Below are 57,671 nucleotides of genomic sequence, written 5' to 3'. Positions count from 1 at the left end.
TTCGTTGCGAATTACATCGTTATTGGAAATTCTATCCATTATTTTGGGAATAAAAATGATTCCGAAAACAAGTATTATAAATGCGATGCCTATATATGAATAATTCGTTTTTTTCATTTCAATTCTTTTTACATTCCCTCGTGTCACGCTGAGCTTGTCGAAGTGAAGGAGAGAATCTTCTTTTTTTTATGCAATACCTTCAAGATTTTTAAAACCTTGAAGGATAGTTTCGTTTAGTGTTTGTAACTCAAGTGTGGCAAACCAGTTTTAATTTGTTTCTGATTTTAAATCGTTTGCTCTTCGGGTATCCGAGTTAAATTCGCCTTTTCGTTTTTGTCTGTATTCAGTAAATAAAATACGTAAATCGTCGCTCATTTTATTTTTAATTTCGGCAACCTCAATGCAATCATAGGAGCTTAACCCATAAACCGGTTTGTTTTTTTCAATTTCCCTGTCTGTTCTGTCATCCAATCTTCCGCGTTGGCTTAAATCTTTATCAACAACAAACACGTGGTTTGATGATAAATCGTCATTGAGATTCTCTTTCGATTTTAAACTAAAAAACAAGCGCTGAATATCGTTGGGTTCACCAAACACAAAATGCCAAAACCGCAAGTCTTCATAAGATGCTATTTCCCTTTTAAGATCTTCAACTACAGCTTCAGTGCCTTTAGGCGCCACTATTACGATTTGAAATCGTTTAAAGCCCTTAAACTTATCGTATACCAATTCCTTTAAATTCGAGTTTGCGATAAGCTTGTCCATAGGATTATTTCCTAAAAAACCCAGGACGGTTATGTGATTCTTTAAAACAATGGAATCATTTGAATTTGATGCGAAAGCCTGTAAATCCGATACGTTTTTATTTACAACCTCCAACGGCTCGTAATTGTGCGTTGCTGGGTATAAAAACAATAAAAAGGTTACGGGAAGAAAGAACAAAACTCCTAAAACGACATAGCGGCTAATTTTTTTATAATACATTATATACTGACCTTTAAATCACCCAAATTATTGGTTTACAAAAATAAATAAAGGCAGTTTAATAACCGCCTTTATAACTCTATTTAACACTTCGAATATACACAGGTATATTCAAATTAAATTCTTTTAAAAATCGTCTTTTACAAATCCCTTTTTAAAAACATCAAAAATGTATCCGCCTTCTTGTAATAGGATAAATATTAGGTACAATATTAAGATTGCTGCAGTCCAAACCACCATGCGCCTAAGCGCTTTAGTTTCATCTCGCATGTGCATAAAATCCCATGTAATGTAATACGCTTTTACAACGGTTAAGATGATGAATATCCAGTTTAAGAGTTTCATGCCCAAAACCTTTACCATTAAGCTTTCTGGTTTGTAAATACCCAAAACAACCTCTACTGCAGTTACAAGCGATAAAAAGATTAATACACCCCAAATTTTTTGGGTGTTGGATTTAAACTTTAATAAACCTCTAAAAATTTCTAATTTATGTTCGTGTGCCATGTTATAATCTGTTTTTTTCGAATTAAACCAAGTAGAAGAATGTAAATACAAACACCCAAACTAAATCTACAAAGTGCCAATACAACCCTACTTTTTCAACCATTTCGTAACTTCCTCTGCGCTCGTAGGTTCCCAAAATCACGTTAAAGAAAATTATAACGTTTAACAAAACCCCAATAGATACGTGAAAACCGTGAAAACCTGTAATAAAAAAGAAGTAGTTTGCAAATAGTGGTGGGCCATATTCGTTTTGAATAAGATTGGCGCCCTCAACTACATTTTTACCTTTGGTTTTTAATTCGTTTAACGATTCACTTCTGGACAAAATAATTTTATGTCCGTGTTCATCTGCGTAAGTTGTTTTAATCAATAAGTCTGAGTTAGCTTCAAAACCTGCAATCACTTCATTTAAATTAAAGCTAGTCAAGGCTTTTTCTCCATTAAACCACAAGCCGTTATTTCTTAAATGTTGCTCGCGATCAGAATGTTCGGCTATGGCAAAATCTTTTAAAGCCACACGTTTTCCATCGGTATCAACAAACTGGATAATATTCCCGCCATGCGTTCCAACAGCGCCATAAGTACCATTTATAAACGTGGTCCATTCATAAGCTTGTGAGCTTAAAAATATAAGTCCGCCTATAACGGTTAAAAACATATAAATGGTGGTTTTTGCCTTATCTAATTTATGCCCTGCATCAACGGCCAAAACCATGGTTACGGACGACATAATTAAAATAAAGGTCATGAATGCCACGAATATCATTGGATAATCGCCATGAATAAAAGGGACGTGTGTGTAAACATCGTCTGCAATAGGCCAAATTTCGGCATATTTAAATCTTGAAAATCCGTAGGCTGCTAAAAACCCTGTGAAGGTTAAGGCATCAGAAGTGATAAAAAACCACATCATCAATTTACCGTAACTGGCTTTTAGCGGCTTGTTTCCTCCACCCCAAGTTTTTCCTTCCGTTCCAGTATTTACAACTGTAGTACTCATATGTATTGGTTGTTTTTTAGTTGGACAAAAATAATCAATTTATTTATCTAAAGAAACATCCGCATCTAAAATTCAAAAAAACACAAATAAAAACTTTACTAAATAGTTTGCAATGGCCTAATTTAACAACAGATATTACTTGGCAAAGTATAAAAACAAAAATAAATACACCCACAGTATATCTATAAAATGCCAAAAGGTAGCCGCCAACTCGAACCCTAACATTTTGCTCGGATTGTACTTTTGTTTAAAATGATTATAAATTACCACCAACAAACAAACCAACCCAACAACCACGTGCAAAATATGCACAATAGCTATCAAGTAAATGTAAGACATGGTAACATTGCTAGTTGGCCCCGTAAAATTATATCCCAAATCTATAATTTGCTGAAAGCCCATAAATTGACAGGAAATAAATGCGATACCCAACACCAATGTGGTTAACAACCATAATGTGGTGGCTTGCCTATTTTCTTTTTTTAAAGCTTTTTTAGCTAAAATAAATGTAATACTGCTTATTACAATAATAACGGTACTTATTATAAATGCGTTTGGCAACTGAAAATCCGATAACCAATCGGGTCTGGAGCTACTTACTATAAATGCGCTTGTCCATCCCGCAAACGACATAATAAGTGAAACGATTCCAAACCAAAGCATCATTTTTTTGGCTCTGTTATTTTTTTCTTCTAAAGTTCCTTGAGTTAAATCCATAGTTATCTAATAAATTTATCTATAACATATACTATTTGCACTAATGAGATATAAGACACACTAACCAGCATCAATTGTTTTGCTGATTTTTCAGTCATTAATTTGAATAAGCGAATGGCGTAATACAGCATCCACAATCCTAAGAGCAATACAATGACCGCCGATACGATGGACAATTGTAATTCTCCTGTAAAACCAAACACCGGAATAATTGATACTATCAAAGTCCAAATGGTATACATTATGGTTTGTACCGCGGTGCCTTTGTCTTGTTTTCCAGTAGGCAGCATAAAGAATCCGCCCTTTTTATAATCTTCAAACAAAAACCAACCGATGGCCCAAAAATGGGGAAATTGCCAAAAAAATTGTAGTGCGAATAAAGTTCCGGGTTCTATGCCAAAATTGTCTGTAGCGGCAACCCAACCCAACATAAATGGAATGGCTCCCGGAATGGCGCCAACAAATACCGCTAACGGGGTTTTGGTTTTTAAAGGTGTATAAACACAGGTGTATAAAAATATGGAAATGGCACCAAACATGGCAGTTTGCTTATTGATGCTGTACAAAATAATAATGCCCAAAACCGTAAAAATGGAAGCGATTATAAAAGCAGTGTTCACCGACATGCGTCCGGCGGGAATAGGCCTATCCTTGGTACGATTCATCAACGCATCCAAATCTTTTTCAATAATTTGATTAAAGGCATTTGATGCGCCAACCATAAAATAACCACCAAAAGCCAATAAAACCAAGGTTGTAAAATCTACCGTTTCGGCACCCAATAAATAACCGGCAAGGGACGAAAACACCACGCTTAACGCCAATCGCATTTTAGTAATTTCCTTAAAATCTGAAATTACAGAATGGGTTGCTATTGAAGATTTTGACTTGCTCAATGTTTCCTTTTCTTGGTCGTTTTATAACGCGATTGCAAAGATACTTTATTAAACCAATTTAACCCACCAAAGTATTCAAAAAATAAAAAACACAGCTTCGCCCATAATTTTGTATTTTTATAGCACTACTAATGCTTCACATATCTTTAAAATGAAAACACTAAAAACCATTTGCACTTTTTTGGCTCTTTCGGTAGCATTTTTGGCCTGTGCCCAAAACAACGAGGTTGTCATAAAAACCCATAAACTTTCCGAAAACATTTATATGCTCGAAGGTCAAGGTGGCAATATAGGAATTTCGGTTGGCGATGATGGAATTATTATGATTGATAGCCAATTTGCACCCTTAACACCAAAAATTCTGGCAGCCATTAGGGCGATAAGCGATAAACCCATAAAATTTTTAATTAACACCCATTGGCACCACGACCATGTTGGCGGTAACGAAAACATTAAAAACGAAGGCGCTATAATCGTAGCGCACGACAATGTTAGAAAGCGCATGAGCGTTGACCAATTTGACCAATATCGCGACCGCACCACCAAAGCGTCACCAACAAAACTACCCTTGGTTTCATTTTCAGATAACATCACCTTTCACATGAACGGTGAGGATGTTATGGTGTTTCATGTCGATAATGCGCATACCGATGGCGATGCCATGATTTATTTCCCCAACAGCAATGTGCTGCACATGGGCGACACCTATTTTCAGGGCAAATATCCTTTTATCGATTTATCAACGGGCGGCAGTGTAAACGGTTATATAAACGCTGCAAAACACGCTTTAATGCTGGTTGACGACGATACCAAAATTATTCCGGGACACCGAAACCTGTCCAATAAACAAGAACTTACCGCGTATTTAACCATGCTCGAAACATTAAAAACCCGTGTTTTGGCCGAAATTAAAAAAGGCAAAACCGAAGCCGAAGTAACCAATAACGCAGCCATTACCAAAGAATATACCGCTTTAAATTATGGCGATTGGTTTATAAACGATGAGCAGATCAGGCGTGCTTTTTATATTAGTTTGAAGGAAGAGTGAAAATTTATCCATAATCAGTATTATCCGATAAAAGACATAAGACCGCTTCGCTTTTAGATATTAGAACCAAGACTCGGATTTAACTACCTGACAAACAGGTATAACTTCAAAAGAAAATTGACTTGCTCTATTTCCATAAAACCATTCCGAAAAGTAAGGTGCTATTTTAAAAACCCATGAAAACCATTGTTCTAATAATGGTTTGTGAAACCAAAAATATTCTTAACCGGACATTAATGATTCATAAATATAAAAAGAGACCTTTCTTCCGAATGGTCTCTTTCTTATTTAATTTTAGATAGCCTTTATTTATCTACTACAATTTTATGCACTTCTGTTTTATCACCAGAAGTAATTTCCAAATAATAAATACCTTCTTTTAGTCTGGATATGTTTAATGTCTTTAAACTACCGTTACGTTTTTCAATTAAAACAGTGCTGGAAAAATCGTAAAGCTTTAATTGTGTTATATCGTCCAATTGTTTTATAAATTCTGATGATGTGTTTTTATGTGAAATATTTATAGTACTGGTAGCTGGGTTTGGAGACACTCTAAACTGTTGCCCTCCACCAGGCCCACAATCTGTAACCAGATACTGAAATATAGCGGGTACAGACCAACCACATGAATTTTTTACTCTAACTGTAAAAACTATAGTACCTAATTGATGAGGTATAATGTTAATTTTATTTTTATATGTATTATAAATAAAGTTATTTGTAATTGGTGTCCATTCCCAATCGCTATTTGAAGTGCCATAATCAAGGCCTTGTGCATCAACCGTTATTGAGTTTTGAGGTTCATAATTATAGGTTTGGCAAAAAGTATTTGAAGGTGCCTGTCCAGGACCAGGAGGGAGATTATTAATTTTTGGTTTTCCTATCCATATTTTTTTTGTTAGTGTAAAAAAATCACCACATTGAGTACTAATTATTGCTCTTAATGTAGCATTGCCAGTAAAATTACTGTTAGGCGTAACAATAATATTATTTCCAGTTGTAGCTAGAGTAAAATCTCCCGAAGGTGAAATACTCCAATTTGGATTTACTAAAGATGACAAGTTACCTACAGAATAAGCTTCAGAATTTGTTCCACAAATATTCTCTTTACCTAATATTTTTAAATTTAAAGTTCCTGTACAATCTGTTGAAGCGCAAGAAAAAAAGCCTTGATTATTATCACTATCTAATTCTTCAATAAGCCAATTACCATTATTTAACGTAAACTGAATATGTTGTTCGCTACTTAATTCGTTTGTGAAAAAATTATCAAAGGGTGTGTTTTTTGGTGACTTTGGAGGAGACAAAGGCGAATAAGCTTTGTTTAAATCCAAATAGTTTATAGTTTGGTTGCCACCACCAATATCCAAACTACTAAAAGTAGGTATAAAATTAAATTCACGTTCTAAAACATAACTATTAAATTCTGGTGGTAGCGTTACAAATGTATCAATGTTATAGACACCACCATTGGCATTATCCAATGGCAACATGGATGATGAAGAATTAAGCGTTTTCTGATCTATCAAATCTTCATGAATAATTATAAACCCTAAAACTGCTTTTCTAATGAAAATTTTTCCCTTATATATTTGTTTAGATTCTTGATTTGGCAATGCCTTAACATTAACTTGTACTTTAATATCTGTATTTGTTGACAAAAGAGAGCTTATTGATTTTAAAGGATTCCAACCTGCTAGGTTTATAAACGCTAATGCTACGTTAGTAATAAAAAAAGGCAAATCTACTGTCTCATTAACATCTACCAAGGTATCGTATGCGTTAAAACCTAAAGGGTTGCCACATTCTGAACCATTGGCTATGGCAATATTCCTGATGCCATTTTGCTGCGGATATCCCATATTAGAAAGTTCTGTGGAAAAACTATCGTGTAATGTGTTGTTATTTACAGAAACATTAGCCCCAGCACCTTGTAATTGGTACGTAAGCATTTGTTGTGCCGCTGGAGATTGTAATAAATTATAACCATTATTTAAATCTGGAACTAAACTTGGCAAGCTTACAATGTCAAAATCAATTAAACTTAACAGTATAGGAATACTAATTTCTTCGCCATATAAATGTCTTGCTAAAGCTTGAAAACCAAGAGGCACATTAGCACCTTGGTGCGGTGCATCATGGCTAATGTAGAGTTTAGTGTCGTGAATTTCGCTGTTAATCTCCATATCGCGTAAAGCATAACGGGCCACCAAACCACCCATGCTCATACCCAAGACCACGTTTTTCTCATTGCCTACTTTTAGTTGGTTTATTTGGCGTATTACTTCCTCTACCATATAGGCATTACGCTGTATATAATCGGTACTGTTTACGTAGTCTATAAATACCAAATCGTAACCTTCATCTTCTATGGCTTCATTTAAACTATAAAAATTTGAAGGGTTAGGGTCTAAATCAACTTCTAAACCTCCTGGCTCTTGAGAATTAATCAAACTAAAATAATTAAATCGGTTATCAGGGTCAAAACCTTCCACTACAATCAGGGGTTTGGTGAGTTGGGTGTGCCCAGGTGCCAATTCTATGGTTATCCGCCCTGTTGCATTGCCTCCATTCCAAGGATTGCCTGTTACAGGGTTGTTAAACCACAAAGTACCATTTTGGTTAAGAAACCCATTACCGCTAAACCGCGCCAATGGGCCGCCTTGCGGTGCTATATAATCTACCCAAATTTTGGAATGGCTATATAGGGTTGGACCACCACTATATACAAACTTTACTTTTAGCTCCTTTTCACCCCCAGAACTGTAAGTAACATTTTTAGCGGTATTAAGTGTGATGGTTTGGTAACCATTGCCATCGTCAAAATCCATTTGTACTTGGCTTAGGGTTAAACTGGTGTTGGTATATATTAAACCACTTGGCAGTTTAAAGCTAAAGGTATTACCCTGTAATTGTTTTTTTAATGGTGCAACCCCAAAAATGGTTTTGGTATCGTACGGGTTTCTACCTGCCACGTCATAAATACGGTCGTTACTAACTGTAACATCGCCATTGCTTACCGCATTGGTTTTATATTGTTGGTAGGTGTAATACTGCGCCGCCAATAACACATCTTCTGTACTGTTGGCTTGTTGGTTTTTTAAATTGTTGAATACCGTATTTGGTACTATCATATTTTGGGCTACAGTACCTACACGCATGGTGTAGAGTGAACTGTACAAAGACTGCCATTGGGTTTTATCCACAAGGTTATTGGTGCTTAAAACGCCATTGTAGTTTTCCACTTCATTAAACCGAATCCCAAATTCCTTAAGGTAACCTGTTGTAACTTTGGTTTTATCAATGTTACCAAACACATGTTGCATGCGGTTGTAGTAATCATTGTTTTGTGCATTACCGCAAAAAAAGGCAATACAGAGTAGTGTAAAAACGAGTAGTTTTTTCATAATTAAAATGGATTAAAATGTTTAAAAATTATATTATTACGGGATATATTTCATATCGAAACGCCCTTCGGTGATTTTTATGTCCTCACAATTATTAGTAATAGTAGAAAATGAAAATGTTCCTGAAATGAAATAATTAACTCTATCTATTTTACTAAATATTAAATTTCCTTGATATGAGTCTTGGAAATCATAATGACAACCTAATTGAGGATTTGGATCAACAAAAAATCTAGCCTTACCTGTTAAATCATATTCCTCATTAATTTTTATTGGATCACCTAAAATCATAGTTATGCCCCCCCCTCCAAATTGCAATTGTCCTTGTTGATAGATAGCTACTTGTTCTCTTGAGTTAGTTATAACTAATGGTTCTCCATTAACCAAACACCCAAACGTATTCTCTCCAGTTTGTGTAGCTGGTGGTAGTTGGTCTATGGGGTTTCTTGGGTTGTCGTCTTTATTACAACAAGACAAGCTTAAGGTAAGCGATAAAACAAATAATAACTTTTTCATAATATATTGGGCTTAAATTTTAAAATAAATGTAAGAAAAAAACGGCATAAAGCATAAGTAATACTATGCACTTCATCGAAAACAGATGGTTTTTAATATTTACTGCTGTGGGAAACCCGTAAAATGAAGTTTAGAAAGGAGTCAGTTAAAGGTTAGGTTCTTTTTATGGGATTCCTGCTTTCGCAGGAATGACAAAGTTTATAAGTTCCCGATATGTATCGGGAATAGTTCAGCTTACAATTTTGAATGCGCCAAATAAAGACTTCTCAAAATTGAGATTCCCTCCTTTGTTGGAAGGATGAAATTGATAAGATCCCGATATGCATCGGAATGAGTTCAACTTGGTTTTAGGAAAAGAATTATGAGATGCTGAAACAAGTTCAGCACGACAACTTTAGTTGTCGAAATACCAATTAAACAAATCGGTTCGTAGTCCAAAATTAAACCAAACGGTATTGCTTTTAAATGTTGTTGAAGTAATAGCTTCAGGGTCAAAATTTCTAAAACTAATATCGGTAAACAGCTTTAAATTTGATGCCGGATTAATGATATAACCCGCTTGCAGATTACCGTTAAAGGTTTTTGTTTTTATGCCTTGTCCAACTTCAACTCCGGTATCAAAAGGGCGGTCGTTATAGTTTCTAAAAATATCCGCGCCGTAACTAAAATTATCGGTGCCATCGTTAAAATCCAATCCGCGAACACCGAAAATAAGTTTCGCATCGGCAAACCAACGCTTGTAATGGTAACGCCCAATCAAAATGGTTTCACTAAAGTTTGCGCCCCATAAATGTGCCATGGATTGGTTGTTGTGACCGTAATTTGTCGCAATCGTATTATGCGAATAGGTGTAAGGCCGTATGCGGTTATATTCAAACTGAAGCATTAAATTATCAACTTTAAAGGCATTAAAATATTTAACCCCTATTTGATATCCGTACTTGTTTTTCCAACTTCTCTCACCGCCTTTTATATCGCCCAGCGAAAATTCATCTAAAACAAACTGACTGTACATATTTACATTATCGTTCCATTTGTATTTTGCCGAAGCGCCAATAATGGCATTTCCGGCATCCTGTCCCGTTTCAAACTCAATAGCCCTATAAAAAATAATGGGGTTTAAATAGTTAACATCGAAACCCCTGTTATTCGAGTTCGTCCAAATTACCGACTCAAACAAGCCTAAATTAAATCGTTTTGAAACATTCCAACTTAAATAATGGCTTGCCAAATATTTGGTTAAAAAAGCGCCATCTTCAGTCACTTCCGGTCGTACATCTTTTAGCCATAGCCACGTATTGGTATATTTTATTTTCCAAAATTTGGTGTTCAATTTTAAAAACGGGTGCGGACTCGCCACATCGCTTAACAACAATGAACGGTACCCATCGCCTATAAAGTTTTTACCGTGACCAAACTGAATGTTTATAAATTTTGCTGGTGCGTACGACAGATATGCTTCGGCAACCGGATAATCGTAAGAATCACTTTTAAAACGTTTGGCGATACCACGTCCGGGAATAATGGCCGGATCTGGCCCAAAGGCTTTTAAGCTTTCGGCATATTGATTAACGTATTGTGCAAATCGCCCTTGGCTCTCGAAAACCGAGGCATAAAAATTCAATTTTTTACCCAAACCACCTTGAACCAAAAAGCCACGGGTGTTGTTGTAGGTTGAACTGAAATCGGCATCGGTATCTTTACCCACTTGTAAATCCAAAATAGGGTCGATGGTAAACCAATAATCTTTACTTTGTATTTGCACTAAATGTTCGTTCCAAAGTTTTTTTCCTGCCCACGTGTTGGTTTCTTTTTGGAGTTTTTGGTTTTCAGCTTTAAAATCGTAATAATTCGAAACCTCATCATAAACAAATGGCTTTGATGCCGTGTGGCTATTGGTGCCGATAAGGTTCATATTTCTATCAAACTTGGCGTAGTCACTATGAGTAAAAGGAATGTTCAACTGGCTTGAATATCCTTTGTTTTCAAAGGCTTTTATACTTTTGTTTACACTGTCAAACTCTGCTTTTGCAGCCGCTTCCAGTTTAGAGATTTCATCAACCTCGGTAACATTTTTAGAACTGTTTGATGGATTTACCAAAGGTATTTTAATGGCTATGGAATATTGCTTATAAGTCGTTCGTCCATTATAAGTTGCCGGTTTTACCTTGGGGAACAATGCAAAAACACGTTTTGCTTCGTCTTTTAATTCGTTATAAATGGCATCGACATAAATCACTTTAAATGTACCTGTGGTATCCACTTCAAAAAGCACGGCAACGTTGCCTTTGTAATTTTCGTCTAAAGTCTTTTGTGGCACTTTAAAATTATAGAAAATATGGGTGAATACGCTGTTGTCAAAACAGTGTTGCAAGGCCTCAATGTCTACTGATTCACAATTGGGGAAAACCGGTGGTTTTTCATATTGAAAAGTATCTTGCGAGAATACATTATTTTGAACTAAAAGTAGAAGTAGGACAATGAATTGCTTCATAGGATTTAATAAGCATTGATTTTGAGCTGAAAGATACTATAATTTTTAGATTAGAACCGATTAAACCTATTCACAAGTTTTCGGAACCATAAAAAACCGCTATCAATTTATTTGATAACGGATTTAATATTTTAAAAGTAATTAGACTTATTAATTCTGAACTTTAAATACAATAGGTAACGTATAACTTACTCCAACGTTTTTATCGCGCTGTTTTCCCGGAGTCATATCTGGGATTTTATTGATGACACGCTGTGCTTCTTTTTCCAACTCAGGATGTGTGCCTCTAACTTTAACATCGGTTACATGGCCTGTTTTATCAATTTTAAACTGTGTACGAATAACTTGTTTTCCAGACAAACCTAAATCGTCACCAACACCGGTATTAAACTTTTTTTGAATGAGTTTGGTTAATTTTTCAGACATGCATTGACGCCTTTCGTCATTTGTTTTTTTCTTTTCACAACCTGGATAGATGGGTACTTGCTCTACAAATGCAATTGGAACGGGCACTTCCTCTGGTACAGGAATAACATCAATATCTCCAGGGTCAATCGGTGGGTTTATATTATCTGAAGATTTTTCAATTGGCTCATCTTTAAAAAGATTATCGGGTGTATCATTTGGCACTTCTTCAAACTCATGGGATTTAGTTTGTTTCTGTGTAACAGGCTCTTCAATAGTTGGCTTTACCGTTTTAATAATTGGAATATCAACATAAGTTGGTTCTTCAAAATCGGGTAAGTTACCATAAGTGGAGATGGTCGTTTCAAACTTCATTTCAAACAAGCCATAGGCTCCCAGCAAACAAACAATTAAACCAATTTGAAAATAGAGGATGGAGTTTTTTTGTAAATTTGCCTCATGCTTTTGTGATTTTTTCACGGTTTGCTCATTTTGCCGAATGAGTTCGTGAGTTTCTTTTGGATTATTCATTTGTTAATGTTTTATATCAAACTAAGGTCAAATGCAATTCGCAAAACAAAATTTATTGTTTCCAGGAATATAAACACAATTTTGTTTATGCTCATTTCATAATTATTATAGTTTAAATGTTAATATTATGATAAAATCACAATAAGCATACCAAAAAAGAAATCCCGTTGCAGTAAGTGTAACGGGATTTTATATACCTCATCCAAAGCCTTGGCTTAACAGTTTTAGCCTCTCCAAAAGGAAATTAAAATAAAAAAACCCCGAAGTGAACTTCGAGGTTTTAAATAATTATAAATGCTTTATGGTTTTAATTAATCTTGTACTTGGAAAATAATTGGTAAAGAATATGGAACGGTTACGGCTTTACCACGTTGTTTTCCTGGTTTCATTTTAGGCAATAAGTTAATTACTCTTGCCGCTTCTTTTTCTAAAGCAGGGTGCGGTGCTCTTGAGCGAATACCTGTAATATTACCCGATTTATCAATTTTAAAGATTACGTTAATACGCTGTCTTCCTGATAATCCTAAATCGCCTGCCAAATCTGTATTGAACTTCTTTTGTACAAACTTTGTGATTTTCTCAGACATACATTTTTTCTTCGCATCATTATTTCCGCTTTCGCATCCTGGGAAAACCGGTACGTTTTCAATAACTGCAAAAGGAACTTCGATATCCTCTTCAACCTCTTCAACCTCTACTTCTTCAACCTCAACAATTTCGGTTTCTTGGTCGGCTTCTGTTGATTCAATCACCGTTTCCTCTACCTCTTCTTCATCCTCTACAACCTCAATAACTTCTGGAGCTGCCGGTGGTGGCGGTGGTGGTGGCGGTGTTTGTAATTGTTCTGTTAACGGAATTTCTTCGTCATCAATATCATCTAAATTTAATTGTCCGATATCAATAGCTTCCTTATCATACGTTTTGTAATTAATCGCATAATTTGTTAAGAATAGCATTAAAGCTAAGCCAATTGCAAAATACAACGAACTGTTTCGCCCTACATTTGCCTTAGGATTTTTTTTAGGTTCCATAATTTAATTGTTTTTTGAAGATTGCTAAATTAACCATTTATTTGTCAAAAAAGCAAGCGATTATTAATTTTTAATATGCATTTTTTTGTTAATTAACAGTATTGCTACCATAAATAACACGCCCAAAGTATTTGCTATGGCATCATAAACATCAGTATGTCTTGATGCTGTAGCGCTTCCTTGTAACACTTCAATTATTATACCAAATATTATTGAAAACAGTGCCGCATAAAATATGGCCTTTCGTTTTTTGTATTTAAACTTAAAAAAAAAGGTGTTAAACCATAAATATGCCAACACACCGTATACTATAAAATGAAATATTTTATCGGCAAAATTAATCCCAACATTTGGTAAGTTATTAAGTGTTATTAAACTTACTGTTGCTAACCCTAGCGAGTAAAATACCGCAAGTACAAGTGCGTATTTTTTAAGCACCGATTAGTGCTTTATAATCGTCGGCAGACATAAGGCCTTCTGTTTGCGAAAGATCTGAGCATTTAAGCTTAATCATCCAACCGTCGCCATAAGGATCGCTATTTACTTTTTCCGGCTCGTCTTCCAATACTTCGTTAAACTCAATGATTTCACCAGATAAAGGCAAGAACAAATCGGATACGGTTTTTACAGCTTCAACGGTGCCAAAAACTTCTTCGGCATCGAGGGTTTCGTCAACGGTTTCAACCTCAACATATACGATGTCGCCCAATTCGCTTTGTGCAAAATCGGTAATGCCAATAGTAGCGATGTCGCCTTCAATACGAATCCACTCGTGGTCTTTGGTGTATTTTAATTCTGATGGAATATTCATTTAAAATAATTTTAGTTCGTTTATAGTTTCACAAATGTATTTATTCAGATGTTAATTTCAAATTAATTCCCGAAATTATACCTTAATGTAATACCGGAACGAATAGTGGTTTGCGGAAATGCGGTTGAAATGGCATATTCAGAAAACGCATAATCAAAATAAAAAATACCTGTTAGGTTTTTGCTAAAAGCGTAATCTGCCGAATATTTTAAGCCCCAAATGGTTTGTCCGCTAGTTACTTGATTGTTCTCTAAATCCAAATAACGGATGATGGTTTTGTTATCTCTTACCGATATATCCGCTTTCATATTCAAATCGCTTACAATACGTTTTTGGGGACCTGCAAGTTGCGAACGAATACGCACGTCTTTTATACGATACCCCAACCCAATCACGTACTCGTTACCTTGAATTTCGGTGAGCAAGTTATTATCGAAGCTTAAGGACAACAATCTGTCTTTTTTAATTTCGGCAAGAATTTTTATGGAGTTTTTCATTTCGAAATCAATTCGAATTAACGGACTGAACAGCTCGGTTAAATTGATATTGCTAAATAAGGTGCCGTTTTTATAATTGCCCGATTGGTCCAAAGCCTCGGAGGGTTGACTTGCATAGTCTGTTCCTGGAATTGGAGCTTCGTTGGCACTGGCATCCGTATTCAAATTTAAGTTGGTGCTAAACTGATTGATGGTATATGTTGAGCGATACCCATGTGTTACAGAGAAGCGTTTAAAGCGCTTTTTAAACCAATTAAACTTCATAAAACCGGTGTATTTTAAATCCCAGTTAGGAATGGGCACATCTCTAAAAGCACTGGTTTTAACCTTGTTGGCGTCTTGCCCGGAGTATGCCGCTAAAAACGCGGGCAATAATACGGCTTGATTGTTTTTTCCGAAACCTAACGGATAGCCTTCTGCATCTCTGGCATAGGTTGAATTGCCGTAAAATTCCTCGGCAAGCCGTTCTGCAATTTTCAATCTATTCGCCCTAAAATCGTTAAAGGCATCCGATATTTTTTCATCGCTTTTACCGAATGCGGTTTTAATTAAAATGGTAGAAATATTAAAGTTTCCAAAGGTGTTTGGGGTTAAGGATTGGTACACGCCGTTTTCAACTTTATAATTTTCATTATAGTTTTCGTAATGCGCTCTGTTACCTACAATGTCTATTTTTAAATCGCTTACAGGCTCTAAATTCGCTGAAAAATCCAACTGCTTGGTATGGGTTTCGGTGTATTGTTGATTAAATTCCGGGAACACCGTTAACCATCCGTTTCTGGCGGCCAAATGCCTAATATCGCTTTGACTTCCAAATGTATAGCCCAATGTTGGCCTTAGCGTGCCAATAAACCCAGGCGTTTGGGTGTAACCCGGTAAAAAAGTACCATTGTTCTCGGAGTAATTAAATTGAATGCGTTTGATACTGGTTAAAATATCAACGCCTGCATTTAACAGTTTTGTAACCGATGTGTTTTTGCTTCTTACGGGTGTTGCATTTTGATTGGCTCCCGGTGGGCTCCCTTTTTGCGGTGTTCTGCTCCTAACCCTTCTCACTGGTTTTTTTACCAAACCAATATAGTTATACAACTTTTTCATATCTAAAGTTGAATTGATATTATGGGTGTTTGCGTTTTGAATGGAGTTAACATCGCCGCCTAAAACCTCGCCGTACAAATCGGAACCTTTTTGCCACTGAAAATTCCCATTGTATTGATAAGTTGCTTTTAAAAAGCTGAATGTCGGTATTTTATGTATGGGCAATTCGTAGGTGATTCCTAAATCCTGGGTTTGCCTATTCGGGTCGCCAAAATCCAAAAACCCATCCCAAACATCAAGTGTTGGGTCTTGCTCGCCGTTTACAATATTGTCTTTAAAATAATTACGGACAATATTATTGTTTGCCGCCGTAAAATTTAAGCTTAAGGCCTTGGTTAAATTATAGTTGATGGTGTATTGAAAATCGAAGGTGTAATTTCTTCTAAACAACTCTTCAATACCAATGTTGCCAGCGCCTAAATCGATATCCCTAAATTTTTGTCGGTTGAATTGACGATTAATATCCGTATTAACCGTAAAACTGGTAGGTAATAAATTGAAGTTGAAATCTTTTAGGATTTTCCAATATTTACTTTTGAATAACGAATCGTTCTTTTTAAAAGGTTCAACCGTTATCGGGTTAAAATTAAAGGCATAATTAGCACCAACCCTTACCGTTTTATTGACTGAGTTTTCAATTTCGAAATCGCGATGCTCTAATTTATTATACGAATAGTTAAGCGTTAAATTTTCAACATCGTAAAAACGCGGTTTGGAGTCGCCCGTTCTTATTTTTCTAACGCCAATAAAATTGATGCTTTGGCGTCTGGTGTAATCTTCAGATTGTTCTTTTATTTTGTCGCGTTCAGCGTTATCGTTTGCTGCGTCCAATCGGGACTCCAAAGTTAAATCTTTATAAAACTGATCGTATTTTGGTGTCACCAACTCTTCGCTTTGCGCATAATTAAAAGGCACTTGAATGCCCCATTTTTTTGGCAATAACTGCCCAACGTTTACATTGGTTACCACATCGTATTGCTTCACATCTTCTAAACTACGCTGGCTGGGACCTTGCTCAATCGTACCAAAACCAGAGGTGCTTTGTCTGCCCGTGGCGCTAATATTTGCGAAATCAGCAAAATTGGTATCCATACTTAAAACGGCAGCCCAACCGCCTTCGTTATCTAAATCGGACAAACGCAATTCGTTAAACCAAACTTCGGCACAAACATCATCTCGATTGGTCGCATTTTTAACCCCAACCATCAGTGTTCGCACATCGCCGAAATTAGGATTTCCTTTTATGGCGATACGGTGTTGGCCGGCTACATAATTGGAATATTGGTCACCCGTAATTGGGATTGCTTCGCCGTTAATAACATCGTAAAATGTAGGGTCTAAATTGGTTAACGTCCCATCTGATATGCCCATGGATTTAATTTGCCCTAAAACATCAATGGATAAATTAATTTCATTTTCTTCCGGCCACAACCCTTCTCTTGTTGTGGATGTTGAAACCTGCAATGGCATTTCTATTTGATAAAAATTATCGGTTAAATCGTTACCAATACGAATGAAACCAACCAATTCATCATTGGACAAAGTATTTCCAGATTCGCCCGATTCGGCATGCATAAACATGCGTAAACGTTTGTATTGACGCATGTCGATACTTATGTTTTTATAAACTGCCTTAGCATCTTCCGACTCTAAATTGCACACATTAACCACTAACGATTGTTCGTTTTGCTGAATAACCGTATTGTTATTAAACAATTCCTCAGGATCAATTCCGGGAGGTCTTTTGTAGCTTCCCTCGTTTTCAAGAGTTCCGATAACACCTACTGAAAAATCGGTTTGAGGGTCGTCTGGGGTGGGGTCGTTTTTATCTAAAGCTTGCGTGTAGCGTCTCCAATCGCTTCGTACCAAATCTAAAGTTCCGAAACGGAATACCGTATTTTCTGAAAATTCTTTAAGATACATACGTGCAAAACGCACCGATCTTAAATCGTTAATACCTCCAACAGAATTTACATGACTGCCTTGAACCGGAATTCTGAACTGATACCAACGCACATTTTTTGTATCGCCATTAGGGAGCAATCTTGGTCTGTTTTTAAAATCCCTTAAAAATTCCTTTAAAGGATTAGCACTTGGAATGTTATTAAAATCAGCCTCCGATTCTGGTAAATTCTGGCGTGTAATATCCAACTCGTATTCAAAATAGCTATTAATCGTATTCATGGTGTTATCACGATTAATGTCTTCGGTATCGGGTTGTGTATTGGCGGCTCTTACGGTATCAGAAAACGTATCGGGTGTATTGCCCTCAACACCATTGTATTTTTTATAACGTGCAAAAATATCGCCTTCGGCATCTAAAAAATAGCTGTAGTTATCGTTTGCTGGGTCTTCCAATCCTGCAAAGTCCGGGAACTTAACGCTTTCGTCTGCATCGCTTAAACCATCGTAACCAACATCTTGAAGAATTCTATCTTGCCCTGTGGTATCAAACGCATACACCAAGGATTGATTTGCCGGTGTTTGCCCCCAAGAAGTCTCTGTGGTAAAGGCATTGTTTGAAGAATCCGGCAATCCGTTTTCGTATTGTTTTCTTCCGTCTGCCAAAACATCCTCAGAAATATTTCCTAAGTTAAACACCAATTTACCACCAGGATTTGTTGGATTTTCCTGAAACGGATCTTGCAACCAAAACTCAATATATTCCACATTGGCCTGCTCTAAATCTGTTGATGTTAATGCTCGGGTAATACCTGCCCAACTTTGTTGCGGATTGGGGAGTGTATTGCCATTTGCAGCTGGATTGAAGTTGTACGGCCCTCTTTCGGAAGGATAGTACGCCAAATCCAAAGTGAAAAGCACCGAATTTTGACCTTGTACCAAATCCCTTTCGGGGAACAGTTCGTTTATAAAAACACGGCTTGTGAATAAGTCTGAGACATCATCATCTGAAATATCATCGGGTCGTCTGCTGCTATAAAAAATTGGGTCGATGGTGTACCAATTTAACATGGCGCGTTGGTAACCATTTTGAAGGTTTGTTGGGCTGTTTGGGTCTGTAACTTCGGTATAGCCCAAACTAGGGTCGAATGGGGTACTTGACAAATACCACGATTGCTGCGATTTTAAATCGATGCTGCCTTGCGAGCCTTCAAAATCATCAACATACGATGTGGCTTCGCCATTAAGGTTCGTGCCTTTTGGGGCGCCTGGAGCTAAATAAGCAAACTCTCCGCGTACCGACAAATTAGATTCTACATCGGTATCTATATTTGGTAGTTTATTTACCAATCGTGTAAAAAAGGGCACTTTGGTTGAATAGTTTCCGTTAAACCCGAAAATGGTATTGTTTATAGGCTCTGATCCGTAATTTGCTTTTTGGGTTATGGGCCGTTCGTTAAGGTTTAAAAGCGTACCGCCCAAAACAAAGTTTTCGTTGAATTTATGCTCGACATTGATGCCCGTAAAACGTTTTGTTTGCTGCCCAAAAACCGCATTGTTTTCAGCCGACACATTAATTGGTGTATTGGATGCTTTTAACGCTTCGTCTAAAATCTCCACGCGTGCTGAAGCATAATCCACCACATAATCGACGCCTTCAACTAATACGCGACCACCGGCTGTAACTGTAACAGAGCCTCTTGCTGCCCCAAAAGGAATAGGGATGCCGCCACCGCCAACAGATTTATAACGGCCTTTTAATTTGAATTTATTTTTTTCAACTTCTTCCAAAGCTGCCGTTTTGGTGCTTTTATACAACACGTCGTAAACGTATTTTGTTTGGTTTTCGTTGTACGTTGCATCATTATCGTAATCTTCACTGGCATTTAAAGACAGTTTATCAAAAAGATATTCTCCAAATGGTTCTGCGCTCGGGAATATTATTTTTCCAGTTTGTGGCAATACGGTTATGTTTGGAACAAAGTCGAAAAACCCATCGCCTTTAGTTTGCGGGTCGTTATTGAAATTTAATTTATCCAAACTGAAAACCCTGAGCAAAGGGGTTTCATTTAAAGGATCTTCATTTGGCCCAGGTGTTGGGAAAGGCGTAGTTCCAACGGACGTAATAAAATTTAAAGGTGATGCTTCATTATAAAAAATATTCAGTTTAAAATCATCCTGACTTAAATTATACGCCCCCGTATCGTAAATGTTTTTCATCATCAGCTTCCAAATAGGCTGATTCACATTGGTGATACTGCTTTTTAACAGTTTTAAAATTAGGTTTTTGTTGGTAACGCCAGTTACTTGTCCCGAATTATCTGTGGTCACATCGGTTGCATCAATCCCATCATTTGCAAACTCCCCCACTTGGTACACTTGCCCGCCAATGGTATACTGAAAGGCGACTGCCAAAACCTCGTCATTATTCAATCGTTGGTTTAACGAAATATAGCCTAAATCCTTATTGAAGGTATACTCTTGATTGCTGATTAATTTACGGGCGTTTTCCAATTTGGCATAATCAAATCCTTCGTTTACATTAGAAACCAAAATACCCGATTGTACGGTTGCCACATCTCTAACCGCTTCGGTTAGCACACCGGACGTTCCTATTGCTGTTGGGTCAAAATCGTTATTTCCGTTGTCGGGAACAGCACCCAAACCGGCATTGACAAAGCCTGCTGGCGGTGTTTGTAAGCCTATTAAATCGGTTTCACCCAAATCTTGAAGTGCTACAATATTTCTAACATTATCGGTTCGGTTGCTTCTGTTGGTTACCCAAACTTCCAGCCGCGTAATTTGAAGTCCTTTGTTATTTATATACGGATAGGTTTCAAGGGAAGCATCATAAGTATCTCTAAAATATTGGGCTAAAAAGAAGTGTCGGTTTTCGTCATAATCCCTTATAAATAATTCGAATTCTTCAAGCGTTCCGCCACCTTGTGCGACGACATTATTGGACTGCGATTTCTGCTCGGAAAACACTCCTGTAACCGTAGTTTTACCAAACTGTAATTGCGCCTTTACACCAAACAGACTTTGCGCCCCCGTAATCAACGAGCTGTTTAAGGGCATGCTTACGTTACCAACTTCTATTTTTTGAATAATGTCGTCTTCAGTTGGGGTGTATTCTAATTTAATAATATCTTGAAAATCGTAACTCGCCTGTGTATCGTAATTGGCGGTTACCTGCAACCGCGTACCCACTTTACCCATTAAACTTAAGCTGATGCGCTGGTCGAAATCAAAAGTGAAATTGCTTCTGTTTTTAGGTGAAAATGACGGATTGTTTTGTTTTGAAAACAGCACGCCTAAATCCATTTCTACTGAACCTTGCGGAATAACGCTTATGGTATCGCTTCCGAAAATGGAGGTGAAAAAATCGGACTTCACATAAAACTCGGGAATTAAGTTTTTCTGTCCGTCTTTTGTGCCCGCTTTTTTGCCATCAAAAGCATCAATTTTTTCTTTGTAATAGGCTTTTAAATTTTCTTTTGCCACCAAAGCATAATACTCTTTTGGCGTTAAAATAACGGGGTACTTTATATTGTAAGTCCCAATTTTTTCGGTATAAATGTAACGGTTGGTTACGGGATCGTAGGTGTATTTAGACTCGACACTATTGGGGTTTGGCGCTTTAATTTTCCCTAAACTAAATCCTGTTTTTACAGAATCTTGTGCGGGCTCTTGAGACCAAACCGAGAGCGTAAACAAAAGCACAAAAACTATAAGAAAGTAATGTTTAATCGATTTATAAAAATTCAGGTTAGTTATATTCAAAATCTGTTATAAATTTTTTAACGCTTGTTTTATAATGGTTTCAACATTGGCATCGGGTTGTGTCATTATAATTTTATCCACAACGCGTTCAGCCTGCTTTTTTACAAAACCAAGAACCTCTAAAGCAGATAACGCTTCATCTTTATTGGTATTGTCTTTTGAAACAGAAACTTCATCAATATCATAAATCTTTAAAATTTTATCTTTTAAATCTATAATAACACGCTGTGCCGTTTTTGCACCAATACCCTTAATGGATTGAATTAACGCCACATCGCCAACCGCAATACCTTCTCTTACCTGCTTTGGCGTTAATGAGGATAGCATGGTACGGGCAATACTAGACCCAATACCGCTAACGGAAATAAGCAACCTGAAAATTTCGCGTTCGGCCAATGAAGAAAATCCGTAAAGCGTATGCGAGTCTTCTTTTACTTGAAGATGGGTGTATAGTTTTAAATGGTCGCCATCTGGAATTTGAGAATAGGTGTGTAATGAAATATTAAGCATATAACCTACTCCATTACAATCAATAACAACACTTGTTGGGTTTTTTTCGGTGAGTTTTCCTTGAATATGTGTTATCATTTATCCCTTTTCGTTAATCAACCAAATGTAATAAAATTATTTGCATTAAACGGACTTAGAATTCGCCTTTTCCTGTTCCCATTTTTCTTTATGTTGCGCATCGATTACCGCGATGGCCGTCATGTTTACAATTTCGTCAACATTTGCTCCTAGCTGAAGGATATGTACGGGTTTGCGCATGCCCATCATAATGGGGCCAATAGATTGCGCATCATTCAACTCTTTTAATAATTTATAAGTGATGTTTGCTGAATCTAAATTCGGAAAAATAAGGGTGTTTACTTTTTTATCTGCTAGTTTGGAAAAAGGAAACTTTTCGCGCAGCATCTCGTTGTTTAGCGCAAAATCGGTTTGCAGTTCGCCATCAACCACCATATCTGGAAAATGCCTATGTAAATACGACACCGCCTCTCTTACTTTTGAAGCATTAATATGATCTGAAGACCCGAAATTGGAATACGAGGTCATTGCCATAACTGGATTCATACCAAACATTTTAACCACTTGCGAGGTCATTTGTGCTATTTTGGTTAAATCTTTGGCGCTAGGGTCGATGTTAATGGAGGTGTCACTTAAAAAAAGCGGCCCTCTTTTTGTCATCATCACATTAGTAGTTGCAATTCTTGTAGCACCTTTCGCCATACCAATAAGCTCAAGCATAGGCTTTACTACGGTTGGATAATTTCTGGAATACCCAGAAATTAAAGCATCGGCATCGCCCTCGCTAACCATCATAGCCGCGAAATAGTTACGCTCGCGCATGAGTTTTTGAGCTGAGTAAAGCGTTACCCCTCTTCGTTTACGCTGTTGCCAATACACTTTGGCATATTTGTTTTTACGATCGGTTTCCTCATCTGCTTTTGGATCGATAATAGGTACATCGGCATCGAACTCTATCTCTTTCATTAAACGCTGAATGGCATCTTTTCTTCCCAATAAAATAGGGAATGCAATACCGTCTTCGTAGGCTATTTGCGCCGCTTTTAAAACCGCCAACTGGTCTGCTTCAGCAAAAACCACGCGTTTAGGGTCTAGTTTGGCTCTATTTAGCAGCAGCCTTACCAATTTGTTATCCGAACCTAAGCGTTCTCTAAGTACATCTTTATATTTTTCCCAATCGGTAATGGGCTCCATGGCAATACCGCTTTCCATAGCTGCCTTGGCTACTGCTGGTGGCACTTCGGCTATTAAACGTGGGTCAAAGGGTTTTGGAATGATGTAATCGGTCCCGAAAGTTAATCGGGTTTCGCCATAGGCAATATTAACCTGTTCCGGCACGGGCTCTTTAGCTAATCTTGCCAAAGCTTTAACCGCAGCCATTTTCATAGCTTCGTTAATTTTTGTAGCACGAACATCCAAGGCCCCTCTAAAAATAAACGGAAAACCAAGTACGTTATTAACTTGATTAGGATGGTCGCTTCGTCCGGTGGCCATAATAATATCTTTACGCGTTGCCACTGCGATATCGTATTTTATTTCGGGATGCGGATTGGCCATAGCAAATACAATAGGGTTATTTGCCATGCTTAAAAGCATGTCTGGCGTTACAATATCCGGCATGGACAAACCAATAAACACATCAGCATTTTGCATGGCTTCCTCAAGCGTATCTATGTTTTTGTGGGTAGCAAATTCTGCTTTTTCCTTTGACAGATTTTCACGGTTATCCCTAATAACGCCTTTGCTATCGAGCATGACCATGTTTTCACGTTTTGCACCAAAAGCTTGATATAACCTGGAACAAGAAATGGCCGCTGCTCCCGCACCACTTATTACAATGTTTACGTCTTCAATGTTCTTATTGGCAATTTCCAAAGCGTTAATTAACGCTGCTGCGGAAATAATTGCGGTACCGTGTTGGTCGTCGTGCATTACAGGAATATCCAATTCTTCCTTTAATCGACGCTCTATTTCAAAAGCTTCAGGCGCTTTTATATCTTCTAAATTAATGCCTCCAAAAGTGGGTGCAATCATCTTTACGGTTTGAATAAATTCGTCGACATTTTCGGTGTCAACTTCAATATCAAACACATCAATATCTGCAAATATTTTAAACAGCAAACCTTTCCCTTCCATAACGGGTTTAGAGGCTTCCGGTCCAATATTGCCCAAACCTAAAACGGCGGTTCCGTTTGATATTACAGCTACCAAATTACCTTTAGCCGTGTATTTATAGGCATTGTTTTTATCCTTTTCAATTTCTAAACAAGGTTCGGCAACACCCGGTGAATAGGCCAGTGACAAATCTCTTTGGCTCGCATATTTCTTGGTTGGAACAACCTTAATTTTACCTGGAGTTGGTTTTGCGTGGTATATAAGGGCTTCTCTACGTTTACTTTCTTCGCTCATAAGGATTAGATATTTTTGATTTTCCCACTATGCGGGATAACAACCAACAAATATAACAATCCTATTTACCAAACGACTATTCTTTTAAAAAATTGATGTTTCTTTTTAATCCCGAAAACTTGGTACGTTTGACGGCAGATTTTTTAAATACCTTGCTAAACGTTTCTTGGGTTATCTCTTCCCAGTCTTTTTTTGTCATGGATAACAACTCGGGATGCGGATTGAACAAAGGCTCATTATGCGCTTTCGAAAAACGGTTCCACGGGCACACATCTTGACAGACATCGCACCCAAACATCCAATCGTCAAATTGTCCTTTAAATTCCGATGAGATATTTTCTTTGAGTTCAATGGTGAAATATGAAATACATTTGCTGCCATCAACCACATAAGGTTCGGTTATGGCCTCGGTTGGGCAGGCATCAATGCATGCAGTGCACGTTCCGCAATGGTCTGTGGTTACCGAATCGTATTCCAAATCCAAATCAATAATCAGTTCCGCTATGAAATAAAACGAACCGACTTGTTGGGTTAATAAATTACTGTGTTTGCCAATCCATCCTAAACCAGATTTTGCAGCCCAGGCTTTATCGAGAACCGGGGCGGAATCTACAAAGGCCCTTCCGGAAACTTCGCCTATTTCATCTTGAATAAAATGTAATAGTGCTTTGAGTTTATCTTTTATTATAAAATGGTAATCGGTGCCATAAGCGTATTTGGATAGCTTATAAGAATCTTTATGTTGTAACTCCCACGGGTAATAATTTAACAATAACGACACCACACTTTTTGAGCCTTCCACCAGTTTCGTAGGATCCAATCGTTTATCAAAATGGTTTTCCATGTACTGCATCTCGCCATGCATACTGTTATTTAACCAGTTTTCTAATCGAGGGGCTTCGTCTTCTAAAAAACCGGCTTTACTGATGCCGCATGACAAAAAACCGAGACGTTTGGCTTCAGTTTTAATAAGATTGGTATGCTGTGTTTTTGAATTTATCATGGTGCTTTTAATGAAAACTTCAATTTTACATCTACGGGTTTTAAGGTAATTAAAGGATTTATTTTTATGGTGTTATTATCTGTTGAAATATAAAACTTATTGATGATGCTTTTTACGGCTAAAATCATTTCGTACATCGCAAAATTATTACCAATACAAAGCCTTGGGCCAGCGCCAAAAGGCATGTAATATTGCAGTATTTGCTTTCGGTTTTCTTCTAAAAATCGTTCGGGTTTAAAACGCTCCGCATCTCCCCAATAATTTTTATTTCTATGTAGCTCGTAAATGGAAGCGCCAATTATCGTTCCTTTTTTTAAATGGTAGTTTTCCACTTTATCATCTTCAATATTTACTCTATCGGTTATCCACGCGGGCGGATATAAGCGTAAACTTTCTTCAATGCAACACTTGGTGTAATTTAGTTGCGCTATACTTTGTAAAGGCGTTACATTGTTCTGGTTTGTCTTATTGATTTCATCTTCAACCTTTTTTAATTCTTCCTTATTTTGTGCCAAAAGTTTTAATGTAAAGGTTAATGCATTGGCGGTGGTTTCGTGGCCTGCAACGAACAAAATTAAAATTTCGTCGATGAGCTGTTGGTTTGTCATGGTCGTTCCGTCATCGTATTGCGCGTGCAACAACATATCCAATAAATCGTCGTGCGTTTCATCCGATTGTCTTCTGTGATCGATAATTGTATTGATAATGCTTCTGCTTTCCTTTACCAATTTCATGTGATAATTAATATCTCCTTTTAAAAAATACCACATTTTCTTATAGGGCATTCGCAGTTCTTTTACAATAAACAATTGCAGCTTTTCGATTATGAATTGCAAGCGTTTCAGGGTCTGGTTTTCTGCTGAAAAATGAAACAGGGATTTGGCAACTACTTCGAACGCCAATTCATTCATCAAAGGATACAAATCGACAAAATCCTCGGCTTTAATGGTATTTACTTGTGTTTCAATAGTCGTATCGATGATTGAAACCAGATTTTGAATTTTCTCTTTATGGAATGCCGGCTGGATTAAACGGCGTTGTTTTAGCCAATAATCGCCACTTGAGGTTAACAAACCATAGCCCACATATTTTGATAAATACTTGGTTTGGATTTTTGATTTATGATAGGTTTTATGGTTTTTTTGAAGGATGTGTTTAACAACATGTATGTCTCGCGTTAACACAATATGCCCATAAAATGGTGATTTTACAGCAAAGGTATCTCCGGTTTCATTGAAACACTTATTGTGAAACGGAATGGGGTTTTTGGCTATGGAAGCCGACATGCGTAAAAACTTGCGAAACGGGATTTTATTTGGGTAGTTGTATTTCATTATCTATTATGATGAGATTCTGAAATGATTTCAGAATGACGCAAGTGTTAAAAGTACTATTTTACTTAGTATTATAAAACAAAAAACCGAAGCATTTAACTTCGGTTTTAATCAATAACATTGACAATTTAGTTTGGTTTTATATTTTGATTAATATGAAAGAAATTATCAGGATCATATTTTGTTTTGATTTCTACGAGTCTATCATAGTTATCTTTATAAGATGACTTTATTCTTGCTTGCCCTTCTTCCATCATAAAGTTTACATAAGCACCGCCCATTGCATAAGGGGTTAAAGCATCAAAATAATCTTTGCACCAATTGGTAACTTTATCAGCTTTTGCTGAATCTGGATCGACACCAACAATTACCTGTGCCCAACGCGCATCTCTATTTGCCCAGGCTGTTTCGTTATTAGAAACCTCGTGTACTGCACCATCGATGGGGTAAAAATGTGTTGTTGAATGCATGGTCGGGATTTTAGAACCAAATTCAATATTCTCATCTATCGATTCGTCTGTTAATTCCTTAATATAATGTGCGCGCCAATACCATTGCATTCCCGGTGGATACAAAGCATCGAACATGCCATTTAAAGCTGGCATTGGTATTTCTCCAACAAAGTCTAAAATTGGTGGGCCAAATTCTCGAATAGGTTTGAAAACCTCTTCAGCTTTTTCAATGGGTCCCGTGTAATTCCACACCACACCACAAACATTTTTATTCCATAGATCTTCTGGAAAAGGTTCAGCTGGAGGCACTATTAAAAAGGCAAAAAAACCATATAAATCATTTGATGCAGTTTTAGTGACGTTGTCATAAAATTTCATTGCTTTCTTTGCTTTTTCCAAAGGCCAAAACATAGGACCTGCATACACGTTTTTTATGGCTATTAAATTGAAGGTAAACGACACAACCACTCCAAAGTTTCCGCCGCCACCTCTTAAGGCCCAAAATAAATCGGGATGCGAATTTTTATTAGCGGTAACCACTTCGCCAGTAGCTAGAACAACCTCACACTCCAATAAATTATCAATAGAAAGTCCGCCCTTTCTACTCAGATACCCTATGCCACCTCCTAAAGTTATACCACCAATTCCGGTGGTTCCAATAATACCGCTTGGTAATGCTAAACCGTATTCATGTGTTGCCGCATCAACATCGGCAAGTGTATTTCCAGATTGTATAACGGCGGTTTTTGACTGTGGATTTATATTTATGGCTTTCATTTCAGAAAGGTCTATTACCAAACCATCGTCAACCAAAGCAAGTCCAGCACCGTTATGTCCGCCACTTTTTATGGAAACTTCAATATTATGATCTCGAGCATAATTTACCGCATTAACAACATCTTGTTCGTTTTTGCATTTTACAATAACAGCAGGTTTTTTATCAATCATGGCGTTGTAAATAGCTCTTGCGTTCTCGTAATTAGTGTCTTTTGGGGTAATAACTTCTCCTGATAAATCTTGATAGCTCATAATTGTATGGTTTTAGTTAATTTTTTTAACTGTAAATTAAAGTTTGGTAACTACTTTTTTTAAAGGAGAATGATGCTCATGAACAATTTTCCAAGCACCATTATTGTCTTTTACAAACAGCAACGATATTTGATCGTTTACCACTACTAAATCTTCTTCAAATTTTAAATGAAAATCTGAATGGAAGGTTACGTTTGCCACATTACCATAGTACACGGCAATTTTTAAATCATTAGCATCAAACTTTAAAATTTCTTTAACATTACCAAACACATTACGCTCATGGGCTTCATTTTCTTTACTGCCAACACATTTTTCTCCCATTTTAAATTCGGTAAATTTGGGTCCATAGGCATGAAAGGCAATTAGTTTTTCAACATCACCATCTTTAATGCTTTGTACAATGCCTCCCATGGTTTCCATAACTTCTTCTTGTGCTTTTGGATATTCAATATTTATAATACTTTCTGATTGGGCCATTAACAGTTGAACGTTTAAGAACACCATTGTAAAAAAAACCGCTAATACTGTTGTAAATTGTGATTTCATAATTTTTGATTTTAGATTTACTCAAAATTATTGACAATCAACACAATACATCAATCCATTTTATTCAAAGAGTACTACAAATGTTTCATTTAATAGACTTTTAACATATTAATTGTAGTTAAACCCATTCCTTTTTAAAAAATGAATGGGTTTTAAATACTTTTAAAAAACGGGATTAGAAGGAAAACTGAATTTGCAAATTATTTAATGGGTTAACATAAATTGGGAAGGAGGTACTCCAAACTTACTTCTAAAATTTTTACTGAAATAAGATGGGTTTGAGTATCCTAATTGGTATGCAACTTCAGAGATTGAAAGTTTATTTTCCTTTATTAAATTCATGGCCTTATTCATTTTAATATCGCGAATAAACAAAACTGGAGACCTACCTGTTAAAGCTGTAATTTTTCTGTAGAGTTGTGGGCGACTTACACCCATATTTTGGCTTATATTTGCAATGTTAAACGTTTCATCTGACAGATTTTTTTCTGTATAATCAAAAAAACTTTCCATAAATTTTTGTTGGGTCTCATTTACAACTTTTACAGTTGACATACTTCCATAACTTCTTTCGGGAAGTAATTTAGAAAAGTTTTTAGACAGTACTATTTCACCACTATTCGCCATTAATGCTAATTGCTTGGTGAAATCAATAGCCTCTTCAAAAAAACCATCACTATCAGTTACAGGTTGACCTTCGGCTAAACCTATTCTAAATTCAATATTCTGTTTTTTTGAAAGCAATTTTTGAATACCTAAAACACATTCATAAGCAGCATCAGCTTCATTAAACACTCCAATAATACTATCATCACTTATATTTTTAACTTGAGTGCCTTTATATTTTTTTATGGAATTAAACACTGTGTTTCGGGCAAACGTAGGGACTTTAAACCGACTTATTTCATCGGCAAAGTCCAAGCTTGTTTTTGCTAAAATATCTATAATGAGAATAAACCGAAATCCAGTATCAATATTCCCATCTTTATAATAAACTATGCCATGTTCTACATTATGGGCTTTTCCCATAAACATATCAACTAATCCTGCTTCTACTTCAACAATGTTGCAAGCTACATCTCCATGAGCTTCTTTATGAACATTTTCGCAAGCTTCTGGGTTGGGTCCTTCAATCAAACAAAAAATAGTTCCAGCTTTTTGATTTACCCAAAATTGATGATACTTCACGCCAAACTTATCTTGCGTTTGTTTATCAGCCATGTGGGCTTTTTTTACATCCTCAACAGTTACTCCTGGAAAGTGGTGGTAATCCATGTAAATCGGCATATTCCTAAAATTTTAAAAAGGGTTAGGCTATGTAATTCTTGGAGAGGATTTTAAAGATACAAAAAATAGCCTACTTAGTACTATTTATATTAAAACAACCCACCTTGAACCGATCCTTTGATTTTGCCTAAATGCTTATACGCTTGTTCGGTTACTTCGCGTCCTCGTGGTGTGCGCATAATAAACCCTTGTTGGATTAAAAAGGGCTCGTAAACTTCCTCAATCGTTTCGGGGCTTTCGCTTACCGCAGTGGCAATAGTTGTAATGCCTACGGGACCGCCTTTAAATTTATCGATAATGGTTGATAGAATTTTGTTGTCCATTTCATCCAAGCCGTGGGCATCGACGTTTAAAGCTTCCAACGCGTATTTTGCTATTTTAATATCGATACTTCCGTTGCCTTTTATTTGGGCAAAATCCCTAACCCGTCGTAATAAAGCGTTAGCAATCCTGGGTGTACCGCGACTTCGTCCGGCAATTTCAATAGCTGCTTCCATGGTTATTGGCACTGCCAAAATAGTGGCACTTCGTTGTACAATGGTGGTGAGCAAATCGGTTTTATAATATTGCAGTCTGCTTTGAATACCAAAACGTGCACGCATTGGCGCCGTTAATAAACCTGAACGCGTTGTGGCACCAATTAGAGTAAACGGATTGAGATTAATTTGAACGGTTCTTGCATTTGGGCCAGATTCAATCATAATATCGATTTTATAATCTTCCATAGCGGAATATAAATACTCCTCTACAATAGGGCTTAATCGATGGATTTCATCAATAAATAATACGTCGCGTTCTTCAAGATTGGTAAGTAAACCTGCCAAATCTCCCGGTTTATCTAAAACGGGACCCGATGTTACTTTTATGCCAACATTCAATTCGTTTGATAAAATATGTGCCAATGTGGTTTTGCCAAGTCCCGGAGGCCCATGAAACAAGGTATGGTCTAAAGCTTCGGTGCGCAAATTTGCAGCTTGAACAAAAATTTGAAGGTTTTCCAACACCTGATCTTGGCCCGTAAAATCATCAAATGACAAGGGTCTTAACTTTCTTTCTACATCTAATTCCTCGGGTGAAAAATTGTCGTCTGTTGGGTCTAGATTTTCGTTCATTTAGCTTTTTAGCTTAAGTGATAAAGATACTGAAACAAGTTCAGCACAAGCAAATATAAACAAAAAGCCTTTCCGAATGGAAAGGCTTTTCAATATTAGTATATAGAATTTTTAATGGTGTAATTCTTCTTCGCCTTCTTTAAGAGGGACGTTCTGTGGTACAAAATCATCATCATGTCCTGGTTTGCTATAATCGTAAGACCAACGGTATACGTGAGGTATCTCGCCTTCCCAGTTTCCATGGATATGCTTTACGGGTGCTGTCCACTCCAAAGTGGTTGAACGCCATGGATTTTGAACGGTCTTCTTTCCAAAGAACATACTGCCAAAGAAGTTATATAAATATACGATTTGCACGATGCCTCCAATTAAAGCAAAAATGGTTATAACAACATTTACGTTTGCTAAATCGTCAAATAACGGAAAATGACTGTTTGTATAATAACGACGTGGTAAACCAGCCATTCCTATAAAGTGCATGGGGAAAAATACACCATAAGCACAAACGGCCGTTATCCAGAAATGGATATAACCTAAGTTTTTATTTAGCATACGTCCAAACATTTTTGGATACCAATGATAGATTCCTGCAAACATACCGTACAATGCCGATATACCCATTACTAAGTGGAAGTGCGCAACCACAAAATAGGTGTCGTGTACATTAATGTCCAACGCCGAATCACCCAAAATGATACCTGTTAAACCTCCCGTTATAAATGTAGATACAAAACCGATTGAGAATAACATGGCGGGATTCATTTGTAAATTACCCTTCCAGAGTGTGGTTATCCAGTTGAAAGCCTTTACGGCCGATGGAATGGCGATTAATAAAGTTGTAAATGTAAATACAGACCCTAAGAACGGATTCATTCCTGAAACAAACATGTGATGCCCCCAAACTATGGTTGACAAAAAGGCGATGGCTAAAATGGAAGCAATCATAGCACGGTAACCAAAAATGGGCTTACGCGAACTTGATGCCATAATTTCGGAAACCAGTCCCATGGCCGGTAATATAACAATATAAACCTCTGGGTGTCCCAAGAACCAAAATAAGTGCTCGAACAATACGGGCGAGCCACCTTGATAATGCAATACTTCACCTTGAATAAAAATATCTGACAAGAAGAATGATGTTCCAAAACTTCTATCCATAATCAATAATAAGGCTGCCGACAATAATACCGGAAACGATACCACACCAATTATAGCCGTTACAAAGAACGCCCAAATTGTAAGAGGTAATCTCGTCATAGACATCCCTTTGGTACGCAAGTTTATTACCGTAACTATATAGTTAAGTGAACCTAATAATGACGAAGCAATAAATATGGCCATAGATACCAACCAAAGTGTCATACCCATTCCTGAGCCTCCTTGAGCCATTGGTAAGGCACTTAATGGCGGATAAATTGTCCAACCGGCAGATGCTGGTCCAGCTTCAACAAACAATGAAATCACCATGATTACACTTGATAAAAAGAATAACCAATACGACACCATGTTTAAAAACCCAGACGCCATATCTCGGGCACCAATTTGCAATGGAATTAACAAGTTGCTAAACGTACCACTTAAACCCGCTGTTAATACAAAGAATACCATAATGGTACCATGTATGGTAACCAATGCCAAATAAATATCGGCATCCATAACACCGTCTGGAGCCCATTTACCCAATAGTGCTTCAAATAATACGTTTGGTTCTTCAGGCCATGCAATTTGTATACGAAACATCATAGACATTAAAACTCCTATAACACCCATAATTGTACCTGTAATAAGGTACTGTTTGGCAATCATTTTATGATCTTGACTAAATATATATTTAGTTACAAACGTTTCTTTATGATGATGTCCGTGGTCGTCGTCGTGAGCGTGGTTATCTGCGTGTGCTGACATAATCTTATATCGTATTTATCTTTTTAATTAGTTAATTAGAGAGTTTTTAAATTCTTTTTGCTCGCTTAACCAAGCATCAAATTCTTCTTGCGTTTCCACTATAATCTTCATTTGCATATTATAGTGCGATTTTCCACAAATCTTGTTACAAATTAGTAAATAATCAAACTCGTAAGGCTCTAAAGGCTCTTCACCTTTAGCTAACAATGGTTTGCTATTTTCAACTCTAATTTCATTTATGTTTTTTACTTTTTTAACAATCTGCGACCTTTGCCTCATATCGGCTGTAGTAACGGTTGGTGTAAAGCCAAACTGTGTAATCATACCGGGAACACAGTTCATTTGCGCTCTAAAATGTGGCATGTAAGCCGAATGCAACACGTCTTGAGAACGCATTTTAAACAATACCGGTCTGCCCACTGGTAAATGCAATTCGCTTGTAATGATATCGTCTTGCGCATTAGGGTCAGATTCATCCAATCCTAAAATATTAGCGCGGTCAATATCAATCAATCGAACGTTCGCTTTTCCTAAGGTATTATCAGCGCCTCCGTATCTGGCTTTCCAGTTGAATTGCTGTGCGTACAATTCTACCACCAAGGTATCTTCATCTTCTTCAACACCCATAATGTGTATCCAAGTGTTTAATCCGTAAATGATTAAACCTGCTAAAACAATTACAGGAATAATGGTCCAAATGGCTTCCAATTTATTATTATCGGCAAAGAACAAGGCTTTTTTTCCTTTTTCACCTTTATATTTAAAAGCAAAGTAGTGCAACAGAAATTGGGTAATGGTTTGCACTATAAAGATGACTACCATGGAGATAATCATCAAATTATCTATGGTTGGGCCATGTTCTGAAGCAGAGTTGGACATTAATGGTAAATCGCCCCAATACACAAAACACACAATGGTAATGACATAAATGAAGGCCAAAAAGCCCATCATTAAGTATGCATTTACGGTATTGTCTTTATCGGTAGCAATCTGGGTATTCTCAATTTTAGCTTGCGCCAAATCGAAAATTTTTACCATTTGCCAAATGGCAATTAAAATAAATACTAAAACTATAATTGTTAATAAAGCAGTCATTGGTATCGTTCGTCTTTATTTAAATCTTAATTAATAATGAAATTCTTCGCTTTCTTTTTTGAAAGGGTATCTTTGTACTAGTAACGGTGCTTTGGTTAAAGCGGTAAACACTACAAATATAAACAACCCTGCAAATAGTAATATAGAGCTAATTTCTGGGATGCCAATAAACCACCTGTCTCCAACCGTTGCCGGCATAATCATAACAAACACATCTAAGTAATGCCCGAATAGCACTACGATTCCCGTCATAACCACAAACCATGGCACACGTTTATAATCGGCATTCATCAGCATTAAAATTGGAAATACAAAGTTAAGCGCTACCATACCTAGGAATGGCAATTGATAATCTTGAAAACGCGACACAAAGTAAGTTACCTCTTCCGGAATGTTTGCATACCAAATTAACATGAATTGCGAGAACCATAAATAGGTCCAGAAAATACTAAATGCAAACATGTATTTAGCGACATCGTGCAAGTGATTTTCGTTTACAAATTCTAAATATCCTCTGGATTTTAAGTAAATTGATATTAAAGCGATTACCGTAATACCACTAACAAACATAGTAGCAAACACGTACCAACCGAATAGGGTTGAGAACCAGTGCGGATCTACACTCATTATCCAATCCCAAGACATCATGGATTCTGTATAAATAAAGAATACCAAAAACCCTGCAGCCCAACGGAATCCTTTTTTAAAGTTTCTGTTATCTTCTGCTGTATCTTGAGCAATTGAGTATTTTCTGGAAATGTAGCGGTAAAAACTCCAACCTGCAATAAATATTAATCCTCTAATAATAAACCCTGGTAAGTTTAAGAATCCAGATTTGTTTTGTATTAATCTATCGTGCGCTACAACATCCGGATCCATCCAAATAAATAAGTTGTAATGCCCAATGGTTCCTGACGCCACAGCTATTAAAAGCACAATTAAAGCACCAGGTAAAAGATAAGCGGTAATGCCTTCCATAACCCTAAACAATACGGGCGACCAACCGGCTTGCGATGCAATTTGAATGGCATAAAATGCGAGCACACCCAAAGCAATCATCATAAAGAAAAAGGCTGCTACATATAATGCTGCCCATGGCCTATTTGCAATTTGATGCTGCACGTGTTTTACATGTTCTGTATGAGCGTCTGCTTCGGCCACATCTGCGTGTGCATCGCTTGATGCCGTTGCGTTGTGTGCCGCTTCTTCTCCATGTCCGCCACCGTGTGATTCTTCTGTAAGCAAGTGCTCTACTTCTTCAAAAGATTTATGAGATGTCATAAAACCATAGCCTACACCTAACAACCCTAAAACCATTAGAATGATAGAAAATGTCTTTAATTTATTTGAAAATGTGTACATATCTATATAATCTTATCTTCTTACTTTTCTAAATCTCCTTTTAACTTCAACACGTATGACACCACTTGCCAGCGTTCTTCTTCTTTCAATTGGTTGGCATAAGAGCCCATGGCATTTTTACCATAGTAAATGGTGTGGTAAATGCTACCTTGGTTTATGGCTCGTCCAATATCGTCAAAACTAGGGATACCAAGAATCTTTTCGCGTTTTACCAAATTACCTTGTCCGTCTCCTTTATTGCCATGGCAAATACCACAGTATATATCGTAAAGTTCTTTGCCTCTATTTAAATCTACGTGCATGGAATCAATGGGACTCATTAATGTGGCTTTAGCTAACTCGTATCCTTCGTTTGAATTATCAATATCAAAAGGAACGTGCCCTCTAGCTACAGATCCTTCGGCTGGTAATTGTGCTGCCATACCATCGGGGAAAGCGGCTTCGCCATAAGTTTCGTAACCTTCAGACTCATACATATTTGGCATAAACTGATAGTTAGGCTCACTTTTATCAAAGCAAGATGTTACCGATAATAACAATACTGCTACAAGACTTATATGTTTTAAGTTCTTCATATTAATGTGCATCTTCTTTATCAATAATATTAATCTCGACTGCTCCAGTTTCTTTAAGTAGGTTTTCCAATTCGCTTTCATTTCCATGAACTGCAATTTCCATTAAAAAATGGTCGTCGGTTGTTCTCGGGTCTGGGTTTTCAGCCTGTTTAAAGGGCCACATTCTACTACGTAAATAAAAGGTTATAACCATTAAATGTGCTGAAAAGAAAACGGTCATCTCAAACATAATAGGTATAAATGCCGGCATGTTTTCCAAATAACTAAAGCTTGGTTTTCCTCCAATGTTTTGGGGCCAATCTTTAATCATGATAAAATCCATCATTAAAATAGCCACTGTTAAACCGATTAGCCCATAAATGAATGCCGTTATGGCAATACGTGTTGGTGCTAATCCCATAGCTTTGTCTAGTCCGTGAACCGGAAACGGTGTATATATCTCTTCGATGTGATAGCGTTCTGCCTTAACCTTTTTAACGGCCGACATTAATACATCATCATCGATATAAATAGCGTGAATAACTTTTGAAGCTTCCATTGACTCTATTCTAGTTTATTAGTTTTTTTGCTTGTCCGGACCAATCATCACGCTCTGCTCTTCCTGGGAAAGACCCCGTGATTTCATCTAACAAGTCGTATTCTCTTTTTGTCATTTTACTAACCTGAGCATAGGTATAAATACCAATACCGTTAAGTACACCTTCCATTTTCGGACCAATACCGTTAATAACCTTTAAGTCATCTGGGGTTTGTATCGCAGGATCAAATTTACCTACGCCTTGCAACAGGTTATCTAATTTTTCAGAATTATCTTGAATTGGCTTAGAAGCTGTTGTTTCTTCAGGAAGTTTAAAGTTAGATGTTCTTTCATCTGCACCTGTACCCACTAAGCTTTCGCCTCTTTCCCTGATATTTTTATAACGCTCACCAGATGATTTCAAAATGGTTTTTACTTCCGCTTGAGCGATTACCGGGAATGTTCTTGAGTATAATAAAAACAATACAAAGAAGAATCCGATGGTTCCTATAAAAATTCCAATATCAACAAATGTTGGTGAGAACATGGTCCATGACGATGGTAAGTAATCACGGTGTAACGAGGTTACGATAATTACAAAACGCTCAAACCACATCCCGATATTCACCACGATAGATATTATGAAAGAGAACATAATGCTGGTTCGTAATTTCTTGAACCACATAAACTGAGGTGAAAACACGTTACAAGTCATCATCGCCCAATAAGCCCACCAATAAGGTCCTGTTGCTCTGTTTAAAAAGGCATACTGTTCGTACTCTACACCAGAATACCATGCAATAAACAACTCGGTAATATAAGCTACACCAACTATGGACCCCGTAATCATGATAACGATGTTCATTAATTCGATGTGTTGTACGGTAATATAATCTTCAAGGTCACACACTTTTCTCATAATAATAAGAAGGGTGTTTACCATGGCAAATCCTGAGAATACCGCACCCGCAACGAAATACGGTGGAAATATTGTGGTATGCCAACCTGGAACTATAGACGTGGCAAAATCGAAGGATACAATAGTGTGTACCGAAAGTACCAAGGGCGTTGCTAAACCGGCAAGTACCAAAGATACTTCTTCAAAACGTTGCCAATCTTTTGCTCTACCAGACCATCCAAAGCTTAATAACGAATATATTTTCTTTTGAAATGGCTTTACGGCTCTATCTCGAATCATTGCAAAATCGGGCAATAAACCTGTCCACCAGAAAACCAATGAAACCGATAAATATGTTGAAATTGCAAATACATCCCAAAGTAATGGTGAGTTAAAGTTTACCCAAAGAGAACCAAATTGATTCGGAATTGGCAATACCCAATAACCTAACCAAGGACGACCCATGTGAATAATTGGAAATAAACCGGCTTGAACTACCGAGAAAATAGTCATGGCCTCGGCTGAACGGTTAATGGCCATTCTCCATTTTTGACGGAACAGTAATAGTACGGCAGAAATAAGTGTTCCTGCGTGACCAATACCTACCCACCAAACAAAGTTAGTAATATCCCAAGCCCAACCTACGGTTTTATTTAAACCCCAAGTACCGATACCGGTTGATATTGTGTAAATGATACATCCAATTCCCCAAAGAAAGGCAGCAAGTGAAATACCAAAAACTATCCACCATTGTTTATTTGCTTTTCCTTCTACAGGTTTAGCCACATCCACGGTAACATCGTGGTATGATTTTTCGCCTGTAACTAAAGGTCTTCTAATAGGTGCTTCGTAATGAGACGCCATAATCCTTTTATAATTATTTCTTAATTAATTTTATGCTTCGGTTGTATTTCTCACTTTTGTTTGATATTGTACATTAGGTTTTGTGCCCACATACTCTAACAAGTGATACATACGGTTATCTTCTTTAAGTTTTGCAACTTGACTGTCTTTATCGTTGATATCTCCAAACACCATAGCGCCACTGCTACAAGCCGCAGAACAGGCCGTTTGGAATTCACCATCTTTAATTTCACGCCCATCACGTTTGGCATCCAAAATGGTTTTTTGTGTCATTTGAATACACATCGAACATTTTTCCATAACCCCACGAGAACGTACCACAACATCTGGATTTAACACCATACGGCCTAAATCATCATTCATGTGGTAATCAAACTCATCATTCCCAGCGTATAAGAACCAGTTAAAACGACGTACTTTGTAAGGACAGTTGTTTGCACAATATCTGGTACCTACACAACGGTTGTATGCCATGTGGTTTTGACCTTGACGACCATGCGATGTGGCTGCCACAGGACAAACCGTTTCACAAGGAGCGTGGTTACAGTGCTGGCACATAACCGGTTGAAAAACCACTTGAGGATTTTCAGCGGCATGTTCCATTTCTCCAAATTCGCTAAGCGAACTGCCTAAACCAGATATGCTTTCCTTTTTAGTGATGTCTTCTGTAAATGTATCTTCAGAAGAATAATATCTATCGATACGTAACCAATGCATATCGCGGCTACGACGTATTTCTTCCTTTCCAACAACGGGTACGTTGTTTTCTGCATGACAAGCAATCACACAAGCACCACATCCCGTACAGGCATTTAAATCGATAGATAGGTTGAAATGATGCCCAATAGAACGATCAAATTCACCCCATAAATCTACCTCTGGTGATGTTACCGGAGTTTCAACGTGATTAAGCGATACCACAGGAACAGCGTTCCAGTGCTTCTTATCTTTTGTGTTGAAAATCTCTAAAGTAGTTTCTTTTATAATATCGCCACGTCCCATTAAGGTATTGTGCAACTGTACCGAAGCAAATTCATGCTCGCCACCTGCAGCCTCAATAGTAACCGACTGTACATTGTTAAAATCTTGGTATAATGCATAGGCATTAACACCGGTTTGCATTTCTTCTTTTAAACCTAAGGTTTTTCCGTAACCAAATGCTAATCCTACAGAGCCTTTTGCTTGCCCTGGCTGAATCATTACCGGCACTTTAATAGTGGTTCCGTTTGCCGTAATATTGGCATAGCTTCCGTTTAATCCTCCCGTGGCATCGTGTGTGTTAACGAAACCTAGCGTATCGGCATCGGCTTTAGAAATGGTTAAATAGTTATCCCAAGATGTTCTGGTTAAAGGATCTGGGAATTCTTGTAACCATGGGTTGTTGGCCTGTTGCCCATCACCCATACCTACTTTGGTATATAATGTTAATTCGAATGCTGCATCAGATTTTACAGATGCTGCTAAAGCTCTTGCCGCATTTCCTGAAGGTGTTTCTAGAACATCTTCCTCGGCTTCTACAGCTTCAGTGGTATCTTCGGTTTCTGTTGCAATAGTTCCAACATAAACCCCATCGTGTAATGCTTTGTTGAAAGAACTTCCACCTAAAATAGTAGTTCCCCAAGCTTCTTTTATATAATCGTGATAAGACAAATCGTTTCCTGTCCATGTTAACAAGGCATCTTGAAATTGCTTGGTATCAAACAACGGACGGATTGTTGGTTGCGTTAAGGCGTAATGTCCTTTTTTAAGCTCCACATCGCCCCAAGATTCCAAGTAATGTGGTGCGGCAGCGATGTAATCCGTTAGGGTTGATGTTTCATCTGCTTTTAAAGAAAAAGTAACAGATAAATCAACATTGTTTAAGCCCTCGGCAAAATCTGAAGCATTTGGAAGTGTGTACATGGGATTAACACCGCTCATAATAAGCGCTCCAATTCTTCCCGCGTTCATATCGGTAACCAATTTAGCAACTGCTTTATCGTTACCTTGTCTTGTTTTTATAGGTGTTTTAGCATCAAAAGCTTTACTGTTTAAAGCTTCGTTAATTTCCAATGCTACGGTTTGCGCGTTTACATCTTGAATTCCTGTAACCACAACGCCGTTGCTTCCTGCTTTTTTAAGTTGCGCTGCTGCTTTACCAATAGCATCTTCAATATGGGCAGGCAATTCGTTTGTTGACACTGATCCGCCAACAACTTGACTATATAATTTTGCTAAAACCGTTTTTTGCTGACTTGGTGTTAAAGGCACACGTTTATCGGCATTTGCTCCGGTTAAAGACATATTGGATTCAAACTGAATATGGCGTGACATTTTACCGTTAGCCGGGATTCTGTTTTTAGAATATCCAGAATCAAAACCGCCACCTTGCCAATCGCCTAAGAAGTCTGCGCCAACGGAAACTATAGTCATCGCTTTCGAGAAATCGTAGTTAGCCAATCCGCGTTCGCCGTATTTAGCTTGGTATGCATCCAATGCCGCAGATTCTGAAACCGCATCGTAAACCACGTGACGTACGTTTCCGTACTTCTCCTTAAATTCTGCAATTAGCTTGCTTGTAGAAGGACTTGCAAAAGTTTGCGTTAGTAGCACGATGTCTTTCCCAGAAGCTTTGGCTGCTTCCAAACCGCTCATAACACCACTGTCAAGATCGCTCCAATCAATATAACTATCGCCTTGAACGGGACCTTGCATTCTTAAACTATCATACAGTCCTAAAACCGATGCATTTACCCTAGCATTTGCACTACCGTGCGTAGCTGCCAAAGCATTGTTTTCAATTTTAATAGGACGACCTTCACGAGTTTTTACCAAAACACTTGCAAAATCAAAACCATCGGCAATTGTTGTTGCGTAGTAATTTGCAACACCTGGGATGATTTCAGTTGGCTGTACTACGTAAGGGATAGATTTAACTACCGGACCTTCGCAAGCAGCAAGAGATGCTGCTGCTGTACTAAAACCAACATATTTTAAGAAATCGCGACGTGTTGTTGATGTTTCCTCCAATGTTTTTTTATCACCTAAAAATTCATCCGTAGGAATCTCACTAACAAACTCGTTTTGTTTTAGCGTCTCAACAATTGAGCTGTTTTCGTTTAGCTCTTCAACACTTTTCCAGTATTTCTTGTTTGATGACATATTTATTAAATAGTTATTAGTTGTTAGTTATGAGTTATTAGTAGTTACCTAAAACTATAACTGATTTTTCATTGATTAATAATGACACTTACCACATTCCAATCCGCCCATTTGAGCAGGCGTTAACTTATCGACACCATATTTTTTCGATAATTCCTCGTGTATTTTTGTATAGTAAGCATTGTCTTCTACCTTAACATTTGATGTTCTGTGGCAATCAATACACCAGCCCATGGTCAATGGAGCATGTTGGTACATCACTTCCATTTCCTCAACGGGACCATGACAGGTTTGGCACTCGATACCTGCAACGGTAACGTGCTGCGAGTGGTTAAAGTACACAAAATCCGGCAGGTTATGGATACGTACCCATTTAACCGGTTGGGTTTCCCCTGTGTACTGCTGCTCTTCATCATCCCAACCTACTGCTGCATATAGCTTTTTAATTTCAGCATTGTAATCTACACCTATTTTTTCACCTTCGGCCTGGGTTTCAGGAGCCACTTCATAAATTGATTTATGGCAATTCATACAAACGTTTAAGGAAGGAATCCCCGAATGCTTCGACGTTCTAGCTGATGAGTGACAGTATTTACAGTCTATACCATTATCACCCGCATGAATTTTGTGCGAGTAATGAATAGGTTGTACGGGCTCGTAACCCTGATCTACACCAATCTGCATAAAATAACCAAACATAAAATAAGCACTGGCCAGCAAAAAGAATATAGATACGACAAGCATTAAAAATTGATTTTGCACAAAGGCCTTCCATAAAGGCTTTCTTTTTGAATCTTCTTCAAAATCAATATTTTGAGCCGCTGCAAACCTGCGCAATGTTTTATTTACCACAAATAAACCTGCAGCCAATAGCATAAACAAAATAGTTAATGCACCTAGAATAATCTCGTTTGAAACACCGCCCGTTTTTCCAGCATCACCACCTCCTGCAGCTGCAGTTTCCGCTACAACAGGGGCTTTCTTTTCTTCGGCAGTATATGCCAAAATATCATCTATATCTTCATTTGATAACTGAGGAAAAGCGGTCATTGCCGCACCAGCATACTCGTCATAAATCTTGTTGGCATAAGCATCGCCGGCCTTAACCATGCCTGCACTGTTTTTAATCCAAGTGTATAGCCACTCTCTATCAAGGCCTTCATCATCAGCCAAACGCTGCTCTATGTGTCTTAAAGCAGGCCCTGTCATCTTCTTATCTAAAGTATGACAAGCAGCACAATTGGAGTTAAACAACGATTTTCCTTTTGCCGGATCGCCTTCTTGAGCCGTAAGAGTCGTTGTAAATGCTAGTAAAATAACAAACCCCAAACGAAGACTATTTGTGGTTAGCTTGCGGTAAATTACCTGTATCATATTGTTGGTTAAATTAACTTCTAAACTTTGGTATGATTTTTTCATTTAATAAAATTGAAAAAAAACAGTTAAAAAAATCTCTCGCAAAAGTAATATTAAAAGTCGATTTTAGAAATGTTAGAGAAGTGTTAATTGATAATTTAGAGAGATTCTAAATAATAAAAACAACCATAATTAAGTTAATAACGTATACATTTGTATAAATAAATTTAAAGAATGAACGCATTAAAATTAAAAATCAACTTGTTTTTTGTTATCAGTTTTATGCTATGCGGGGCAAGTGGCTTTGCTCAAGAAGGGCATATTACCATAAATCAGGATAAGAATATCCCTAATTTGTTAGCCCTTAAAAAAGAGCTTAATAAAGATGAAGATACTCCCGATAGATACAAAATTCAAATCTATAATGGCAGTCGCGCAGGGGCTACTTCAGCTCAAAAAGAATTCCATTCCAGCTATAACGATTGGCATTCTAAAATTGTTTTTGATACGCCAAACTTTAAAATTTGGGCAGGTAATTTCAGAACGCGTTTGGAGGCCGATAGAGCATTGAAAAGAATTAAAAAAAACTTCCCCAATGCGTTTATTTTTAAACCAAAAAAGGAATAAAGCTAAATTCAGTTGCCATATTGAATTATAAAAAAAAAGCGACCAATTGGTCGCTTTTTTTATTTAATGATAAGCTTTTTTATTAGCTCTCGGTTTTCAATTTGTATTCGAACAAAATACAACCCAGCATCATAATGAGAAACATCAATGCTACTTGCCTCTTTGGCATTTAAAACCAATTTTCCTATCACATTGTATACAGACACATTATCGATGTTATACCCTTTATGATTAATGTGTATTGTTTTTTCGGCAGGATTTGGATATAGTTTTATCTGATTGCCCCATTCCAACACATCAACACCCAAAGTGGTATCTTGAACATCACCTGTAAGTGTGGCATTTGATGTGGTTAAATCACCGCCGCAATCGCCACTTGTTACACTTGCGTTTTCAACCCAAGTTCCTAAATTCAAACTTGGCGGGTTAGGAGTTGAAGGTTCAGAATTGGTATAAATTAAAAACGGAGATGAAAAGTCTCCGGTTCCGTCATCCGCTATAAATTCCCAACGGCTTTCGGTATTATTCCAAGAAATCCTAAACTCGCAAATCCCCACACCACTACAGGGTTGGTTGCCATCTACAGGAATAGTTTCAAAGACATTTCTTCCTGTGGCATCTGTACTGATTTCATTAAATATAAAGTCCTGATTGTCAAATAATTGATGACATCCGTTAAATGTGATTTGAGCCAAACCGAAACTAGAAACGCCTACTATTAGCAGCCATGTTATATAGTTTTTCATAACCAAAAAGGGATTAATTACGAGATGGATAAACACCTTCAAGCGCAATAATATAGTTTATTACCAAAACAGGCTGTATATTGTTAACCGGTTGATTGTCACCGTTAGCATTAATCATGTTTGCATTCATGGTTGTATTTGAAGCAGCATTAGAGTATTCTTTATCCAATACTTTGGTGCCTGCTGGCAAATTACCTGTTGGCACCGATTGGTTGCCGTCGTCTGTAACAGCATTTACTGTATGCGAATGCGACGGCATTTGGTTAACAGTGAGTGTGTTTGTTTCTGAGCCAAACTTTTGCCCCAATTGTCTGCTGGTCAACCCAGGTCCATTACCGGCATGCATGGGCACTCTACCTCGTAAATCTGGTAATGCAAATGTAGTCTCTCCATCACCTCCGTAGGTCGTCCCTAAAATAGAAAACAGGGCTGAATATTGGCTTATTGGTAAAAGTTGTCCGTCGCAAAGCGCCCAACCTCTTGGAGCAAAATTGCCTGCAAACATTGAGATTTGACCTATAAATGGATCAGATTGCGCATGGGTGGAATTACTAAAACTTAAACATAGTAATAATGATAAAAGTGTAATTGTTTTTTTCATGATTTATGATTTTTAATTAGGAAAATTAATACACCATAAAGGTAAAATAAAAAAGGCACTTTTGTCCAAAAGTGCCTTTTAATTTAATACCATTTGTATGGTACGCTTATTTTAAATCTGTTGAATTATTTCAATTTCTTTTTAACCTCAACTTCGTGGAACGCTTCAATAACATCGCCTTCCTTAATATCGTTGTAGTTTTTAATTTGCATACCACAGTCGTATCCTTTTGATACTTCTTTTACGTCGTCTTTAAATCGTTTTAACGATGCCAATTCGCCGGTAAACACAACCACACCATCACGAATCAATCGAATACTGGAGTTTCTAAGTATTTTACCATTGGTAACCATACATCCTGCAATGGTACCAATTTTAGATACTTTAAACATTTCCCTAATTTCTGCCGTACCTGTAATTTCCTCTTTAAGCTCTGGAGACAACATGCCTTCCATAGCGTCTTTAAGTTCGTTTATGGCATCGTAGATAATAGAGTAAGTTCTAATATCGATTTCTTCTTTATCGGCAATCATTCTTGCATTTCCAACAGGGCGTACATTAAACCCGATGATAATGGCATCGGATGCCGTTGCCAACAACACGTCACTTTCGGTTATCGCACCAACACCTTTATGGATGATGTTTACATGAATTTCTTCAGTTGATAGCTTTTGGAATGAATCTGTAAGTGCTTCCACAGAACCGTCCACATCACCTTTTAGGATAATATTCAATTCTTGGAAATCGCCCAATGCGATACGACGACCAATCTCGTCTAAAGTAATATGGCGTTGCGTTCTCACTGATTGCTCGCGTTGCAATTGCGCACGTTTGGTAGCAATTTGTTTGGCTTCACGTTCATCTTCAAATACATTAAACTTATCACCCGCTTGAGGCGCACCGTCCAATCCTAAAATGGATACTGGTGTTGATGGTCCAGCTTTGGCAATATCATTTCCACGCTCATCGTGCATGGCTTTTACTTTACCACTATGCTGACCGGCCAATACATAATCACCAATTTTCAAGGTTCCGGCTTGTACCAAAATAGTCGATACATATCCACGTCCTTTATCCAAAAAGGCTTCAACAACGGTTCCTTGTGCCAGTTTATTAGGATTTGCCGTAAGTTCCAATAATTCGGCTTCAAGCAATACTTTTTCCAATAATTCTTTTACACCAGTACCTACTTTTGCTGAAATATCGTGCGACTGTATTTTACCGCCCCAATCTTCAACAAGTAAGTTCATTTGCGCCAATCCTTCTTTAATTTTTTCAGGATTTGCATCTGGTTTATCAATTTTATTAATAGCAAAAACAATAGGCACACCTGCTGCTTGCGCATGCGAAATAGCTTCTTTTGTTTGTGGCATTATATCATCATCTGCAGCAGCCACAATAATGGCAATATCTGTAACTTGTGCTCCACGAGCACGCATAGCGGTAAAGGCTTCGTGACCCGGTGTATCTAAAAAGGCGATTTTTTGGCCATTTTCCAATTGTACGCCATAGGCACCAATATGCTGTGTAATACCACCAGATTCTCCCGCAATTACATTTTCTTGACGAATGTAATCGAGAAGCGAGGTTTTACCGTGATCGACATGCCCCATTACGGTTACGATAGGCGCACGTGGTTTTAAATCTTCTGGTTTATCTTCAACCTCTTCAATTGATTCTTCAATATCTGCTGTTACAAATTCTACTTTATATCCAAACTCTTCGGCTACAATAGACAGGGTTTCTGCATCCAATCGCTGATTCATGGTAACCATCATACCTAACGACATACATGCCGAAATAATTTGGGTTACCCCAACATCCATCATGGTAGCGACTTCGTTTGCCGTTACAAACTCCGTAACTTTAAGGATTTTGCTTTCTGCTGCTTCTATTTGCTCATCAATCTCAGTTTGCTCCCTGTGCAGATCTCTTTTATCTCTTCTGTATTTGGCACCTTTACCCTTGCTTGTTTTACCTTGAAGTTTTTCAAGTGTTTCGCGCACTTGTTTTTTTACATCCTCTTCACTAGGCTCTTCTTTTACAATGTTTCGTCGGCCTTTTCCAGCTCCCGGCTTTCCTTTAAAACGATCATTCTTTCCTCTGGAAGCATTGCCGTTTCCAGCCCCTGGCGCACCGGCTTTACTAATACGACGTCGCTTTTTCTTATGAGCCGCTCCGTCGTCTTTTTTAGCATCTGGTTTTTTATCTTCTTTCTTTTTCTTGGGTTTATTAAACTGGGATAAATCAATTTTATCGCCTGCTATTTTTGGCCCTGAAAGTTTTTTGTATTGTGTTTCTACCTTCTCTTCAACAATTACCTCTTGGTCATCAGAAACAATTACCTTTTTTTTAGGTGCTTCTTTTTCCTTTTCTTTTGAAACCTTTTCCTTTTTGGGTTCAGGTTTTTGAGCCTTTTCAGGCTGCGCTTTTTCTTCTTTTACGGCTTCTGAAGCTTTTTCTTTAGGCGCTTCTGGAACGACCGCTTCTTTTTCTGGAAGTGGGTCTTCTTTCTTTTTAGGCTCTAAATCAATTTTACCAACTGTTTTTGGTCCAGAAAGTGTTTTAGCTGCTTTTACAACTTCTTGTTTTTGGGCTGCTCGTTTTTGCTTTTCTTCAAGTTCACGCTCGCGTTGTTCGCGCAATAAATCTTTCTCTTTTTGCTTAGCCTCACTAACTTCTTGAGAAGCCATTTTTTTATTAGCGTCTGTTTCAAATTCGTCTGAAAGAATTTTATATGTTTCTTCAGAAATTTTTGTAGTAGGGCGCTTCTCTATTTCGACACCTTTGGAATCCAAAAATTCCACGGCACGATCTAAAGAGATGTTAAGCTCGCGTAATACTTTATTTAATCTAATTGTGTCAGCCATAAATTGCCTTTAAAATACTCAAATATATATTATACCTATTCAACCATAAAATTAAATGGGTATTTATTCTTCGAATTCTTCTCTTAGAATTCTAAGAACATCATTAATAGTTTCTTCTTCTAAATCTGTTCGTTTAACCAAATCTAACACATCTTGCTCTAAAATGCTTTTTGCGGTATCTAATCCAGCTTTGCTAAACTCGTCTATGATCCAAGATTCGATTTCATCGGAGAATTCTCTTAATTCCACATCTTCTTCTGCGCCTTCTCTAAGCACATCAATCTCGAACCCTGTTAATTGTCCTGCCAAACGGATGTTGTGGCCACCTCTACCAATGGCCTTACTAACTTCTTCTGGTTTTAAAATAACCTCGGCACGTTTTGTTTCTTCATTTAACTTAACCGATGTTACCCTTGCTGGACTCAGCGCTCGGGTTACATAAAGCTGCAGGTTATTTGTATAGTTTATAACGTCGATATTTTCGTTTCCTAACTCACGAACAATACCGTGAATTCTGGAACCTTTCATACCCACACAGGCACCAACGGGATCGATTCTGTCATCATAGGAATCGACAGCTACTTTTGCTTTTTCTCCTGGAATTCTTACCACGTTTTTAATGGTTATTAAACCATCGAAAACTTCTGGGATTTCCTGTTCGAATAGTTTTTCTAAAAACTTAGGCGAACTTCTGGACATAATGATGGTTGGTTTAGCGCCTTTAAGCTCTACACTATCAATAACGCCGCGAACATTATCGCCTTTTCTAAAGAAATCCGAAGGTATTTGCCTGTCTTTTGGCAACACGATTTCGTTCCCTTCGTCATCCAATAAAATAACCGCCCTGTGGCGAATATGATGCACTTCGGCCGTATAAATCTCGCCAACTAAATCCTTAAAATGCTTATAGATAATGGTATTATCGTGCTCGTGGATTTTAGAAATTAAATTTTGGCGCAGTGCTAAAATAGCACGTCTTCCTAAATCTATAAGTTTTACTTCCTCCGACACATCTTCACCTACCTCAAAATCCGGCTCTATTTTACGAGCTTCAGTTAATGATATTTCTTGATTTGGATCTTCAACCTCGCCATCAGCAACCACTATTCTATTTCTCCAAATCTCTAAATCGCCTTTATCTGGGTTTACAATAATATCGAAATTATCGTCGTCGCCATATTTCTTTTTTAAAGCACTTCTAAATACATCCTCTAAAATAGCCATTAACGTTACTCTGTCAATTAACTTATCGTCTTTGAATTCTGAAAATGATTCAATTAACGCTACATTTTCCATAAATCTGAATTAAAATTTAATCATAACTTTTGCTTCTACAATATCTTTATAAGCAATATTTGCTTCTTTCTTTACAGTAACCTTACCTTTTCCAACGGGTTTTGGCTCTCTAACTTTCCACTCTAATGTTATCGTATCATCGGTAGCTTTGGTAAGAATCCCTTCTATTTTATCAGATGGTGTTCGTACTTCCAGCGTCCTTTTTATATTTTTTTTATACTGCCGATTATGAACCAACGGCGCCGTGGCACCAGCCGACATAACCTCTAAGGAAAAATCCTGTTCTTCTCTATCCAAATTGTGTTCAATGGCCCTGCTTATAAACATGCAGTCTTCAACTAAAACGCCGTTATCGCCATCTATGATTACCTTGATGTGATTGCTGCTATCAATAGAGAAATCTATCAGAAATAAATCCGGGCGTTCAACCAATGCTTTTTCAAGTAAATCTGTAACGGTATTTTTAAACATTTTTAGTATAAAAAGAGGGGACTTCCCGTCCCCTCATTATCTTATTTTGCATTTCAACGCTGCAAATATATAATTTTTTAATTGATTTTTAAAGTATTAATTTATAAATTTATAAGCATCTCGAACATTAAAACCATGAAAAAAATACTTGTCCCTACCGATTTTTCCGAACAAGCCGAAAACGCTTTAAAAGTTGCCGCACAATTGGCCAAGCAACACCATTGCGAAATTTATTTGCTCCATATTGTTGAAATACCGATGCACAAAGTTGATGCTTTAAGCAGTTACAACAATTTGCCCGAAGCCATCTATTTTATGAAATTGGCCCACAAACAGTTTAAGGATTTAAAAGCCAAAGCCTACCTAAAAGACTTGGTTGTACACGAACAGGTAGATTTGCACGAAATATTCAAGGGTGTTTTCCAAACTTGTAAAAAACACAACATCGATTTGGTTGTTATGGGCTCAAACGGGGTAAGCGGTTTGCGTGAAATGCTTATTGGGAGCAATACCGAAAAAGTGGTGCGCACCTCTGAAACCCCGGTGCTTGTTATTAAAAACAAGCATGATAAATTTAAGGTAAAGGATTTTGTTTTTGCTTCTGATTTTAAGGAAGAAAGCAAAATACCATACCAAAAGGCGCTTGGATTTGCCGAAATTTTAGGCGCCAAAATGCATTTGCTTATGGTAAATACACCTCATAAATTCGTTACCTCGGAAAAGGCAAACAAAAGAATGAACACCTTTATCGAGGCCAACAAATCGAACAATTATACTACCAATATTTATAACGATTTAAGTATTGAAAAAGGAATTATGAATTTCTCTAAATCCATAAAAGCCGATATAATTGGAATGAGCACCCATGGCAGACAAGGGATTTCGCATTTTTTTAATGGCAGCATTAGTGAGGATTTGGTAAACCATGCGAAGCGCCCCGTGATTACTTTTAAGATTTAGTTTTTTGTGCAAAGAGGCTAAGAAGCTAAGTGTTTCATTGTTTTGGTTTAAACTTGATTTTGTCAGAAAAAAACGATACATTCGTTCACTTGTGCTGAACTTGTTACAGTAACGTCGGATATAAGTCTGTTACTGAGCTAAGTTAAAGTATTAAAAACGACGCATACCCTTGAATAATTATACCCAATTAAGCACAAAAATTATGAGAACAACTATAAACAAAATTAAAACGCCAACATTTTCAATTTTATTTATAGTTGCATTAATTGGTTGTAAATCAGGAAATAAGGAACCTATTAAAGACACACAAAATGTTACTTCCCTAAATGTCCTTTCAGAAGTGGTTGATTCTATTAATTCAGATATAAACAACGGTGATTATGGATTAATTAACCGCTTTATGGTCATACGAAATGACGAGTTGTTGGCAGATTTTAAATATAATCAAGACTATGAATCCATAGTTAAAAAGTATGATACGACCAATCATCAATACAATTTCAATAATACGGATTGGCATCCTTACTACAAGGAAAGTGAGTTGCACACGCTTCAATCTGTAACCAAGAGTATTACATCAATCCTTTTTGGTATTGCATTGGATTTAAATGATGATTATAATGTTAGCAACAAAGCAATGCCTTTGTTGAGTGGTTATAATACTGACTTTCCAGATAAACGAAAGCAAAATATAACTATTGAAGATTTATTGACTATGAGAAGTGGATTACAATGGAATGAAGAGACTGACCATAATGATACTACAAATGACTGTTTTAGGCTGGAATCAAGCGACAACTGGATAGACTATGTATTGAGCAAGCCTATGGATACCATACCAGGAACAAGATTCGTTTATAATGGTGGAGGAACTGTACTTTTAGGGAAAATCATTAGAATCATAACGGGTAAACGAATTGACCATTGGGCAGAAGAAAAATTATTTGAGCCACTCGGCATTGGAGATTACTATTGGAAAGAAACACCTGATGGAGAAATCGATACAGAAGGAGGTCTATATCTTAAGGCAGAAGATTTGGCTAAAATTGGTTCATTGTTTTTGAACAAAGGGAATTGGAACGGTAAGCAAATTGTATCTAAAAGATGGGTCACAACATCTACAAGCCCTTTACTTAAAGACATAAAACCTCAATGGCGAAGTGTTACAGGTTATGGCTATCAATGGTGGATTCCTGAATATTCGGAAAATGGCAAAACCAATATTTATTCCGCTAACGGATATGGAGGTCAGTATTTAATGATAGCACCAGAATACAATTTAGTAATTGTCTTTAATGGTTGGAATATAAATGATGAACCTGAAAAGTCAACTTATAGAGTTTTACAAGACAGAATAATACCAGCACTTAAGTATAAATAACTGGGTGTTAAATGCTATTAGTAATTGCTTGTCCTCGCAACTACTCATAGCCAAACCTTAAAACGAACTTACCCAAAAACAAACCAACTTTTAGTTAAACCTATAAGCCAGCAAACCAACCCGCGTTAGGGATTGAGGCATTTGTTGAAGCTCGCCGACAAAGGAGGAAGCGACTGCCGAAAGCCCGACCTGCCACCTTGAGCTTAGTCGAAAGGCAAAGGTAACGCCCTAATAATATTCCTTAAAAAACAAAAAATCCTAATCATATGTTTGATTAGGATTTTTGTTGGTCCAATAGGGCTCACTTCGACTGCGCTCAGTATAAACTTCTCGCCCAATCTCATTCCAAAAAAAATCCCAACCAATTTAATGATTGAGATTTCCTTTTTTTGTTGGCCCACTAGGGCTCGAACCTAGACTCTTTGGTACCAAAAACCAACGTGTTGCCAGTTACACCATGGGCCATTTTGCTATTGAGGTGGCAAATTTAAAACAAAATTTTCTTTGCACAAGCATTTTTGTAAAAATATTTATGAGTTTGTATCGTTTCCTTAAAAACAATTAGAATTTTTGCGCTTAATAGCCATGGTAGCGTTGTTTTATGTTAAGACAAACCAAATAGTTATACCTTGTTTCATATTTATTATTAAATTCGCCCAAGCAAATAAACATAGATTTTATGGCACATTTAAACTTTAAAGAATGGAATACCATTTTAGGATGGCTCTCTTTTTTAATTGCATTAATTACGTACAGTTTAACCGTTGAACCCACGGTAAGTTATTGGGACGCGGGCGAATACATTTTAACCTCGGCAAAATTACAGGTTGGCCACCCACCGGGAGCGCCTTTATTCCAAATGCTTGGGGCCTTCTTTTCCATGTTTGCTTTTGAGCCTTCGCAAGTGGGCTGGATGATGAACATGATGAGTGCCATTGCCAGCGCATTTACCATTTTATTTATGTTTTGGACCATTACGTTGCTATTGGTAAAACTAGTAGCAAAAAATGGAGACATTAATTCGCAACAGGCCATGGCTATTTTAGGCAGTGGTTTGGTGGGCAGTTTAGCGTTTACATTTACCGATTCGTTTTGGTTTAATGCCGTTGAAACCGAGGTTTACGCCATGGCTACTTTAATTATGTCGGTGTTATTTTGGTTGGGCTTACGCTGGGAACAGGACATGGACAAACCCCGTGGCAACCGCTGGCTTATTTTAATTGCCTTTATTATCGGGCTTTCTTTTGGGGTGCATTTTATGGGCCTTTTAACCATTCCTGCCATTGGTCTTATTTATTATTTTAAAAACTACAAGACCGTTACGGTTAAAAACTTCATTATTGCAAATGCCGTTTCCATTGGTATTTTACTGTTTGTTTTTAAATTATTAGCGCCCAATATCCTTAAAATATTCAGTGCTTTTGAAATCTTTTTTGTCAATAGCGTTGGCTTGCCGTTTAACTCCGGAACCATAATAGCTGGTTTATTATTAATAGCCATTATTTATTATGCCTTAAGGTACACGCGGCAAAAACAATACGTGCACTTAAATACGGGCATTCTTTGCATTACCTTTGTCATCGTAGGTTTTTCTACTTGGTTAATGCTGCCTATTCGTGCCAATGCCAATGTGGTAGTTAACGAAAATAACCCATCTGACGCCCGAGAGCTACTAGCCTATTACAATCTGGAACAATACCCGGAAACCCATTTGTTTTACGGCCCTTTGTTTACCGACCAATATGCGTATTTGGATGAAAGAAATCCGTACACAGACGATAAACCCAACTACGAAAAAGACAAGGAAAAAGGCAAATACGTTATTGTAAACGATTACAAAAACGCCAAACAAAACTACAACTCAAAACACGCCGCTGTTCTTCCGAGAATGTGGAGTCCAGAACATGCCGAAAATTATATGATGTTTTCCGGGTATTTGGATTTTAAGCTGAAACCCGATTACCAAATGCAAAACGAGCTTCGTAAAGCAGTATCCGATTTTAAAAACGATGTCGCCCGTGGCAATGTAGATTACGAAGATTACCACAACTTTTTAAAACGATTTAAAAGTTATATCGATATTGAAAAACCCTCGTTGGCTTCAAACATTCTTTACATGCTCGAATACCAACTCGGGTATATGTATTGGCGTTATTTTATGTGGAATTTCACAGGGCGACAAGACGATATTCAAGGCCGCTACGACAATCATGGGAATTGGCTAAGCGGTATAAAATTTATTGACGAATGGCATTTAGGCTACTCGCAAGATAATTTACCAAGCGATGTAAAAAACAACAAAGCGCGAAACACATACTATTTCCTACCGTTAATTTTAGGGCTAATAGGCATGTTCTTCCTCTTTAACAAAGACAAAAAAACCTTTTGGGTGATGCTGGTGTTTTTCCTGTTTACTGGGTTGGCCATTCAGTTTTACACCAATGTGCGCCCGTTTGAACCCCGCGAACGCGATTACTCCGTTGTAGGCTCATTTTATGTATTTGCCATTTGGATTGGTTTTGGGGTTTACGCCATTTACGAAATGCTTAAAAAACACTTGCCATCAAAACTCGCTGTACCCATAATAACCATAGCTTGTTTAATTTTGGTTCCAGGTATTTTAGCCGCAAACAATTGGGACGACCACGATAGATCGGGCAAATACACCGCACGATCTATGGCCTATAAATATTTGGATTCCTGTGAAGAAAACGCCATACTGTTTACCATTGGCGATAACGATACGTTTGCCCTTTGGTACGCCCAAGAAATTGAAGGTTATCGTACCGATGTGCGTGTGGTAAACACCAGTTTATTTCAAACCGATTGGTACATCGACCAAATGAAACGTAAAGCTTATGAAAGCGATCCTATTCCTTCGCAATTAACACACGAGCATTACAGATACGGCACTAATGATTATGTGATGGTTGAGAACGTCATTAAAGATACGCTTGAAATTAAGGAAGCTTTAAACTTTATAACCAGCAATAATCCACGATCTAAATACCAATATATCCTGCAACAACAAGGTGTTGATGTTTCGCAGGTTAGAAACCAAGATTTAAATGCAAACTATTTACCTACGGGACATTTAAGACTTCCTGTAAATAAAGAAAATGCACTAAAATACGGCATCGTAAAACCAGAGGACGCCGATAAAATGGTATCGCATATCGACATTCATATTAAAGATGGTGCTGTATATAAAAACCGCCTTTTAATGCTTGACGTTGTTGCCAACAACGATTGGAAACGCCCCATTAATTTTACTGGTGGCGCTTTCGCGGAAGACGATTACATCTGGATGAAAGACTATCTGCAACTCGATGGCATGTGCTATAAATTGGTGCCCATTAAAACACCGGTTGATAGAGCAAATCCTTTTGATATGGGTCGCGTTGATAGCGATTTAATGTACGAAAAAGTTAAAAAATGGGATTGGGGCAATAGTGGTAGTCCGGATATTTACCACGATGTTGAAACCCGCAAAAACTCAATTACTTACCGCGGGAATTTGGCGCGTTTAATGGAACAGCTTATTAATGAAGACAAACCAGAGAAAGCCGAGGAAATAGCCGATATTGCCATGACCAATATGCCTGTTGAATACTTTGGTTTTTACACCCTTTTAGAGCCTTACATTAGCGGCTATTACGAGGTTGGAAACAAAGAAAAAGCGCAACAATTATTTAAAGAAGTAGCCAATAAATATCAGGAAAACCTAACCTATTACAGCGGTTTAAAAGTTGAAAATCAAGAGCGTTTGTTTGAAGAAATTTACACCGATATACAACGTTATAAAAGCCTTATTGATGTTTTAGTGGAATACGATATTGATTTTGCCGAAACTGAAGGCGATATTTTCAATAACTACTTAAAACTGTTTAGGCACTTTTACGGCGAAGACGAGCTTGAAGAAGAGCAACAGCAAACGGATTTAGATATTCCCGATAGCAGCAGTTTACAGATAGATACAGCTAATTAATTTCAGATTTAAGGCATGACCTTAACACCTGTAAAAACACCTATGTTGGTAAAGCGGATGTTTCCAAATTATATTTGGAACATCCCAACCGCTGGCAAAACCATCTATTTAACTTTTGATGATGGGCCAACGCCCGACATCACCAATTGGACTTTGGATGTTTTAAAACAATACAACGCCAAAGCCACTTTTTTTTGCATTGGCCATAATATTGAAAAGCATCCGGAGATTTTTCAGCATATTATAAATGATGGTCATGCCATTGGCAATCATACACACAATCACATTAAAGGTTGGAAAACCAAAACCAAAGATTATTTAGAAAATGTTTCAGAAGCAGAAAAAGTTATAAATTCTCAAATTAAAGTTTGTAACACTGAGCGCATTGGAAGTGCGGAACTTGAAACTCAAAACCCTGAACTTAAAACCCTAAACTCTGAACTATTTAGACCGCCTTACGGACAAATCAAACCAAAACAGGGCAAACAACTCATCGGGTTAGGTTACAAAATAATCATGTGGGATGTGCTGTCTTTTGATTGGGATAAAAACGTTACGCCCGAGGGTTGCTTAAATAATGTGATTTCAAAAAGCACAAACGGAAGCATCATTGTGTTTCACGATAGTGTGAAAGCTTCAAAAAACATGCAATATGCTTTACCAAAAGTTTTGGAATATTTTAACGAAAAAGGATATAGCTTTAAAAGCTTAAAAGCTTAGAAGCTTAGAAGCTTAGAAGCTTAGAAGCTTAGAAGCTTAAAAATATTGCTGAATAATTCCAATAAGTGTATTGGCATCTTGCTCTCCGCTTTGGCGCCATTTCATTTCGCCATCTTTATAAATAATTAATGTGGGCAAGCCTTTTACACGTAAAGCTTCGGCAAGTTCTTCGTTTTTTTCAACATCAATTTTAATCACTTTTGCCTTATCACCTAATGCTGCAGCAACGTCTCGAAGTACGGGATGCATGGCCGTTGATTGTTCGTTCCATTCTGTAAAAAAGTCTAACAGAACAGGAATATCCACATCGATAAGTTCCCCGAATTTTGACATATCTTAATGTTTTAAATCAATACAAAGCATTACAAACCTACAATTTTTTATTTTAGTTTGAAATCAACGCCATAAACTAAGTTGTTGATACTTAATTATAAATATAAAAAAAATTGTTGCAACTACAACATTAGTTAGTATTTATGCATCTTTTACGCCCTTTTTAAGTTCGATAACCGTTATTTCCGGCCAAATACCAACACGCCCTGGATAGCCTAAATAGCCAAAGCCGCGGTTTACGTTTATGTATTGCCCTTTTTCTTTGTAAATACCAGCCCAATGTTTATAGCGCCATTTTACGGGACTCCATTTAAACCACCCCGGTATTTCGATGCCAAATTGCATGCCGTGGGTATGCCCGCTTAAAGTTAAATGGTAATGATAATCGTCTTGAACCACCTCTTGCTCCCAATGCGAAGGGTCGTGGCTCATCAAGATTTTAAAATCATCCTTATCAACCTGTTGAGCGGCCTTTTTTAAATCTCCAGCCTTTTTAAAACCGCCAGCGCCCCAGTTCTCAACACCTATAATAGCTAAACGTTGGCCGTTTTTTTCAATGGTTCTACTTTCGTTTAAAAGCAAATCGAAACCCATGTCTTTTTGGGTTTGTATCAAGTCCTTAAAATTTTGTGCTT

Annotated in this window: 43 protein-coding genes and 1 tRNA gene (2 of these 44 only partly in view); 6 read left to right on the top strand and 38 right to left on the bottom strand. The window is 37.3% G+C overall.

Annotated elements, in window-relative coordinates; genetic code table 11:
- The 6 genes from RNZ47_RS04950 to cyoE form a co-directional block, all read right to left on the bottom strand.
- Positions 1-117 carry the start of an SCO family protein gene (locus tag RNZ47_RS04950; RefSeq protein WP_311937266.1) on the bottom strand. 627 nt of this gene lie to the left of the window's left edge, so only the first 117 of its 744 coding nucleotides appear in the window; its start codon is at positions 115-117; the stop codon falls past the left edge of the window.
- Between the two features lie 150 nt (positions 118-267).
- A complete protein-coding gene (locus tag RNZ47_RS04945) occupies positions 268-984 on the bottom strand; it encodes a hypothetical protein (RefSeq protein WP_311937264.1) in 717 nt (238 codons plus the stop codon).
- A 126-nt stretch (positions 985-1,110) separates the two neighbouring features.
- Positions 1,111-1,491, bottom strand: coding sequence for a cytochrome C oxidase subunit IV family protein (locus RNZ47_RS04940; protein ID WP_311937261.1), 381 nt, complete (start codon positions 1,489-1,491; stop codon positions 1,111-1,113).
- A 22-nt stretch (positions 1,492-1,513) separates the two neighbouring features.
- Complete coding sequence (locus tag RNZ47_RS04935; RefSeq protein WP_311937258.1) at positions 1,514-2,491, bottom strand: cytochrome c oxidase subunit 3; 978 nt, start codon at positions 2,489-2,491, stop codon at positions 1,514-1,516.
- A 135-nt stretch (positions 2,492-2,626) separates the two neighbouring features.
- On the bottom strand, positions 2,627-3,208 hold the full coding sequence (locus RNZ47_RS04930) for a cytochrome c oxidase subunit 3 (RefSeq protein WP_311937256.1): 582 nt from the start codon (positions 3,206-3,208) through the stop codon (positions 2,627-2,629).
- Between the two features lie 2 nt (positions 3,209-3,210).
- Entirely contained in the window at positions 3,211-4,104 is an 894-nt protein-coding gene (gene cyoE, locus RNZ47_RS04925) for a heme o synthase (RefSeq protein WP_311937253.1), read from the bottom strand.
- A gap of 151 nt (positions 4,105-4,255) precedes the next feature.
- Here cyoE and RNZ47_RS04920 point away from each other — a divergent pair, with 151 nt between their 5' ends.
- On the top strand, positions 4,256-5,152 hold the full coding sequence (locus RNZ47_RS04920) for an MBL fold metallo-hydrolase (RefSeq protein ID WP_311937250.1): 897 nt from the start codon (positions 4,256-4,258) through the stop codon (positions 5,150-5,152).
- 305 nt (positions 5,153-5,457) lie between these two features.
- Here the strand turns inward: RNZ47_RS04920 and RNZ47_RS04915 are convergent, their stop codons facing one another.
- The 24 genes from RNZ47_RS04915 to RNZ47_RS04800 form a co-directional block, all read right to left on the bottom strand.
- Positions 5,458-8,559: a T9SS type A sorting domain-containing protein gene (locus tag RNZ47_RS04915; RefSeq protein WP_311937247.1), complete on the bottom strand. Its 3,102-nt coding sequence runs from the start codon at positions 8,557-8,559 to the stop codon at positions 5,458-5,460.
- Positions 8,560-8,595: 36 nt separating this feature from the next.
- Positions 8,596-9,075, bottom strand: a complete 480-nt coding sequence (locus RNZ47_RS04910) for a Riean_0653 family protein (protein ID WP_311937245.1) — start codon at positions 9,073-9,075, stop codon at positions 8,596-8,598.
- A gap of 394 nt (positions 9,076-9,469) precedes the next feature.
- Entirely contained in the window at positions 9,470-11,569 is a 2,100-nt protein-coding gene (gene remB / locus RNZ47_RS04905; RefSeq protein WP_311937243.1) for a gliding motility outer membrane protein RemB, read from the bottom strand.
- Positions 11,570-11,719: 150 nt separating this feature from the next.
- Entirely contained in the window at positions 11,720-12,505 is a 786-nt protein-coding gene (locus RNZ47_RS04900; protein WP_311937240.1) for an energy transducer TonB, read from the bottom strand.
- Positions 12,506-12,816: 311 nt separating this feature from the next.
- Positions 12,817-13,536 carry an energy transducer TonB gene (locus RNZ47_RS04895; RefSeq protein ID WP_311937238.1) on the bottom strand — a complete coding sequence of 240 codons (720 nt, stop codon included), beginning with the start codon at positions 13,534-13,536 and terminating at the stop codon, positions 12,817-12,819.
- Between the two features lie 63 nt (positions 13,537-13,599).
- Positions 13,600-13,974, bottom strand: coding sequence for a VanZ family protein (locus tag RNZ47_RS04890; RefSeq protein WP_311937235.1), 375 nt, complete (start codon positions 13,972-13,974; stop codon positions 13,600-13,602).
- Complete coding sequence (gene gcvH, locus RNZ47_RS04885) at positions 13,967-14,347, bottom strand: glycine cleavage system protein GcvH (RefSeq protein ID WP_311937233.1); 381 nt, start codon at positions 14,345-14,347, stop codon at positions 13,967-13,969. Before gcvH ends, RNZ47_RS04890 begins: the two co-directional genes overlap by 8 nt.
- A 62-nt stretch (positions 14,348-14,409) precedes the next feature.
- Positions 14,410-21,627: a T9SS outer membrane translocon Sov/SprA gene (gene sov, locus RNZ47_RS04880; RefSeq protein WP_311937230.1), complete on the bottom strand. Its 7,218-nt coding sequence runs from the start codon at positions 21,625-21,627 to the stop codon at positions 14,410-14,412.
- Between the two features lie 6 nt (positions 21,628-21,633).
- A complete protein-coding gene (ruvA, locus tag RNZ47_RS04875) occupies positions 21,634-22,215 on the bottom strand; it encodes a Holliday junction branch migration protein RuvA (RefSeq protein ID WP_311937228.1) in 582 nt (193 codons plus the stop codon).
- A 45-nt stretch (positions 22,216-22,260) separates the two neighbouring features.
- The gene (locus RNZ47_RS04870) at positions 22,261-24,564 is read right to left on the bottom strand and encodes an NADP-dependent malic enzyme (protein WP_311937226.1); all 2,304 of its coding nucleotides are present in this window, start codon (positions 24,562-24,564) and stop codon (positions 22,261-22,263) included.
- A gap of 76 nt (positions 24,565-24,640) precedes the next feature.
- Positions 24,641-25,567: a tRNA epoxyqueuosine(34) reductase QueG gene (gene queG / locus RNZ47_RS04865; protein ID WP_311937223.1), complete on the bottom strand. Its 927-nt coding sequence runs from the start codon at positions 25,565-25,567 to the stop codon at positions 24,641-24,643.
- On the bottom strand, positions 25,564-26,901 hold the full coding sequence (locus tag RNZ47_RS04860) for a cytochrome P450 (RefSeq protein ID WP_311937220.1): 1,338 nt from the start codon (positions 26,899-26,901) through the stop codon (positions 25,564-25,566). The genes queG and RNZ47_RS04860 overlap by 4 nt, the downstream gene beginning before the upstream one ends.
- 128 nt (positions 26,902-27,029) lie before the next feature.
- On the bottom strand, positions 27,030-28,382 hold the full coding sequence (locus tag RNZ47_RS04855; RefSeq protein WP_311937217.1) for an FAD-binding oxidoreductase: 1,353 nt from the start codon (positions 28,380-28,382) through the stop codon (positions 27,030-27,032).
- A gap of 36 nt (positions 28,383-28,418) precedes the next feature.
- The gene (locus RNZ47_RS04850) at positions 28,419-28,931 is read right to left on the bottom strand and encodes a YybH family protein (protein ID WP_311937215.1); all 513 of its coding nucleotides are present in this window, start codon (positions 28,929-28,931) and stop codon (positions 28,419-28,421) included.
- A gap of 204 nt (positions 28,932-29,135) precedes the next feature.
- Positions 29,136-30,206, bottom strand: coding sequence for a nickel-binding protein (locus tag RNZ47_RS04845; RefSeq protein WP_311937498.1), 1,071 nt, complete (start codon positions 30,204-30,206; stop codon positions 29,136-29,138).
- 101 nt (positions 30,207-30,307) lie between these two features.
- Positions 30,308-31,330: a Holliday junction branch migration DNA helicase RuvB gene (ruvB, locus tag RNZ47_RS04840; RefSeq protein ID WP_311937213.1), complete on the bottom strand. Its 1,023-nt coding sequence runs from the start codon at positions 31,328-31,330 to the stop codon at positions 30,308-30,310.
- A 111-nt stretch (positions 31,331-31,441) separates the two neighbouring features.
- Positions 31,442-33,235, bottom strand: coding sequence for a cytochrome c oxidase subunit I (locus RNZ47_RS04835; protein ID WP_311937210.1), 1,794 nt, complete (start codon positions 33,233-33,235; stop codon positions 31,442-31,444).
- A gap of 27 nt (positions 33,236-33,262) precedes the next feature.
- Positions 33,263-34,330: a cytochrome c oxidase subunit II gene (locus RNZ47_RS04830; RefSeq protein WP_311937207.1), complete on the bottom strand. Its 1,068-nt coding sequence runs from the start codon at positions 34,328-34,330 to the stop codon at positions 33,263-33,265.
- Between the two features lie 30 nt (positions 34,331-34,360).
- Positions 34,361-35,692 (bottom strand): quinol:cytochrome C oxidoreductase, encoded by a 1,332-nt coding sequence (locus tag RNZ47_RS04825; RefSeq protein ID WP_311937204.1) that lies wholly within the window; start codon positions 35,690-35,692, stop codon positions 34,361-34,363.
- Between the two features lie 20 nt (positions 35,693-35,712).
- On the bottom strand, positions 35,713-36,267 hold the full coding sequence (locus RNZ47_RS04820) for a c-type cytochrome (RefSeq protein ID WP_311937202.1): 555 nt from the start codon (positions 36,265-36,267) through the stop codon (positions 35,713-35,715).
- A gap of 1 nt (position 36,268) precedes the next feature.
- Positions 36,269-36,805: a DUF3341 domain-containing protein gene (locus RNZ47_RS04815; protein ID WP_311937200.1), complete on the bottom strand. Its 537-nt coding sequence runs from the start codon at positions 36,803-36,805 to the stop codon at positions 36,269-36,271.
- A gap of 10 nt (positions 36,806-36,815) precedes the next feature.
- Positions 36,816-38,546 carry a helix-hairpin-helix domain-containing protein gene (locus tag RNZ47_RS04810; protein WP_311937197.1) on the bottom strand — a complete coding sequence of 577 codons (1,731 nt, stop codon included), beginning with the start codon at positions 38,544-38,546 and terminating at the stop codon, positions 36,816-36,818.
- 30 nt (positions 38,547-38,576) lie between these two features.
- Complete coding sequence (locus RNZ47_RS04805; RefSeq protein WP_311937194.1) at positions 38,577-41,687, bottom strand: TAT-variant-translocated molybdopterin oxidoreductase; 3,111 nt, start codon at positions 41,685-41,687, stop codon at positions 38,577-38,579.
- Positions 41,688-41,762: 75 nt separating this feature from the next.
- Positions 41,763-43,061, bottom strand: a complete 1,299-nt coding sequence (locus RNZ47_RS04800) for a c-type cytochrome (protein ID WP_311937495.1) — start codon at positions 43,059-43,061, stop codon at positions 41,763-41,765.
- Positions 43,062-43,277: 216 nt separating this feature from the next.
- On the opposite strand from RNZ47_RS04800, the gene RNZ47_RS04795 reads away from it, so the two are divergent.
- Entirely contained in the window at positions 43,278-43,670 is a 393-nt protein-coding gene (locus RNZ47_RS04795) for an SPOR domain-containing protein (RefSeq protein WP_311937192.1), read from the top strand.
- A 59-nt stretch (positions 43,671-43,729) separates the two neighbouring features.
- On the opposite strand, the gene RNZ47_RS04790 is transcribed toward RNZ47_RS04795, so the two are convergent.
- From RNZ47_RS04790 to rimP, 5 genes are all read right to left on the bottom strand, one after another.
- Positions 43,730-44,416, bottom strand: coding sequence for a T9SS type A sorting domain-containing protein (locus RNZ47_RS04790; protein WP_311937187.1), 687 nt, complete (start codon positions 44,414-44,416; stop codon positions 43,730-43,732).
- A gap of 13 nt (positions 44,417-44,429) precedes the next feature.
- Positions 44,430-45,017 (bottom strand): phage tail protein, encoded by a 588-nt coding sequence (locus RNZ47_RS04785; protein WP_311937184.1) that lies wholly within the window; start codon positions 45,015-45,017, stop codon positions 44,430-44,432.
- Between the two features lie 125 nt (positions 45,018-45,142).
- Complete coding sequence (gene infB, locus RNZ47_RS04780; protein WP_311937182.1) at positions 45,143-47,887, bottom strand: translation initiation factor IF-2; 2,745 nt, start codon at positions 47,885-47,887, stop codon at positions 45,143-45,145.
- A gap of 63 nt (positions 47,888-47,950) precedes the next feature.
- Positions 47,951-49,183: a transcription termination factor NusA gene (nusA, locus tag RNZ47_RS04775; protein WP_311937179.1), complete on the bottom strand. Its 1,233-nt coding sequence runs from the start codon at positions 49,181-49,183 to the stop codon at positions 47,951-47,953.
- 9 nt (positions 49,184-49,192) lie between these two features.
- Complete coding sequence (gene rimP, locus RNZ47_RS04770; RefSeq protein WP_311937175.1) at positions 49,193-49,654, bottom strand: ribosome assembly cofactor RimP; 462 nt, start codon at positions 49,652-49,654, stop codon at positions 49,193-49,195.
- Positions 49,655-49,789: 135 nt separating this feature from the next.
- Here rimP and RNZ47_RS04765 point away from each other — a divergent pair, with 135 nt between their 5' ends.
- Positions 49,790-50,614: a universal stress protein gene (locus RNZ47_RS04765; RefSeq protein WP_311937172.1), complete on the top strand. Its 825-nt coding sequence runs from the start codon at positions 49,790-49,792 to the stop codon at positions 50,612-50,614.
- Between the two features lie 202 nt (positions 50,615-50,816).
- Entirely contained in the window at positions 50,817-51,995 is a 1,179-nt protein-coding gene (locus RNZ47_RS04760; RefSeq protein ID WP_311937169.1) for a serine hydrolase domain-containing protein, read from the top strand.
- A 392-nt stretch (positions 51,996-52,387) separates the two neighbouring features.
- Here RNZ47_RS04760 and RNZ47_RS04755 read toward each other — a convergent pair.
- Positions 52,388-52,460: transfer RNA gene (locus RNZ47_RS04755), tRNA-Gln, on the bottom strand.
- A gap of 214 nt (positions 52,461-52,674) precedes the next feature.
- Between RNZ47_RS04755 and RNZ47_RS04750 the strand changes: the two genes are divergently transcribed.
- A complete protein-coding gene (locus tag RNZ47_RS04750; RefSeq protein ID WP_311937165.1) occupies positions 52,675-55,983 on the top strand; it encodes a protein O-mannosyl-transferase family in 3,309 nt (1,102 codons plus the stop codon).
- A gap of 15 nt (positions 55,984-55,998) precedes the next feature.
- On the top strand, positions 55,999-56,703 hold the full coding sequence (locus tag RNZ47_RS04745; RefSeq protein WP_311937162.1) for a polysaccharide deacetylase family protein: 705 nt from the start codon (positions 55,999-56,001) through the stop codon (positions 56,701-56,703).
- 36 nt (positions 56,704-56,739) lie between these two features.
- On the opposite strand, the gene RNZ47_RS04740 is transcribed toward RNZ47_RS04745, so the two are convergent.
- A complete protein-coding gene (locus tag RNZ47_RS04740; protein ID WP_311937159.1) occupies positions 56,740-57,036 on the bottom strand; it encodes a thioredoxin family protein in 297 nt (98 codons plus the stop codon).
- A 141-nt stretch (positions 57,037-57,177) separates the two neighbouring features.
- Positions 57,178-57,671, bottom strand: partial view of a metallophosphoesterase gene (locus RNZ47_RS04735; protein ID WP_311937157.1) — the 3' portion only. It continues 736 nt past the right edge of the window; 494 of the gene's 1,230 nt are visible here — the last part of the coding sequence; the start codon falls outside the window, past its right edge; it ends in the stop codon at positions 57,178-57,180.

Source organism: Hwangdonia seohaensis, from assembly GCF_031932625.1.
Classification (GTDB): domain Bacteria; phylum Bacteroidota; class Bacteroidia; order Flavobacteriales; family Flavobacteriaceae; genus Hwangdonia; species Hwangdonia seohaensis.
The sequence above is the reverse complement of the archived record's forward strand: the minus strand, read 5'-3'. Positions and strand labels throughout refer to the sequence as shown.

Coding starts and splice junctions, on each gene's coding strand:
- RNZ47_RS04935 (WP_311937258.1), bottom strand. CDS start 2,491: ATGAGTACTACAGTTGTAAATACTGGAACGGAAGGAAAAACTTGGGGT.
- RNZ47_RS04870 (WP_311937226.1), bottom strand. CDS start 24,564: ATGAGCGAAGAAAGTAAACGTAGAGAAGCCCTTATATACCACGCAAAA.
- RNZ47_RS04895 (WP_311937238.1), bottom strand. CDS start 13,536: ATGGAACCTAAAAAAAATCCTAAGGCAAATGTAGGGCGAAACAGTTCG.
- RNZ47_RS04930 (WP_311937256.1), bottom strand. CDS start 3,208: ATGGATTTAACTCAAGGAACTTTAGAAGAAAAAAATAACAGAGCCAAA.
- RNZ47_RS04915 (WP_311937247.1), bottom strand. CDS start 8,559: ATGAAAAAACTACTCGTTTTTACACTACTCTGTATTGCCTTTTTTTGC.
- queG (WP_311937223.1), bottom strand. CDS start 25,567: ATGATAAATTCAAAAACACAGCATACCAATCTTATTAAAACTGAAGCC.
- RNZ47_RS04945 (WP_311937264.1), bottom strand. CDS start 984: ATGTATTATAAAAAAATTAGCCGCTATGTCGTTTTAGGAGTTTTGTTC.
- RNZ47_RS04810 (WP_311937197.1), bottom strand. CDS start 38,546: ATGGCGTCTCATTACGAAGCACCTATTAGAAGACCTTTAGTTACAGGC.
- RNZ47_RS04820 (WP_311937202.1), bottom strand. CDS start 36,267: ATGAAGAACTTAAAACATATAAGTCTTGTAGCAGTATTGTTATTATCG.
- RNZ47_RS04900 (WP_311937240.1), bottom strand. CDS start 12,505: ATGAATAATCCAAAAGAAACTCACGAACTCATTCGGCAAAATGAGCAA.
- RNZ47_RS04910 (WP_311937245.1), bottom strand. CDS start 9,075: ATGAAAAAGTTATTATTTGTTTTATCGCTTACCTTAAGCTTGTCTTGT.
- infB (WP_311937182.1), bottom strand. CDS start 47,887: ATGGCTGACACAATTAGATTAAATAAAGTATTACGCGAGCTTAACATC.
- RNZ47_RS04750 (WP_311937165.1), top strand. CDS start 52,675: ATGGCACATTTAAACTTTAAAGAATGGAATACCATTTTAGGATGGCTC.
- RNZ47_RS04795 (WP_311937192.1), top strand. CDS start 43,278: ATGAACGCATTAAAATTAAAAATCAACTTGTTTTTTGTTATCAGTTTT.
- RNZ47_RS04920 (WP_311937250.1), top strand. CDS start 4,256: ATGAAAACACTAAAAACCATTTGCACTTTTTTGGCTCTTTCGGTAGCA.
- RNZ47_RS04830 (WP_311937207.1), bottom strand. CDS start 34,330: ATGACTGCTTTATTAACAATTATAGTTTTAGTATTTATTTTAATTGCC.
- RNZ47_RS04850 (WP_311937215.1), bottom strand. CDS start 28,931: ATGAAATCACAATTTACAACAGTATTAGCGGTTTTTTTTACAATGGTG.
- nusA (WP_311937179.1), bottom strand. CDS start 49,183: ATGGAAAATGTAGCGTTAATTGAATCATTTTCAGAATTCAAAGACGAT.
- RNZ47_RS04835 (WP_311937210.1), bottom strand. CDS start 33,235: ATGTCAGCACACGCAGATAACCACGCTCACGACGACGACCACGGACAT.
- gcvH (WP_311937233.1), bottom strand. CDS start 14,347: ATGAATATTCCATCAGAATTAAAATACACCAAAGACCACGAGTGGATT.
- ruvB (WP_311937213.1), bottom strand. CDS start 31,330: ATGAACGAAAATCTAGACCCAACAGACGACAATTTTTCACCCGAGGAA.
- RNZ47_RS04860 (WP_311937220.1), bottom strand. CDS start 26,901: ATGAAATACAACTACCCAAATAAAATCCCGTTTCGCAAGTTTTTACGC.
- RNZ47_RS04745 (WP_311937162.1), top strand. CDS start 55,999: ATGACCTTAACACCTGTAAAAACACCTATGTTGGTAAAGCGGATGTTT.
- RNZ47_RS04845 (WP_311937498.1), bottom strand. CDS start 30,206: ATGGATTACCACCACTTTCCAGGAGTAACTGTTGAGGATGTAAAAAAA.
- RNZ47_RS04805 (WP_311937194.1), bottom strand. CDS start 41,687: ATGTCATCAAACAAGAAATACTGGAAAAGTGTTGAAGAGCTAAACGAA.
- RNZ47_RS04760 (WP_311937169.1), top strand. CDS start 50,817: ATGAGAACAACTATAAACAAAATTAAAACGCCAACATTTTCAATTTTA.
- RNZ47_RS04815 (WP_311937200.1), bottom strand. CDS start 36,805: ATGGAAGCTTCAAAAGTTATTCACGCTATTTATATCGATGATGATGTA.
- RNZ47_RS04800 (WP_311937495.1), bottom strand. CDS start 43,061: ATGATACAGGTAATTTACCGCAAGCTAACCACAAATAGTCTTCGTTTG.
- RNZ47_RS04765 (WP_311937172.1), top strand. CDS start 49,790: ATGAAAAAAATACTTGTCCCTACCGATTTTTCCGAACAAGCCGAAAAC.
- RNZ47_RS04740 (WP_311937159.1), bottom strand. CDS start 57,036: ATGTCAAAATTCGGGGAACTTATCGATGTGGATATTCCTGTTCTGTTA.
- ruvA (WP_311937228.1), bottom strand. CDS start 22,215: ATGATAACACATATTCAAGGAAAACTCACCGAAAAAAACCCAACAAGT.
- RNZ47_RS04940 (WP_311937261.1), bottom strand. CDS start 1,491: ATGGCACACGAACATAAATTAGAAATTTTTAGAGGTTTATTAAAGTTT.
- RNZ47_RS04790 (WP_311937187.1), bottom strand. CDS start 44,416: ATGAAAAACTATATAACATGGCTGCTAATAGTAGGCGTTTCTAGTTTC.
- RNZ47_RS04855 (WP_311937217.1), bottom strand. CDS start 28,382: ATGAGCTATCAAGATTTATCAGGAGAAGTTATTACCCCAAAAGACACT.
- remB (WP_311937243.1), bottom strand. CDS start 11,569: ATGAAGCAATTCATTGTCCTACTTCTACTTTTAGTTCAAAATAATGTA.
- RNZ47_RS04785 (WP_311937184.1), bottom strand. CDS start 45,017: ATGAAAAAAACAATTACACTTTTATCATTATTACTATGTTTAAGTTTT.
- rimP (WP_311937175.1), bottom strand. CDS start 49,654: ATGTTTAAAAATACCGTTACAGATTTACTTGAAAAAGCATTGGTTGAA.
- RNZ47_RS04825 (WP_311937204.1), bottom strand. CDS start 35,692: ATGTACACATTTTCAAATAAATTAAAGACATTTTCTATCATTCTAATG.